This window comes from Stenotrophomonas sp. LARHCG68 (assembly GCF_052871705.1).
Window position 1 is genome coordinate 1,114,946 of the sequence record NZ_JBIXJV010000001.1, and the last position, 55,866, is coordinate 1,170,811.

At 68.0% G+C, this 55,866-nt stretch carries 50 protein-coding genes and 1 pseudogene (1 of these 51 running past the window's edge); 24 read left to right on the plus strand and 27 right to left on the minus strand.

Annotated features, from left to right (window positions below; translation table 11 throughout):
* Window positions 1–189: 189 nt before the first annotated feature.
* Together ACIPR8_RS04780 and ACIPR8_RS04785 are read right to left on the minus strand one after the other, a co-directional pair.
* Window positions 190–1,884, minus strand: a complete 1,695-nt coding sequence (locus ACIPR8_RS04780; RefSeq protein ID WP_446540297.1) for a PA domain-containing protein — start codon at window positions 1,882–1,884, stop codon at window positions 190–192.
* Window positions 1,881–2,330, minus strand: a complete 450-nt coding sequence (locus tag ACIPR8_RS04785) for a post-PEP-CTERM-1 domain-containing protein (protein ID WP_192288009.1) — start codon at window positions 2,328–2,330, stop codon at window positions 1,881–1,883. The genes ACIPR8_RS04780 and ACIPR8_RS04785 overlap by 4 nt, the downstream gene beginning before the upstream one ends.
* Before the next feature lie 334 nt (window positions 2,331–2,664).
* Here ACIPR8_RS04785 and ACIPR8_RS04790 point away from each other — a divergent pair, with 334 nt between their 5' ends.
* The 3 genes from ACIPR8_RS04790 to ACIPR8_RS04800 are packed head-to-tail and all read left to right on the plus strand — an operon-like array spanning window position 2,665 to window position 5,359.
* On the plus strand, window positions 2,665–3,468 hold the full coding sequence (locus tag ACIPR8_RS04790) for a CoA pyrophosphatase (protein WP_192288010.1): 804 nt from the start codon (window positions 2,665–2,667) through the stop codon (window positions 3,466–3,468).
* Window positions 3,465–4,367: a sulfurtransferase gene (locus tag ACIPR8_RS04795; protein WP_446540298.1), complete on the plus strand. Its 903-nt coding sequence runs from the start codon at window positions 3,465–3,467 to the stop codon at window positions 4,365–4,367. Before ACIPR8_RS04790 ends, ACIPR8_RS04795 begins: the two co-directional genes overlap by 4 nt.
* A gap of 41 nt (window positions 4,368–4,408) precedes the next feature.
* Window positions 4,409–5,359: a DUF1684 domain-containing protein gene (locus tag ACIPR8_RS04800; RefSeq protein ID WP_446540299.1), complete on the plus strand. Its 951-nt coding sequence runs from the start codon at window positions 4,409–4,411 to the stop codon at window positions 5,357–5,359.
* A 7-nt stretch (window positions 5,360–5,366) separates the two neighbouring features.
* Here ACIPR8_RS04800 and ACIPR8_RS04805 read toward each other — a convergent pair whose 3' ends face one another.
* Entirely contained in the window at window positions 5,367–5,930 is a 564-nt protein-coding gene (locus tag ACIPR8_RS04805; RefSeq protein WP_446540300.1) for an N-acetylmuramoyl-L-alanine amidase, read from the minus strand.
* 51 nt (window positions 5,931–5,981) lie between these two features.
* Here ACIPR8_RS04805 and ACIPR8_RS04810 point away from each other — a divergent pair, with 51 nt between their 5' ends.
* The 3 genes from ACIPR8_RS04810 (at window position 5,982) to ACIPR8_RS04820 (ending at window position 9,336) form a co-directional block, all read left to right on the plus strand.
* Window positions 5,982–6,509 carry a hypothetical protein gene (locus tag ACIPR8_RS04810; RefSeq protein WP_323439388.1) on the plus strand — a complete coding sequence of 176 codons (528 nt, stop codon included), beginning with the start codon at window positions 5,982–5,984 and terminating at the stop codon, window positions 6,507–6,509.
* A gap of 126 nt (window positions 6,510–6,635) precedes the next feature.
* Window positions 6,636–8,777, plus strand: coding sequence for a bifunctional 23S rRNA (guanine(2069)-N(7))-methyltransferase RlmK/23S rRNA (guanine(2445)-N(2))-methyltransferase RlmL (gene rlmKL, locus ACIPR8_RS04815; RefSeq protein WP_446540301.1), 2,142 nt, complete (start codon window positions 6,636–6,638; stop codon window positions 8,775–8,777).
* A 22-nt stretch (window positions 8,778–8,799) separates the two neighbouring features.
* A complete protein-coding gene (locus ACIPR8_RS04820; protein ID WP_446540302.1) occupies window positions 8,800–9,336 on the plus strand; it encodes a GNAT family N-acetyltransferase in 537 nt (178 codons plus the stop codon).
* A gap of 122 nt (window positions 9,337–9,458) precedes the next feature.
* Here the strand turns inward: ACIPR8_RS04820 and ACIPR8_RS04825 are convergent, their stop codons facing one another.
* From ACIPR8_RS04825 to ACIPR8_RS04860, 8 genes are all read right to left on the minus strand, one after another.
* Window positions 9,459–9,779, minus strand: coding sequence for a DUF3325 domain-containing protein (locus ACIPR8_RS04825; protein WP_446540303.1), 321 nt, complete (start codon window positions 9,777–9,779; stop codon window positions 9,459–9,461).
* On the minus strand, window positions 9,776–11,395 hold the full coding sequence (locus tag ACIPR8_RS04830; RefSeq protein WP_446540304.1) for a PepSY-associated TM helix domain-containing protein: 1,620 nt from the start codon (window positions 11,393–11,395) through the stop codon (window positions 9,776–9,778). The genes ACIPR8_RS04825 and ACIPR8_RS04830 overlap by 4 nt, the downstream gene beginning before the upstream one ends.
* On the minus strand, window positions 11,392–11,718 hold the full coding sequence (locus ACIPR8_RS04835; protein WP_243693940.1) for a DUF3649 domain-containing protein: 327 nt from the start codon (window positions 11,716–11,718) through the stop codon (window positions 11,392–11,394). The genes ACIPR8_RS04830 and ACIPR8_RS04835 overlap by 4 nt, the downstream gene beginning before the upstream one ends.
* A gap of 104 nt (window positions 11,719–11,822) precedes the next feature.
* Window positions 11,823–14,054, minus strand: a complete 2,232-nt coding sequence (locus ACIPR8_RS04840) for a TonB-dependent siderophore receptor (protein ID WP_313251413.1) — start codon at window positions 14,052–14,054, stop codon at window positions 11,823–11,825.
* 322 nt (window positions 14,055–14,376) lie between these two features.
* Window positions 14,377–15,663, minus strand: a complete 1,287-nt coding sequence (locus ACIPR8_RS04845; RefSeq protein ID WP_446540305.1) for a DUF445 domain-containing protein — start codon at window positions 15,661–15,663, stop codon at window positions 14,377–14,379.
* A gap of 3 nt (window positions 15,664–15,666) precedes the next feature.
* Window positions 15,667–16,095: a hypothetical protein gene (locus ACIPR8_RS04850; RefSeq protein ID WP_446540306.1), complete on the minus strand. Its 429-nt coding sequence runs from the start codon at window positions 16,093–16,095 to the stop codon at window positions 15,667–15,669.
* Window positions 16,092–16,736, minus strand: coding sequence for a DUF5671 domain-containing protein (locus ACIPR8_RS04855; RefSeq protein ID WP_192288020.1), 645 nt, complete (start codon window positions 16,734–16,736; stop codon window positions 16,092–16,094). The genes ACIPR8_RS04850 and ACIPR8_RS04855 overlap by 4 nt, the downstream gene beginning before the upstream one ends.
* Window positions 16,737–16,789: 53 nt before the next feature.
* Complete coding sequence (locus ACIPR8_RS04860; RefSeq protein ID WP_446540307.1) at window positions 16,790–17,683, minus strand: plasmid replication/partition related protein; 894 nt, start codon at window positions 17,681–17,683, stop codon at window positions 16,790–16,792.
* 168 nt (window positions 17,684–17,851) lie between these two features.
* On the opposite strand from ACIPR8_RS04860, the gene ACIPR8_RS04865 reads away from it, so the two are divergent.
* On the plus strand, window positions 17,852–19,354 hold the full coding sequence (locus tag ACIPR8_RS04865) for an aldehyde dehydrogenase (RefSeq protein ID WP_446540308.1): 1,503 nt from the start codon (window positions 17,852–17,854) through the stop codon (window positions 19,352–19,354).
* A gap of 49 nt (window positions 19,355–19,403) precedes the next feature.
* Here the strand turns inward: ACIPR8_RS04865 and ACIPR8_RS04870 are convergent, their stop codons facing one another.
* The gene (locus ACIPR8_RS04870) at window positions 19,404–21,371 is read right to left on the minus strand and encodes an oleate hydratase (RefSeq protein WP_446540309.1); all 1,968 of its coding nucleotides are present in this window, start codon (window positions 21,369–21,371) and stop codon (window positions 19,404–19,406) included.
* A 219-nt stretch (window positions 21,372–21,590) separates the two neighbouring features.
* Here ACIPR8_RS04870 and ACIPR8_RS04875 point away from each other — a divergent pair, with 219 nt between their 5' ends.
* On the plus strand, window positions 21,591–22,889 hold the full coding sequence (locus ACIPR8_RS04875; RefSeq protein ID WP_446540310.1) for an MFS transporter: 1,299 nt from the start codon (window positions 21,591–21,593) through the stop codon (window positions 22,887–22,889).
* A 129-nt stretch (window positions 22,890–23,018) separates the two neighbouring features.
* On the opposite strand, the gene ACIPR8_RS04880 is transcribed toward ACIPR8_RS04875, so the two are convergent.
* The 3 genes from ACIPR8_RS04880 to ACIPR8_RS04890 all read right to left on the minus strand — a co-directional run bounded on the left by ACIPR8_RS04880 (window position 23,019) and on the right by ACIPR8_RS04890 (window position 26,356).
* Complete coding sequence (locus ACIPR8_RS04880; protein ID WP_132862667.1) at window positions 23,019–23,480, minus strand: bacteriohemerythrin; 462 nt, start codon at window positions 23,478–23,480, stop codon at window positions 23,019–23,021.
* Between the two features lie 99 nt (window positions 23,481–23,579).
* Window positions 23,580–24,926: a diguanylate cyclase gene (locus ACIPR8_RS04885; protein ID WP_446540311.1), complete on the minus strand. Its 1,347-nt coding sequence runs from the start codon at window positions 24,924–24,926 to the stop codon at window positions 23,580–23,582.
* A 140-nt stretch (window positions 24,927–25,066) separates the two neighbouring features.
* On the minus strand, window positions 25,067–26,356 hold the full coding sequence (locus tag ACIPR8_RS04890) for an NAD(P)/FAD-dependent oxidoreductase (protein WP_446540312.1): 1,290 nt from the start codon (window positions 26,354–26,356) through the stop codon (window positions 25,067–25,069).
* A 173-nt stretch (window positions 26,357–26,529) separates the two neighbouring features.
* Between ACIPR8_RS04890 and ACIPR8_RS04895 the strand changes: the two are divergent.
* Window positions 26,530–27,287: pseudogene (locus ACIPR8_RS04895) on the plus strand (gamma-glutamyl-gamma-aminobutyrate hydrolase family protein).
* Window positions 27,288–27,293: 6 nt separating this feature from the next.
* Window positions 27,294–28,682, plus strand: coding sequence for a glutamine synthetase family protein (locus ACIPR8_RS04900; protein ID WP_192288028.1), 1,389 nt, complete (start codon window positions 27,294–27,296; stop codon window positions 28,680–28,682).
* Between the two features lie 36 nt (window positions 28,683–28,718).
* Here the strand turns inward: ACIPR8_RS04900 and mprF are convergent, their stop codons facing one another.
* A complete protein-coding gene (gene mprF, locus ACIPR8_RS04905; RefSeq protein ID WP_446540313.1) occupies window positions 28,719–31,268 on the minus strand; it encodes a bifunctional lysylphosphatidylglycerol flippase/synthetase MprF in 2,550 nt (849 codons plus the stop codon).
* A gap of 153 nt (window positions 31,269–31,421) precedes the next feature.
* On the opposite strand from mprF, the gene ACIPR8_RS04910 reads away from it, so the two are divergent.
* Genes ACIPR8_RS04910 through ACIPR8_RS04920 form a run of 3 tightly spaced genes read left to right on the plus strand, consistent with a single transcriptional unit; the run spans window position 31,422 to window position 33,048 of the window.
* Complete coding sequence (locus tag ACIPR8_RS04910) at window positions 31,422–32,117, plus strand: DUF998 domain-containing protein (protein ID WP_446540314.1); 696 nt, start codon at window positions 31,422–31,424, stop codon at window positions 32,115–32,117.
* A complete protein-coding gene (locus ACIPR8_RS04915) occupies window positions 32,114–32,461 on the plus strand; it encodes a RidA family protein (RefSeq protein WP_192288031.1) in 348 nt (115 codons plus the stop codon). The genes ACIPR8_RS04910 and ACIPR8_RS04915 overlap by 4 nt, the downstream gene beginning before the upstream one ends.
* Before the next feature lie 50 nt (window positions 32,462–32,511).
* Window positions 32,512–33,048, plus strand: coding sequence for a hypothetical protein (locus ACIPR8_RS04920; RefSeq protein ID WP_446540315.1), 537 nt, complete (start codon window positions 32,512–32,514; stop codon window positions 33,046–33,048).
* Window positions 33,049–33,129: 81 nt separating this feature from the next.
* On the opposite strand, the gene rnfB is transcribed toward ACIPR8_RS04920, so the two are convergent.
* The 10 genes from rnfB to ACIPR8_RS04970 all read right to left on the minus strand — a co-directional run bounded on the left by rnfB (window position 33,130) and on the right by ACIPR8_RS04970 (window position 44,354).
* The gene (rnfB, locus tag ACIPR8_RS04925) at window positions 33,130–33,552 is read right to left on the minus strand and encodes an Rnf electron transport complex subunit RnfB (protein ID WP_446540316.1); all 423 of its coding nucleotides are present in this window, start codon (window positions 33,550–33,552) and stop codon (window positions 33,130–33,132) included.
* 37 nt (window positions 33,553–33,589) lie between these two features.
* A complete protein-coding gene (locus ACIPR8_RS04930) occupies window positions 33,590–34,180 on the minus strand; it encodes an HAD family hydrolase (protein ID WP_446540317.1) in 591 nt (196 codons plus the stop codon).
* A 43-nt stretch (window positions 34,181–34,223) separates the two neighbouring features.
* Complete coding sequence (gene metG / locus ACIPR8_RS04935; RefSeq protein ID WP_446540318.1) at window positions 34,224–36,302, minus strand: methionine--tRNA ligase; 2,079 nt, start codon at window positions 36,300–36,302, stop codon at window positions 34,224–34,226.
* Window positions 36,303–36,496: 194 nt separating this feature from the next.
* Complete coding sequence (locus ACIPR8_RS04940) at window positions 36,497–36,943, minus strand: DUF2147 domain-containing protein (RefSeq protein ID WP_446540319.1); 447 nt, start codon at window positions 36,941–36,943, stop codon at window positions 36,497–36,499.
* A 122-nt stretch (window positions 36,944–37,065) separates the two neighbouring features.
* The gene (locus ACIPR8_RS04945; protein WP_446540320.1) at window positions 37,066–40,653 is read right to left on the minus strand and encodes a M1 family aminopeptidase; all 3,588 of its coding nucleotides are present in this window, start codon (window positions 40,651–40,653) and stop codon (window positions 37,066–37,068) included.
* A 12-nt stretch (window positions 40,654–40,665) separates the two neighbouring features.
* On the minus strand, window positions 40,666–41,559 hold the full coding sequence (locus ACIPR8_RS04950) for an ABC transporter ATP-binding protein (protein ID WP_132862680.1): 894 nt from the start codon (window positions 41,557–41,559) through the stop codon (window positions 40,666–40,668).
* Window positions 41,560–41,784: 225 nt separating this feature from the next.
* Entirely contained in the window at window positions 41,785–42,135 is a 351-nt protein-coding gene (locus ACIPR8_RS04955) for a DUF3301 domain-containing protein (RefSeq protein WP_132862681.1), read from the minus strand.
* A 46-nt stretch (window positions 42,136–42,181) separates the two neighbouring features.
* Window positions 42,182–43,165 carry a DUF2272 domain-containing protein gene (locus ACIPR8_RS04960; RefSeq protein WP_446540321.1) on the minus strand — a complete coding sequence of 328 codons (984 nt, stop codon included), beginning with the start codon at window positions 43,163–43,165 and terminating at the stop codon, window positions 42,182–42,184.
* Between the two features lie 62 nt (window positions 43,166–43,227).
* Entirely contained in the window at window positions 43,228–44,085 is an 858-nt protein-coding gene (nadC, locus tag ACIPR8_RS04965) for a carboxylating nicotinate-nucleotide diphosphorylase (RefSeq protein ID WP_446540322.1), read from the minus strand.
* Window positions 44,085–44,354, minus strand: a complete 270-nt coding sequence (locus ACIPR8_RS04970; protein WP_132862684.1) for a Trm112 family protein — start codon at window positions 44,352–44,354, stop codon at window positions 44,085–44,087. Before ACIPR8_RS04970 ends, nadC begins: the two co-directional genes overlap by 1 nt.
* 59 nt (window positions 44,355–44,413) lie before the next feature.
* Here ACIPR8_RS04970 and purE point away from each other — a divergent pair, with 59 nt between their 5' ends.
* The 3 genes from purE to ACIPR8_RS04985 are packed head-to-tail and all read left to right on the plus strand — an operon-like array spanning window position 44,414 to window position 46,459.
* Window positions 44,414–44,917, plus strand: coding sequence for a 5-(carboxyamino)imidazole ribonucleotide mutase (purE, locus tag ACIPR8_RS04975; protein ID WP_313251380.1), 504 nt, complete (start codon window positions 44,414–44,416; stop codon window positions 44,915–44,917).
* Complete coding sequence (locus ACIPR8_RS04980) at window positions 44,914–46,074, plus strand: 5-(carboxyamino)imidazole ribonucleotide synthase (protein WP_446540323.1); 1,161 nt, start codon at window positions 44,914–44,916, stop codon at window positions 46,072–46,074. Before purE ends, ACIPR8_RS04980 begins: the two co-directional genes overlap by 4 nt.
* A gap of 46 nt (window positions 46,075–46,120) precedes the next feature.
* The gene (locus ACIPR8_RS04985; RefSeq protein ID WP_132862687.1) at window positions 46,121–46,459 is read left to right on the plus strand and encodes a carboxymuconolactone decarboxylase family protein; all 339 of its coding nucleotides are present in this window, start codon (window positions 46,121–46,123) and stop codon (window positions 46,457–46,459) included.
* Between the two features lie 157 nt (window positions 46,460–46,616).
* Here ACIPR8_RS04985 and ACIPR8_RS04990 read toward each other — a convergent pair whose 3' ends face one another.
* A complete protein-coding gene (locus ACIPR8_RS04990) occupies window positions 46,617–47,195 on the minus strand; it encodes a superoxide dismutase (RefSeq protein ID WP_132862688.1) in 579 nt (192 codons plus the stop codon).
* 118 nt (window positions 47,196–47,313) lie between these two features.
* On the opposite strand from ACIPR8_RS04990, the gene grxD reads away from it, so the two are divergent.
* From grxD to ACIPR8_RS05030, 8 genes are all read left to right on the plus strand, one after another.
* On the plus strand, window positions 47,314–47,634 hold the full coding sequence (grxD, locus tag ACIPR8_RS04995; protein WP_132862689.1) for a Grx4 family monothiol glutaredoxin: 321 nt from the start codon (window positions 47,314–47,316) through the stop codon (window positions 47,632–47,634).
* A complete protein-coding gene (locus ACIPR8_RS05000; protein ID WP_446540324.1) occupies window positions 47,631–48,374 on the plus strand; it encodes an SDR family NAD(P)-dependent oxidoreductase in 744 nt (247 codons plus the stop codon). The genes grxD and ACIPR8_RS05000 overlap by 4 nt, the downstream gene beginning before the upstream one ends.
* Window positions 48,371–48,964, plus strand: coding sequence for a YhgN family NAAT transporter (locus ACIPR8_RS05005; RefSeq protein WP_132862691.1), 594 nt, complete (start codon window positions 48,371–48,373; stop codon window positions 48,962–48,964). Before ACIPR8_RS05000 ends, ACIPR8_RS05005 begins: the two co-directional genes overlap by 4 nt.
* A 218-nt stretch (window positions 48,965–49,182) precedes the next feature.
* Window positions 49,183–52,362, plus strand: coding sequence for a TonB-dependent receptor (locus tag ACIPR8_RS05010; protein WP_446540325.1), 3,180 nt, complete (start codon window positions 49,183–49,185; stop codon window positions 52,360–52,362).
* Between the two features lie 111 nt (window positions 52,363–52,473).
* On the plus strand, window positions 52,474–53,862 hold the full coding sequence (ppnN, locus tag ACIPR8_RS05015) for a nucleotide 5'-monophosphate nucleosidase PpnN (RefSeq protein WP_192288043.1): 1,389 nt from the start codon (window positions 52,474–52,476) through the stop codon (window positions 53,860–53,862).
* A gap of 126 nt (window positions 53,863–53,988) precedes the next feature.
* Complete coding sequence (locus tag ACIPR8_RS05020; protein WP_446540326.1) at window positions 53,989–54,504, plus strand: GspH/FimT family pseudopilin; 516 nt, start codon at window positions 53,989–53,991, stop codon at window positions 54,502–54,504.
* Window positions 54,501–54,983 (plus strand): type IV pilus modification protein PilV, encoded by a 483-nt coding sequence (gene pilV, locus ACIPR8_RS05025; protein WP_446540327.1) that lies wholly within the window; start codon window positions 54,501–54,503, stop codon window positions 54,981–54,983. The genes ACIPR8_RS05020 and pilV overlap by 4 nt, the downstream gene beginning before the upstream one ends.
* Window positions 54,980–55,866 carry the 5' portion of a PilW family protein gene (locus ACIPR8_RS05030; protein WP_446540328.1) on the plus strand. It continues 301 nt past the right edge of the window, so 887 of the gene's 1,188 nt are visible here — the first part of the coding sequence; the start codon lies at window positions 54,980–54,982; the stop codon falls past the right edge of the window. The genes pilV and ACIPR8_RS05030 overlap by 4 nt, the downstream gene beginning before the upstream one ends.

The following is a 55,866-nucleotide window of genomic DNA, read 5'->3' on the forward strand; positions in this document are numbered from 1 at the left end:
CTACCACGGGGGCCCGCGTTATCACACCCCCGCCCGTTCCCGCCACACCCCCCGCGCGGGTGCCACCCCCCCGCCGCTTTTTTGTGGGTGTACATCCGGATCGATTCCGGGCCTGCGCGGGAAGGGGCCTGACACACGACCGGCGCCACGCGGGCGCCGGTCGTGGTACTGCAGGGTTGAAGCGCGGGCTTACAGCGACGTCACCTTGGCCGCGCAGGAGCGGATGCTGGCCTGCTCGACGTTGCTGACCATGCCCAGTGCCTTCAGGTCCGAGGCGGTGTCGTTCATGCATCGCAGGTAGGCACCGCGGTTGCCGTTGGCGCTGGTACGGCACAGGCGGTCCTGTGCCTGCACGTTGGCACCGGCGATCAGGCCCGGGTTCTTGAACAGCTTCACGCCGGTATCGCAGGTGCCGATACGCGCCGTGCCGGTGTTCAACACCCAGCCCTCGTCGGCGAACACGCCCAGGGTCAGGTCGACGATGCGGGCACCGTCGGTTTCATCGCTGTTGGCCGGCTCCATCAGGGCGTCGGGGATCAGCACGCTCTCGAAGTGCGAGAACGACGAGCCGCTGGCGACCGTGGCAGGGGCGTACAGCAGCGGACGCCCGCTGGGATCGGCACCGGCCATCTGCCCGGCCACCTCGCCCAACGCCGCGGTCATCGCCGCACCGCCCTGGGCTCCGGCCTTGATGCGGTTGGCATCGGTCAGGTTGACGCTGACGGTGGGGATGTTGGCGGTGACCGTTGCATCCTCGGTCATGCCCGGTGCGGTGCCCGGATCACCGGAGCTGGCCACGTTGCCGATGATCGCCGCGACCGCCCCGGCGGCTTCGGCGTTGGCGGCCTTGATCTCGAAGGCGCAGCCGCCGCGGTTGATGTAGGCCACCTTGCCGGTCAGGCTGCCGGCCGGCAGGGCCTCGCAGGCATCGGCGGTGTCGCTGCCGGTGCCGTCATTGGCAACCACCACGCTGCCGGCGAAGTTGTCGGAGGTGGCCTTGGGCCCGAACGAAGCCGTGCCGTAGAACTGGGTGACCAAGGTGGGGCTGATGCCGCTGATGGACAGCACCACCGCCGGATCCAGCCACAACGGCGCCTGCGCACGGGTGCTGGCACCATTCCAGGCCGGGCCGCCGCGGGTCTTGATCGAGGTGGCACGCAGCGCGTTGGTCATGCTTGCGTCGGTGAAGCGCTTGCCGGTGAGGTTGTCGAACGCGTTGTCGGTGTACACGTCCGAATAGCCGTAGTAGCTGGGGATGCCGGTGCGCTCGCCCAGGCGCCCGCTGGTGTAGCCGACGAAGCCGGAGAAGCCCAGGCCGTGGCCGATCTCATGCAGCACCACGTCCAGGAAGTTGATCTGCCCGGCCGGCGTCTTGCCATCGAGCCCGTAGTACCAGCCCGAGCCGGTCATGCACGGCGTGCCGTCCGGATTGGTGCCGCCCAGGTTGTTGTTGAAGCGGCTGGTGATGTCGGTGCCGGACGAGCTGATGCTGATGCGCGAGCCGTTGATCGCGTTGGCCAGCGGGCCGTGGTAGATCATGCCGAGCTGGCTGCCCGAGGGCGCGGAGGTGGCGATCCATGCGGCGCCGGCCGAGCCCAGGGTGCCGCCGGTGGCGGTGCAGGTCAGGTCCTGGAAGCTGGCGCCGACGAAGGTTTCCACGTCGCTGTTCAGCACCGCCCCCCACAGGTCGGCGGCGTAGCGGTAGACGATGCGGCGCTGTTCACCGACGGTCTTGCCCGGGTTGCCGCCTTCCGGCGCGCGTGCGGTGGGGTCATTGAGGCCCTTGCCAACCGGGTCCTGGTTGACCGGGGTGATCACGGCCGCTTCGGCCGACGCGGCGAACAGGCTGGCGCCGATCAGGGCGCAGAGCAGATGCGTCTTCATTTGCTGACCTCCTGGCGTCCATGCGACGGCGGTGCGCCGTTCTCCAGCACCTGCACGCTGCCATCGGCAGCGCGTTCGACGGTGAGCGAATTCATTGCCGAGACCGGCAGTTCCGCGCTGCTCATGCCGTTGGCATGGGTGCGGATGGTGGCGGTGGCCTGGGCGCTGTTCTGCGGCATGCGTGCCCAGGCGGCGTTGGTGGCGGTGCTGCTGCCGGCGGCGCTACGCGCCGTGGCGGGCATGGCGTTGGCCTTCTCGGAGAGGGCGCGGATTTCTGCGTCGGTGAGTTTGCGCAGCTTGCCGGTGGTGGGGTCGATGCCGGCGACCATGCCACTCTCGGCCGTGGTGGCCGGGGCTTCGGTGGTGGGTGGTTCGGCGGCGTGGGCGGCAAGGCAGGTGCCCAGCGCAAGCGCGGTCAACAACAGGGAAGGTTTTGCCACTTTCATTTCTGGCTCCGTTACAGAGTGAAAAACGAGAGGCCCCAGCGCAACGAAGGCAGCAGTGGTGTGGTGGGCGTGCCACCGGACCCTGCGGACTGCGTGACGTGGTTTCGTGTTTCCCCCTGACGGCAACCCGAGTGTGCATGGGGATGAACGTCAGTTCAATAGACTTGATGTCCGTCACAAATTTTACTGTGCAGGCGGCAGGGCGCCGCCGTTGGGGCACGGTCGTTCCGCCCGCATCGCGATCACCGACCCGCGTGGAACAGCGCGACATCACGCCCTGCCCAGCCTGTGCGCTGTCCTCGCGCCGCGCTAAGCTGGGGAGATGTCTGAATTGATGGGTTCTCCGGTTCGTGCCGTCTCCAGCCCCTGCATCGGTGTGTGCGCACTGGACGCGGAAGGCCTTTGCCGAGGGTGCTGGCGCACGGGAAACGAGATCGGGAGCTGGATGCGCATGAGCGAGAGCGAGCGTCGCGGATTGATGGAGCAGGTGTTGCCGGGGCGTGCGCGCCAGGCGGCCAGCTTCGCCGAGCGCCTGGCCGGGCGTGATCGCCTGCAGCAGGCCCTGCTTCCGCTGACCCGCGTGCCGGCCGGACCGGGCTGGAACCGCAGTGAACTGGAAGACCTGTTGCCGCCGGGGCCGCCGGTGGAGGCCGCGGTGCTGGCCGGGCTGGTGCCGCGCGCGCAGGGTACGCAGGTGCTGCTGACGCGCCGCACCGAGGCATTGCGCAACCACGGGGGGCAGGTCGGCTTCCCGGGCGGCCGGATGGAAAAGCGCGACCGTAATCCCCTGGCCGCCGCGCTGCGCGAGAGCGACGAGGAAATCGCCTTGCCATCGCAGCAGGTGCTGGCGCTGGGGTACCTGGACCCGTTCATCACCATCAGTGGCTTCCGGGTGACGCCGGTGGTGGCGGTGGTGGACCCGGATTTCGTGCCGCGCCCGGAGCCGGGCGAGGTGGCCGAAGTATTCGAAGTGCCGCTGGACTACCTGATGGATCCGGCCAACCTGCGCCACGTGGACGTGGAGCACCGCGGCCGGGTGCGGCATGTGCTGGAGTACACCTGGCCGGGCCAGCGCATCTGGGGAGCCACGGCCGCCATCCTTTACAACCTGCGTCGTCGCCTGGAGCACGTGAGATGAGCCTGACCGGATTGCCGTGGACCACGCTGGTCGATGTTCCCCGCCTGGCCGCCGCGCTGGCCGGGCCGTCGGTGCAGGTGCTCGATGCACGTGCCACCGCCAGCACCGCGGTGCGGGTGGTGGACGCGCGTTTCTCGCTGGCCGACCCGCAGTCGGGGGCGGCGCAGTACGCGGCGGGGCACATCGCCGGCGCGCTGCATGCCGACCTCAACCGCGACCTGTCCGACCTGGGCAGGCAGGGACATGGCCGCCACCCGCTGCCGGACAGCGACACCTTCGCCGCGACGCTGGGCCGCTGGGGCATCGGCCCCGACACCCAGGTGGTGGTCTATGACGCCGCCGACGGCAGCATGGCGGCCGCGCGCCTGTGGTGGCTGCTGCGCCTGATCGGCCACCGCAACGTTGCCGTGCTCGATGGCGGGCTGGCGGCCTGGCAGGCGGCCGGCCATCCGCTCGACAGCCAGGTGCCGGAAGTGACCGCGCTGGGGCCGTATCCGGGCCGGTTCGACATGGACCAGGTGGTGAGCGCCGACGAGGTGCAGGCGCGCCTGGCACAGCGGCCGGGGTGGCTGGTGGACGCGCGCGCGGCCGAACGCTATCGCGGTGACGTCGAGCCGCTGGACCGGGTCGCCGGCCACGTGCCGGGGGCATTGAACCGGCCGTTCGGCATGAACGTGCATGAAGGGCGCCTGCGCCCGGCGGCGGAACTGCAGGCCGAACTGGGCGCGCTGCTGGGTGACCAGCCCGCCCGGGAGACGGTGCTGATGTGTGGGTCCGGGGTGACCGCCTGCCACCTGCTGCTGGCGTTCGAACATGCCGGCCTGGCGGGGGCGCGCGTGTTCGCCGACTCCTGGAGTGGCTGGTCCAGTGATCCGTCACGACCCGTGGCGGTAGGCTGACACGCGAAAGAACCAAGGGCCTCGGGGGAGACATGGTTTCGATGAAAGGGGCATTCCTGCTGTCGCTGGCGTTGTCGCTGGCGTTGTTGCTGGCGGCCTGTACGCCGGCCAACGACCCGTTTGCCAACGACGCGCTGCAGCACCCCTACGACGTGCGGCAGTACCAGCGTGACGTGGAGCAATGGCGCACGCAGCGCCTGGCACGCTTGCGCGGGCCGCAGGGCTGGCTCAGCTACGTGGGCTCGGGGCGGCTGGAGGCCGGGACGACCTATTCGGTCGGCAGCGCGCCCGATAGCGACGTGCGGCTGCCGTTGGGGCCGGAGCGGGTGGGCCGGCTGAGCATCGACGCGGCCGGCAAGGCCACCATCGAGGGCTACCCGGGCACCGGCGTCACCCTCAACGGCCAGCCGCTGCGGGGCGCCACGCTGCAGCCGGCGGGTGATGGCAAGGAGGCCAGCCGGCTGCATTTCGGCAGCGCCGAGTTCTACCTGGTGCGGATCGGCAACGTGCTGGGCTGGCGTTGCCGGGATACCAACGCGGCGCTGCGACGCGGCTTCCGTGGCATCGAGCACTTCCCGGTGGACCCGCGCTGGCGGGTGGTGGCGCGCTGGAAACCATTCCCGCGCCCGGCTCCGGCGATGCTGCTCAGTTCGATCGGCACGCCATTGCCGGCCGTCGCGCCCGGGGAGGCCGAGTTCGAGGTCGGGGGCCGCCACTATCGCCTGCAGGCGATGCAGGATGCCTCTGAACCGTTGTCGCCCAACCTGTTCTTCATCTTCACCGACCTTACCGGCGGCCGCGAGACCTTTGGCGGCGCGCGTTACCTCAATGCATCGGCGCCGCGTGATGGCGAGGTCGTGCTCGACTTCAACCGCGCGCAGAACCCGCCCTGCGCATTGAGCCGGCACGTGGTGTGCCCGATCGCGCCGGCGGTCAACCGGCTCGAGCTGCGGGTGACCGCAGGCGAGAAGTACCAGTTCGTGGCCGAATAGGCCGGGCTCAGAGCGGCAGTGGCTGCAGGGTGACCGCGCCGAGCACCTGCGCCCACGGGAACTGCGGGCCCGGGTCGAGCTTGCGCGCGACCTCGCGGGTCGCATCGTCGCTGGCCGGTACGCGCGCGGTGTCCAGCTGCTCGTGGCCGGCGATCCAGCGCAGCGCCGGGAGCTGGTCCGGCAGCCATTGCAGCAGGCGCACCAGTGATGCGATCTGCGCCTCGGGGTAGGGTTCGCCCATCTGCTGGGTGCGTGAGTCGAACCAGTCCGGGTAACGCCCGGTGTTGACCAGCTCGATGCCGACCGAGCGCGGGTTGATGCCGCGCACGTGGTGTGCCACGCGCTCCAGCGCCACGTACTGCAGGATGCTGCCGTCGCGGTCGATGTAGTAATGGCCGCTGTTGCCGGTGCCGCTGTCGTAGACGGTGCGCTCGCCGTATTGGCGGGCCGTGGCCAGGTCCGGCAGTTCGGTGCAGTGGATGACCACCAGGTCGACGTCGGTGAGCGCGCGGCTGCCCAGCAATGGTTCGTAGGGCAGGGGCGCGGCGATGATCGGGGGCGGCAGAGGCATGTGCGGATGCTAGCATTCGTCGATGAATCCCGATCTTCCCGCCTGCCAGCCATGAGCCGCGGCCACTGCATCCTTTCCCACGGTTTCGAGAGTGGCCCTGACGCCACCAAGGTCACCGCGCTGGCCGAAGTCGCCGAGCGGCTGGGCTGGACCCACGAGCGCCCCGACTACACCGACCTGGATGCCCGCCGCGAGATCAGCCCGGTCGGTGACGTGCCGGCGCGGCTGCAGCGCTTGGTCCAGCGTGCCGGCGAAATGGCCGCGCGTGGCCCGCTGGTGCTGGGCGGCTCCAGCCTGGGCGCCTACATCTCGGCGATCACCTCGCTGCAGGTGCCGGTCAAGGGTCTGTTCCTGATGGTGCCGCCGACCACGATGGGGCCGATGCCGGCGCTGGACGCGGCCGCGGTGCCGATCAGCGTGGTGCACGCCTGGCATGACGAGATCATCCCGGCCGAGGAGGTGATCCGCTGGGCCGGGCAGCGCTCGGCGCGCCTGTTGATGGTCAATGACAGCCACCGCCTGATGCGCAACGTCGAGGCCTCCGCGCAGGCCTTCGAGACCCTGCTGCGCTCGCTCTGAGCCCCGTCAAGCCGGCGTTCCGGCGCGTTGGCCGGCAACTGCCTACAATGACGCCCCTGGATGCCGTCCGGGGCCGGCCGTCGTGCCCGCCCGCATCCCCTCCTTTCCGACAGTTGATCCGATCCCGTGAAATTCTTTGTTTCCTGCGCCAAGGGCCTTGAGTACCTGCTCGCCGACGAACTGCTGGCGATGGGCCTGCCCAAGGCCACCGCCACCATTGCCGGCGTCAATGCCGAAGGCGAGCTGCGCGATGCGCAGCGCGTGGTGCTGTGGTCGCGGTTGGCCAGCCGCGTGCTGTGGCCGCTGGAAGAGTTCGACTGCCCCGACGAAGCCGCGCTGTACCAGGGCGTGGTGTCGATGCCGTGGGAAGAGCATCTGGACGCCGACCTGACCCTAGCCGTGGACGCGCATGTGTCCGGCACCGCCATCACCCACGCGCGCTTCGCCGCACAGCGGGTCAAGGACGCGGTGGTCGACCGCCTGCGCGGTGAAGGCCTGGAGCGCCCGTCGGTGAACGTCGATCTGCCGGACGTGCGCATCAACCTGTCGCTGCGCAAGGGCCGCGCCACCATCTCGATCGACCTGAGCGGTGGCCCGATGCACCGCCGCGGCTGGCGCCAGTCGCAGAACGACGCCCCGCTGAAGGAAAACCTGGCCGCCGCGGTGCTGATGCGCGCCGGCTGGCCGAAGATCCATGCCGAAGGTGGTGGCCTGCTCGACCCGATGTGCGGCAGTGGCACGCTGCTGATCGAGGGCGCGCTGATGGCCGCCGATGTCGCGCCGGGCCTGCAGCGCCACGGCAGCATTCCGCCGAGCCGCTGGCGCGGCTTCGACCAGGTCCAGTGGAAGGCGCTGATGGCCGAGGCGCGCGAGCGCGAGCAGGCCGGGCGTGCCGCGCTGAAGCAGGTCATCCATGGCAGCGACATCGACCCGCAGGCGATCCGTGCCGCCAAGGAGAACGCCGAGGTGGCCGGTGTCAGCGAAGCGATCTGGTTCGGCGTGCGTGATGTCGCCGACATGCAGGTGCCGCCGCAGGAGATCGGCTGCGTGGTCTGCAATCCGCCGTATGACGAACGCCTGGCCGCCGACGCGGTGCTGTACCGTCGCATCGGTGATGCGCTCAAGCGCGCGGTGCCGCAATGGAAGGCCAGCCTGCTTTGCGGTAGCGCCGATTTGGCCTTCGCCACGGGCCTGCGTGCGCGCAAGACCTACCAGCTGTTCAACGGTGCCATCGAGTGCGCGCTGATCGTCTGCGACCCGATCGCGGTGCCGGCGCGCGAAAACGATGGCCAGCCGCGCGAGCTGAGCGAAGGTGCGCAGATGGTGGCCAACCGCCTGCGCAAGAACCTCAAGAAGTTCAAGAGCTGGTTGGCGCGCGAGGACGTTACCTGCTTCCGCGCCTATGACGCCGACCTGCCCGAGTACGCCGCCGCCATCGACGTCTACCGCGAGGATGGCGGCAAGGGCCGCACCTTCCTGCATGTGCAGGAGTACGCTGCGCCGGCCACGATTCCCGATGCCGACGTGCGCCGCCGCCGCAACGAGTTGCTGGCCGCCGCGCGCGAGGTGTTCCAGGTGCCGGCCGAGCAGGTGGCGTTGAAGTCGCGCGAGCGCGGCAAGGGCGGCAGCAAGTACGGCCGTTTCGAGCAGCGTGGCGAGTTCATCCTGGTGCGCGAGAACAATGCGCTGCTGCGCGTGAACCTGTTCGACTACCTGGACACCGGCCTGTTCCTGGACCACCGCCCGTTGCGCCGGCACATGGCCGAGCAGGCACGCGGCAAGTGCTTCCTCAACCTGTTCTGTTACACCGGCGTGGCCAGCGTGGAAGCGGCGGTGGCCGGCGCGGTTTCGACCACCAGCGTCGACCTGTCCGGCACCTACTTGCAGTGGTGCGCCGACAACCTGGCCCTGAACGGCATGGGCGGCAGCCGCCACCAGCTGGTGCAGGCCGATGCGATCAAGTGGCTGGAAGCCGAGCAGGGCCAGTTCGACGTGATCTTCTGCGACCCGCCGACTTTCTCCAACTCCGCGCGCGCCGAGGACTTCGACGTGCAGCGCGAGCAGCTGCGCCTGCTGCGCGCGGCGGTGGCGCGCCTGGCGCCGGGCGGCGTGCTGTATTTCTCCAACAACTTCCGCCGCTTCAAGCTGGAAGAGAACGCCATCGCCGAGTTCGCCCGCTGCCGCGAGATCAGTGCCAGGACCATCGGCCCGGATTTCGAGCGCAACGCCCGCATCCACCGCGCCTGGGAACTGCAGCGGTTGGGATGAGACGATGAGCGCGGGAGGCAGCATGGCAGCATCGTCCATCGTGTTTGAAGGCTTGCTGCTGCGGCCCTTCGAGGACAGCGACGCGGAGCCGTTCGCCGAAGCGGTACGCGAATCGGCCCAGAGCGTGGGCCGGTGGATGCCATGGGCAACACCGGACTACGACACCGTGCAGGCGCTGGCGTGGTTCGCCGACTGCCGTGCACGACGCGAGCGGGGGGATGCACTGGAGTTCGGGGTCTTCTGCGAGCAGACCGGGGCCTTCCTTGGCGGCGCGGGCTTGAACGAGATCCGGCGTGGCCACCGGTTCTGCAACCTGGGGTACTGGGTGCGCACGTCGCGCCAGGGGCACGGCATCGCGCCACGCTGCGTGCGTGCGCTGGCAGCGCACGGGTTCGACCACGAAGGCCTGCAGCGCATCGAGATCGTGGTGGCGGTGGGCAACACCGCCAGCGAAAGGGTGGCGGTGAAGTCCGGGGCATTGCACGAGGGCATCGCGCGCAACCGGCTCATCGTCCATGACCGGTCCGTCCCGGCGCACCTGTTCTCGCTGGTGCCCTGACCGAAGTGGGCAGGAGCGGCCTTGGCCGCGAAGCCGATACCGCCTGGCTCGCCCGGTCGTTGGACGATGAAGGCGTATCCGGATGCATCATCGGCTTGGCGACCAGGGTCGCTCGTACGGGCTCAGGGCACGACGGTCGCGGCCAGGCCGATGACCGGCAGGGCCCAGGCCAATGGCACGATCCAGCGGGGCCGGTAGGGGTACAGGCCGAACGCCAGCAGCAGGCCGGCCACGGTCAGCGCCCCCAGCCACAGCACCGGGCCCTTGGCCCAGCCGTGGTCGATGACACTGATGGCGAACGCCACTGCGAGCAGGCCCCAACCCAACCCGCGCCACAGCGACGTGCGTGCGGCGCTGCGCTGCAGCTCGCGCTGGTGCTTTTCCATGGCCAGCGACAGCGCGGTGAACGCCGCGAACGACAGCCCCAGGGCGAGCAGCATCATGCGCCCGCTCCCGCAGCGGCCGCCTGCTGGCGACGCTTCTTCTCCGCCGCACTCAAGGGGGGCTGCCAGTGCTGCATGCGCCAGCCGCAGTAGGCCAGCACGACGCCGAACACCAGCATGAAAAGATCCACGCCGGCCAGCGGCCAGTCGCCCTGCAGCAAGGTCACGCCCAGATGGGCGTGCGTGGTCAGTGCATTGACCAGCGGAATCAGCGCGAACATCGCCGCGCCCACGTACAGTTGCCAGGCCCACATCATCCGCTTGGGCCAGATGAATGCCGCGAGCAGGGCGGCCCCCCACGCGTAGAAGAACACGTTGGCTTCGGCCGCGCTGCGTTCGGCCAGTTCCACCGGCAACAGCCGGTTGCCCCAGAAATAGGCGGCGAAGGCGATCGGCAAACCCGCCACCGCGCCGATGTTCAGGGCATCGACCAGACGCAGGCCGAAGCCGGTCCTGCCCGACTTGGCGTGCTTGGGGCGCTCCTTGACCGCCCACAGCACCACGCCGCTGGCCACCATCAGGCAGCCGATCAGGCCGGAGACGAAGAACAGGGCGCGCAGCCCCCAGTCGGCGAAGCGGGCCAGGTGCAGGCCGTACATCACGCCGCGGGTCTGGGTGGCACCGCCCGGTGCCGGGCTGCCCTCCAGGCGCACGCCGGTGAGGGCGTCGTAGCGCAGCGAGGGCGTGTCGATCGACAGGCGATGGCCGTCCCGCTGCAGCACGTCGGCCACCGAATTGTCCGCGCCCGGGCGATGGACAGTGAAACCCGCCACCTCGGCGCCGTTCCATTCCTTGCGGGCACTGTCCAGCAACTGCTGGATCGGTAGTGGCGGCGCGCGCCCTTCGGCCGGGCCCTCGACGTCGGCCATGCGTGCGAAGGCTTCGGAGAAGAACGCATCCGGGTCGTCCGGGTAGGCCGCCTTCACGCCCCATGGCAGGTACAGGAACATCAGGGTGACGATGCCGGTGTAGGTGATCATGGCGTGGTACGGCAGCGCCATCACCGCACTGACGTTGTGGAAGTCCAGCCAGGAACGCAGCCCCTTCTGCGGGCGGAAGGTGAAGAAGTCGGTGAAGATCTTCTTGTGGGTGATGACCCCGGTGATGATCGCCACCAGCATGAACATCGCGCAGAAGCCGACGATGTAACGTGCCCAGATCACCGGGATGTAGTGCAGGTCGAAGTGCATGCGGTAGAAGAAGTCACCGCCGCGGGTTTCGCGTGCACGCACCTCCTGGCCGCTGTTCGGGTCGACGGTGGCGTCGCCGAAGCGGCCGCCACCGCGACGGCGGCGTTTCTCTCCTTCAGCCGGCGGCGTGGCCATTGATTCGGGGTTGCGCCAGAACATGCGCATGGCCGGGTTGCGTGCATCGGGCAGGGTGACGGTCCAGCTCTCGGCCTGCGGGGCCTTGCGCTGCAGGAAGCGCACCGCGTTGGCGGCGGCAACCTCGCTGCTGACCGTGCTGCGTGGCAGCTCCGGGCGCATCCAGCGGCTGATTTCCTCGCGGTAGTAGCTGGCGGTGCCGGCCATGAAGATGAGCAGCAACAACCAGCCGACCAGCAGGCCGGTCCAGGTGTGCAGCCATGCCATCGATTGGCGGAATCCGTTCTTCATGCCATCACCCCCAGCCATTCGGCGGCCATCCAGAACAGCGCGGCGGGCAGCACGATGCCGAGCCAGGCGCGCAGCGCGCTGCGCGTGGCGAACGCCCACAGCGCGGCGCAGGCGCACAGCACGATGGCGACCAGCATGCCGGTCAGCACGGCCTGGCTGCGTGGCAGCGGCAGGGCAAGGGCGAAGAACATCGCGGAAGTGGCGGCGAGCGCGTACCCGCCGACGATGGCGGCGATGCTGCGCGAGAGCACGCCCAGCCAGGGGCGTGCGAGGAAGTGCTCGATTCGGGCGAGCCAGGAGCTGGCGATGGGCGTGCTGTCCACGGAAACCTGCGGTGAAGGCTGGAGCGGGCAGTGCCGGTGGCGACCGGCGCTGCATGAAGTGGCCATCCCTGGCCGGCGCCGCGTGCGGCGCGTCCCCAAAGGCGTTACAGCTTCCAGCGCAGGGTCAGCTGCACGTTGCGCGGCTCGCCCCAGTACACGCCGTTGTAGAAGCCGACGTTGCTGTAGTACTTCTTGTCCAGCAGGTTGTTGACGTTGAGCTGGGCGCTGAAGTTGGCGTTGAAGCGGTAGCCACCGGACAGGTTGAGCAGGTAGAACGCGTCCTGGGTCATGCGCACGCTCTCGGTACGCCCGGTAACCAGGTAGTCCGGTGCCGGCCTGGCACCGTTGCGCCAGATCTCGCTCTGCCAGGTAGCGCCACCGCCCAGCCAGAAGCGGCCGTCGATGCCGCCCGGACGCCAGCTGGCGTTGAGGCGGAAGGTGTTGACCGGCGTGGTGGTGTTCTGGCGCACGCCTTTCTGGTTCTCGATCACGGTATGCGCGTAGCCGGTGGACAGGTTCCAGTGCTCGCCGAGGCTGCCCTGTGCTTCCACTTCCCAGCCCTGGACCTTGTTGCCCTTGCCGGTGGAGCGGTAGGCATCGCTGCCATCGGGCAGGAACTTGGCCGGCACGCTGTCATCGAGCTCGGCCACGTTGTCCTTCTCGCCCTTGAACACGGCCACGGAGGTGTTGAGCAGCCCGTCGAAGAACTCGGCCTTGAGGCCGGCTTCCCACATGTCGCCGACCACCGGCTCCAGGTAGCTGTTGTTCTTGTCGCGGTAGTTCTGAGGCTGGAAGATGTCGGTGTAGCTGGCGTAGGCGCTGAAGGTGCGGTTGATGTCGTAGATCAGGCCGAAGTACGGGGTCAGCGTGTTGTCGGGTTTGTAGCCGCCACGGGTGGTGCCGGTGCGGTTGCCGGCGTTGTCGTAGCTGTAGCGCCAGCTGCGGGTTTCCCAGGTGCTGTAGCGCGCACCGGCCACGGCCAGCAGCGGGTCGGCCAACTGCAGGCGCGCGGCCAGGTAGGCGCCGCGCTGGCGCAGTTCGTCCTGCGAGCCGAGGTAGCCATTGCGGACGATGGGCAGCTGCGGCACGTCGCCGGTCCAGTTGCGCCAGTCCGGCACCTGCGCGTAGCTGTCCGGGTAGTCGGGGATGCTGATCGACGGCGCCTTGCTCTTGCGCAGCGACTGGCCGTAGCCGAATACCACTTCCTGGGCGTGGCCGAACAGCTCGAAGGCGCCGGTGACGTTGACGTCGGCCACGTCCATCGTGCTCTTCTCGGCGAAGTGCGAGATGTAGGCGGTCACCCCGGTGCCGTCGGGCCGCGGGTTGCCGGCCGCGCCGTACCAGACGCTGCCATCGGTATCGCGGTCGGCATGGGTGAAGCTGCCCTTGATCGTCCAGTTGCCGCCCAACTGCTGCTCAAGGCGCGCGAAGCTGGTCTTCTCCACGATCGGCCACTGGCTCCAGCTGGCCGACAGGTTGGTCGAGCGCGGCAGGTTGGCCGGCTTGCCATCCACGCCCCAGTACGGCACCACGCCCCAGGTCACGCCGGTGGTCTTGGGCGACTGGTACTCGTACCCCAGTTCCAGCAGCGTGCTGTCGCTGAGGTCGGCCTGCACGATGCCGTAGAACACGTCCTTGTCCAGCTTGTAGACGTCGCGGAAGGAGTCGCTCTGCTGCTTGGCGCCGACCACGCGCGCGCGGATGCGGCCATCCCAGGCCACCGGTCCACCGAGGTCGAACTCCATGCGCTGGTTGCTCCAGCGGCCGACGGTGAGGTTGGCGCCCATCTGCAGGGTGTCGGTGGGGCGCTTGCGCACGAAGCTGATGGTGCCGGACGGATCGCCGGCGCCGGTGGTCAGGCCGGTGGCGCCGCGCACCACTTCAATGCGCTCGTAGATCACGTTGTCGGTGTTGGTCTTGATCGACCCACCGAACGTGTTGAGCATGCCATCGACCTGGAAGTTGGTGATGTTGTAGCCGCGCGAGACGTAGTTGATGCGTTCGCTGTCGGTCACCGAGACGTGCACGCCGGTGACCTGGCCCATCACGTCCTGCAGCGAGAACAGGCCCATGTCATCCAGCCGTTGGCGGGTGATGACGGTGACCGACTGCGGCGTCTGGCGCAGCGACAGGTCCAGCTTGGTCGCGGTGCCGGTGTGCTTGACGGTGTAGGAGTTGGCCAGTTCGCCTTCGGCCACGACCTTGACCGTATCCAGCGTGGCCGGGTCGCGGGCGGCGTCATCGGCCAGGACGGGCGCGGCGTGGGTGGCCAGGGCGGCGGCCAGGGCGCTGGCCAGCAGCGAGAAGTGCAGGGACGTGGGGGCAGGGCGTTGCATCGTGGTTTCCTGGTGGGCAAAAGGGTGGCCGACCTGGAATTCGCCCATGGCGACGCCTCACGCCATGCGTGAGCAACGTTGCGGGGTAGTGCTCCCTAAAGTCAGCCGCGTGCACAACGCGAGGCCGTTGGCATCGCGTGGCAGGAGTTGTAGTGGGGGTACACGGGGCTTGGCGGGGAACGCGCGGGGCGTCCATGCCGCGGGAGGCTAAGCGTACTGCCTATGAACGAAACGATAACGATTCTTATTGGCAATGGCAAGCGTCATTGTCACAAACGACCGCATCTCCCCAGGAGCGAGCAGGGTCACGAAGCGGCGATGCTCAGAACTTCAGCCAGCCGGTGATCGCATGCAGCAGCAGGCCGATCAGGCCGCCGACGAGGGTGCCGTTGAAACGGATGTACTGCAGGTCGCGGCCGACGCTCAGTTCCAGCTGCTCGACCAGTTTCTTCTCGTCCCAGGCCTTCACCGTCTGCGCGATGTGCGTGGTCACGCCGTTGCGCAGGCGGTTGGTCAGCTTCTCGGCACCGGCCAGCATGTGCTGGTTGAGGGCATCGCGCAGGGCGGGGTCCTCGCCGAGGGCGGTGCCCAGCTTGGACAGGCTGCGCTCCAGGTAGCCGGCCAGCACCGAGTCCTCGCGCGAAAGGTCATCGCGCAGGTAGTCGTGCACGCGCTTCCACAGCCCCTGCACGTAATCCTGCACGGCCGGGTGGTCGATCACCTGCTGCTTGAGCGTGTTGACCTTCTCGGCCAGCGCCGGGTCTTCGCGCAGGCGCTGCATGTAGTCGCCCAGCCAGCGGGCATAGTCCTGCCGCAGCGGGTGCTCCGGTTGCGAGAGGACGTCCTGCAGTTCCTCCAGCCCGGCGCGGGCGAGGCGGTCGGCCAGTGAATCGCCGATCTCGTCGATCGGCTTGACCCAATCCACGGTGCTGGCCAGCGTCGGCCATTCCTTGCGGATGTAGCGCACGATCAGTGCCGAGGCATGCTGGCGCACGCTGTCCTTGTCCAGCCAGGTGGCCACGCGCTTCAGGCCTTCGTCGAGTACGCGCTGGTGGCGGTTGTCGGCGGTCAGCAGGCCGAGCAGTTCGCCAGCGGTGGCCGCCGCATTCCATTGCCGCAGCTGTTCGACCACGAAGGACTGGATGGCGCGGCGCACGGCGGCTTCGTCGAGCAGGTCCAGTGCCTGCACCGCCCAGCCGCGGGCCATGCCGGCGAGCATGCGCGCCTGCTGCGGCTGCGCCAGCCATTCGCCCAGCCGGGTGGCGGGGTCGAACACCTTGAGCTTGGCCAGCAGTGTTTCCGGCTCCAGGAAGTGGTCGCGCACGAACACCGCCAGGCTGTCGGCGATGCGTTCCTTGTTGTGCGGGATGATGGCCGTGTGCGGGATCGGCAGGTTGAGCGGGCGCCGGAACAGCGCCACCACCGCGAACCAGTCGGCCAGGGCGCCCACCGTGGCCGCCTCGCAGAACGCGCTGACCCAGGCCCAGATGCCGCGCTCGCCGTTGAGGTGGCTGACGATGAAGCCGGCCAGCATCGCCAGCAGCATCGCTACCGCATACAGCTTGAGCCGGCGCAGCTGCGCGCGGCGCGGATCGTCGACGGCGTTCACGCCTCAGTCTTCATCGTTCTTGATCGAGCGCCGGAAACAATGCTCGCCGGCCGGGTGAGCCCAATCGGCCTCCAGCCCACCGAAGCGCCGTTGCCGGGCACTGTCGGTGGCAAACAGGGCGCAGAGTTCGAAGTGGCTGTCGTCGAGCAGGCGGTAGCGGTAGTCCGGCCCACCGGCGGGATCGTGCAGCGGCAGGTCCAGCCCGGGTGTGGCGCGCAGGCGGGCCATGTCCGGTGGCAGCGCCTCATGTGCGGTGCGGTAGCTGCGCGCCGCCTGCTCCAGCGAGCGCAGGTCCTGCAGGCGGCTTTCGTCGAGGCGGAGCAGGCGCTGTTGCGCCGGCGAGTCGATCACCCAGACGCCGGCGGCGATCGCCAGTGCGGTGAACACACCGGTGGCCCACAGCAGGCGGCTGCCCCAAGCGGTCTGGCTCATGGGCTCACCTCCTCGCGGCGCAGGTCGGCCAGGTACCAGCCGAACACGGTGCCGGCCAGCAGCGCCACGGCCAGCACCTTGAGCACGAAGCGCAGGCTCAGTTCACCGCCGAGCAGGTTGTAGACCAGCGTGGTCAGGTCGCCGATCAGCACCCCGGCGGCGACGAACAGGGTCAGGTAGGTCAGCCAGCGCCGTACCGGCGACAGCCGCTTGATCGGATGCCGGGCCACGTCGCGGCTGACCCGGTGGCTGAGGAAGGCGAACACCGGGAAGGCGATCACCAGCGCCGAGATCGACCAACGGATCGACGGCCCCAGCTGCAGCATCTGCCAGCGTGCATCGGCCGGGTCGGGCAGGGCGTGTTCGATCAGCTTGAACAGCAGGCTGCCCAGGTTCCAGCAATAGAAATACAGCGTGCTGAACAGCAGCAGGTAGACGAACGCCTCGCGGGCGGACAGCGAGGCGCGCGGGCGCGGTACCGGCAAGGCGAAATCCACCTCGGCCCAGCCATCGAGCACCCCGCGTACCTGCGCTTGGCTCCAGCCGGCGGCCAGCAGTGCCTGGTTGACCTGGGCGCGGCTGTGGCCGCGCATCAGGGCCTCGCGGACGAATGATTCGAGTTCGGGTGAAGCCGATGCCATCGCGTGCTCCCCGCCATGCGTGCCCGCAGCGTAAGGGGCCGGCCGCGTGGCGATCAATAGTCGGAGGCGGCCGCTTCCGGTTCCTCCGCGCGACTGGCGGCCAGCCGCGCCCGCAGCGCGTCCAGTTCCATGCGCAGGGCCTGGTTCTCCGCAGTGAGCGAGGCCACGCGCTGGCGCAACGCCTCCACTTCGGGGCTGGCCGCCGCGGTGAACGGTGCGGACTGCACTTCGTCGTGGGCGTCCTGGTCGTGCTCCGGGTGGGCTTCGGGCTTGGGCTTGCGGCGTGATTCACGCACCCGCTTGGCCGCTTCCTTCAACTCGCTCTTGCCCCCCTGGGCGGCGGCGCGCTGTTCGGCTTCCGGCAGGCTGGCGACCACCGCGGCGGCGCTGAGCGAGATCTCGCCAGCCTTGACTGCCTCGATCACTTCCTGCGCGGCATGTGCGCTGATCTTCTCGATCAGGGTCACCTGGCTGGCGCTGAGCTTGGCTTCACGCGCGAGGTCGGCCTTGGACAGCTTCGGTGCCGGGTCCCACGGCGGGGAGTCGGCATCGCTGGCGTGGTCGTCGGCCAGCGCGGCTTCACCTTCGCTCTCCCGGCGCAACTGCTCCTGCTCGGCGCGGCGGCGCGCCTCGACGATGGCGCGCTTGCGCAGGGCCAGCACGCCGCGCTGGAAATCGGACACGCTGCGGCGCCCCAGGTGCTGCTCGATCATCCACAGGTGCACGTCGTCCATCGACTGGAAGCGGGTGTTCTGCACGGTGTTGAACGGAATGCCGTGCCGGGTGCAGATGCCGTAGCGGTTGTGGCCGTCGATCAGGATGTTGCCCCACAACACCAGCGCGTCGCGGCAGCCCTCGGCCAGCAGACTGCGCTCCAGCGCGTCATGTTCGTCCTGCGTGAGCGGGTCGATGTAGGCCTTGAGTTCTTCGTTGACGATGATGTCCATGCGGCTGCCGGTTGAAACGTGGGCGGGCATTGTAGTGACCCGGGGCGGTGCCGGGGCAAGTCCCGTAGGCCGTGCGACGGCAGGGATTCATGACGGCCGTGCAGCGTGGCCGGCGTACCATGCACGGTGGCGGCCCGCGCCGCGTTGTCCCGCAACAGGAAGCAGACCATGAATACGCCGCACCTCCGCGAACAATGGCAGGCGCTGGCCGACGGCCTGTCGCTGCGCACCCGCGCCTTCATCGACGGCCGCTACGTGGATGCCGCGTCCGGCGCGAGCTTCCAGTGCATCAGCCCGATTGATGGGCGGGTGCTGGCGCAGGTGGCCGAATGCGGCCAACGGGATGTGGACCACGCCGTGGCCGCGGCGCGGCGTGCCTTCCAGAAGGGGCAGTGGGCGGGGTTGAAGCCGGCGCGGCGCAAGCAGGTGCTGCTGCGCCTGGCCGGGCTGGTGGAGCGCCATGCCGATGAGTTGGCGCTGCTGGAAACGCTGGACATGGGCAAGCCGGTCGGCGAAGCACGCGGGGTGGACATCGGCGGGGTGGTCCGCTGCATCCAGTGGACCGCCGAGGCGGTGGACAAGCTGTATGGCGAGGTGGCGCCCACCGGCAGCAACGAGCTGGGCCTGATCACGCGCGAGCCACTGGGCGTGGTCGCGGCGATCGTGCCGTGGAACTTCCCGCTGCTGATGGCGGCATGGAAGATCGCCCCGGCGCTGGCCGCCGGCAATTCGGTGGTGCTCAAGCCCTCGGAGAAGTCGCCGCTGAGCGCGCTGCGTTTCGCCGAGCTGGTGGCCGAGGCCGGGGTGCCCGAGGGCGTGTTCAACGTGGTGCCGGGCAATGGCAAGGGCGCGGGCGAGCCGCTGGCCCTGCACATGGACGTGGACGGGCTGGTGTTCACCGGCTCCACCGCGGTGGGCAAGCGGCTGCTGCAATGCGCGGGCCTGTCCAACATGAAGCGCGCGTACATGGAATGCGGCGGCAAGAGTCCCAACATCGTGTTCGCCGACGCCCCGGACCTGGACAAGGCTGCCGAAGCGGCGGCCAGTGGCATCTTCTACAACCAGGGCGAGGTGTGCACGGCAGCCTCACGGCTGCTGGTGGAACGCTCGATCAAGGATGAATTCGTCGCGCGCGTGGTCGAGCATGGCCGGCGCATGCAGCCGAAGCATCCGTTCGAACCGGGGGCGCCGATGGGCGCGATGGTGGACGAAGCCCAGTTGCAGCGGGTGCTCGGTTACATCGACGAAGGCACCGCCGAAGGCGCGCGGCTGCTGCTGGGCGGCAAGCGTGCGCAGGTGGTGGAGGGCGGCTGCTACCTCGAACCCACGGTATTCGACGAGGTCTCGCCGCAGCAGCGCATCGCCCGCGAGGAAATCTTCGGCCCGGTACTGTCGGTGATCACCTTCGACGGCGAGCAGCAGGCGCTGCAGTTGGCCAATGACAGCGAGTACGGGCTGGCGGCGGGCGTATGGACGCGCGACATCTCCCGGGCCCACCGCGTAGCCCGCAACCTGCGCGCGGGCAGCGTCTGGGTCAACTACTGGGACGGTGGCGACATGACCGCTCCGTTCGGCGGCTACAAGCAGTCCGGCAACGGCCGTGACAAGTCGCTGCATGCCTTCGACAAGTACACCGAGATGAAGGCGACCTGGATCCACCTCGGCGACTGATTCCGTGAGTGGGCGGGGTGCCCTGCCGTCAGGGCACCCCGGGCCAGGCTCAGTCCTTGCCGCCCTTGCGCAACTGGCCGGCAAAGCGCTCCAGCCATTGCGCGAAGCCCTGCAGGGCCACGCCGCCCTTGTCGCGCAGGTTGGCCAACTCCGCCTCCAGGCGCTCGCGCCGGGTGGCTTCGCCCTCGTGCTTCGGCAGCGGCGGCAGGATGTGGGCGAAGTAGGTGTTGTCCAGCAGCTTGTGCAGCAAGCGTTCGCCGATGAACGGTTCGCCGTTGTTGAGCGCGCGTGCGCCCTTGAACAGGTTGCGGATGTCGTACTGGGTGGGACTCAGGTCGGGCACCTGCTTGGGCAGGTCGAGCAGGGTGTAGACCGCGATGCGGGCGGTGCGCACCGAGCTTTCCATGGTGAACACCACGTCGTTGGCGGTTTCCACGAACTGGCCGACCAGCGCCAGGTTGGTGCAGCCGTGCGGCACCACCTGCGGGCGGTCGCCGGCCGCGCGCGGCATGAACTGCGCGGTGATGTACGGCATCAGTGCCAACCGCACCTTGGTGTGCGGGATGATCGCGTCGAGCTGGTCGGCGATGCCCAGGTGGTAGCACAGCTCGGCCACGATCTCGCGGCCGGTGCACTCGGGCATGGTCTTCTTGACGAAGTTGCCGGGCTGGTCCATCAGCAGCGCGTACACCCACATCACCACCGTGTCCCTGGGCTGGCCGGGGAAGTGCGGCTGGCGGTTGATGGTGACGCTGAGCACCCAGTTCGAATCGGTGAAGGTGATGATGCCGCCGGTGGCGGTGCGGCCGGAGGTGGGATCGTTGACCGACAGTTCGGTCAGCTTGTCCAGCAGCGGCGAGGCAGTGCAGGTCAGCGTGGCCGACTCCCACATCGAGCGGTCGATGTCGCCGCAGAACTTGTCCGGCTTGCCGAACACCGGCGACTGCCGGGCCAGGTTCTGCCACAGCCCCCAGCTGCTGCCCTCGGCCGGGCCGCCGTGGCGCTTCTTCAGCACCGGCACGGTGTCCAGGTCGCCGTAGGCGGTGTCCTCGGTCATCGAGCCGGTCAGCGCGATCACCAGGTCACGCGCGGCCACCGCGATGTGGCCCTCGCCCTCGGCGGTGCAGGTGCGCAGCGCGGTGACGGTGCGTTGCTCGCCCTGCACGTCGAAGTCCATGTCCAGCACCTGGGTGCCCAGCCGCACCTGCACGCCCTGTTCGCGCAGCAGCCGGACCAGCGGGGTGACGAAGGTGTCGTACTGGTTGAACTTGGGGAATACCAGCGCCGACATGTCGCCGAAGCCGTCGATGGCATCGAGGAAGCGGTGCATGTACAGCTTCATCTCCAGCAGGCTGTGCCAGTTCTCGAAGGCGAACATCGAGCGGAACAGGAACCAGAAATTGCTGGCCAGGAAGCCTTCGCTGAAATGGTCCTGGATGGTCAGGTCGTCCAGTTCGTCCTTGCGCTTGAGCAGCAGGCTCACCACTTCCCATTGCTGCTTGCGGCTCAGCCCGAAGCGGGTGAAGTCCGGCAGCACCTGGCCCTGCTTGTGCATCAACCGCGACCTGGACCAGTTGGGGTCGGCATCGTTGGCCAGGCGGTACTCGTCGAGCACGCTGAAGCCTTCGGGCAGTTCCAGCGCGGGCACGTCCTGGAACATGTCCCACAGGTTGTCGTAGTTCCAGTTCATCTCGCGGCCACCGCGCACCAGGTAGCCGTCCTGCGGGTTGCCCGAGCCATCCAGCGAGCCGCCCTCGATCTCGAGGCCTTCGATGATGGTGATGTTGCGTGCCGGCATGTGGCCATCGCGGATCAGGTAGAACGCTGCGGCCAGGCCGGCGATGCCGCCGCCGACGATCCAGGCCTTGCGCTCGGCGATGCCCTCGGTGGGCAGGGGCTTGAAGCGCTGGTAGTTGCCGACCATGTCCGGCGGCGGCAGGGTGTTGAGCGGGGCGTTGTGCCAGTAGCGGGCGCTGGCGTCCGGGGCGTGTTCGATGCGGGGGGAGGGAGTGCTCATGGTGTTCTCCGGTGTGAGGGGAGGGACAGGTGCAACCGCCGATCCAGTCTGCACGGGAATCCCGTCGGGGCGGTTACACGGGGTTGAAACCCGGCGTGAGCGGGCGTCATGCGGGGGCGGGGAGGGCGTAACGGGTGGGAAGGTCACGGCTGCAACCATTTCTGGGGCCGGGCGGCGACGCGTGGCAGACTGCGGCACCTGTTTCCCTTGTCCCGGCTCATGTCGACCGCTGCAGCCTCCGTGCCCCTGAATTCCCCGCGCCGCGTGCTGGCGGCCAGCCTGGTCGGTACGACCATCGAGTTCTTCGACTTCTACATCTACGCCACCGCCGCGGTGCTGGTGTTCCCCAGGTTGTTCTTTCCCGACAGCAGCCCGGATGCGGCGTTGTTGCAGTCGCTGGCGACCTTCGCGGTGGCCTTCATCGCCCGCCCGGTCGGCTCGGCGGTGTTCGGCCATTACGGCGATCGCATCGGCCGCAAGGCCACGCTGGTGGCGGCGTTGTTGACCATGGGCCTTTCCACCGTCGCGATCGGACTGCTGCCGACCTACCACGACATCGGCCTGGCCGCGCCGCTGCTGCTGGCGTTGTGCCGGTTCGGCCAGGGCCTGGGCTTGGGCGGTGAATGGGGCGGGGCGGTGCTGCTGGCCACCGAGAACGCACCGCCGGGCAAGCGCGCCTGGTACGGCATGTTCCCGCAACTCGGGGCACCGCTGGGCTTCCTGCTGTCGGCCGGCGTGTTCCTGGTGCTGGGGCGCGTGCTCGACGATGCGGCCTTCCTCGGCTGGGGGTGGCGGGTGCCGTTCATCGCCAGCGCGTTGCTGGTGATCGTCGGCCTGTGGGTGCGCTTGAACATCCGCGAGACCCCGGACTTCCAGAAGGCGCTGGACCAGGGGCAGCGCGTGCGCCTGCCGATGCGCGACGTGCTGGTCGGGCATGGCTTTGCGGTGGTGGTGGGGACGCTGGCCGCGTTCGCCACCTTCGTGCTGTTCTACCTGATGACGGTGTTCACGCTGGGCCATGGCACCAAGACGCTGGGCTACGCGCGCGAGGATTTCCTGCTGCTGCAGATGGTCGGCATCCTGTTCTTCGCCGCCGGCATCCCGCTGGCCGCGCGCTACGGCGACCGCCAGGGCACGGTGAAGGCGATGCTGCTGGCGACGGTGGCGATCTTCGTGTTCGGGTTGCTGTTCCAGCCGTTGTTCCAGGCCGGGCACCCGCTGCTGGTGCTGTTGTTCCTGTCGCTGGGACTGTTCCTGATGGGCCTGACCTACGGCCCGTGCGGCACCATGCTGGCCAGCCTGTATCCGGTGCAGGTGCGTTACACCGGCGCGTCGTTGTCGTTCAACCTGGCCGGCATCCTGGGTGCGGCGCCGGCCCCTTACGCGGCGACCTGGCTGGCAGGCCGGTTCGGCATCGCCGCGGTGGGCGGCTACCTGTGCGTCACCGCGCTGGTTACCGGGCTGGCGTTGTGGGCCATTGGCCGGCGCCAGCAGCGGGCACGTGCCGAAGCGGCCTGAGCCGCTGGCGGCGGCGCACTGGGAAGTCATCAGCCTGTGGGGCAGCAGGACGGAAAGGGCAGGAACGGCGCGGCAGCACCACGTAGGGAGGGGATCGGCCGCCGCCGCGTCGTTCCTGCACGGGGCCGGTCAGTTGAACAGGCGCTTGAGCGTGCGGCCCAGCCAGCTGCCTTCCTGGTGATCGCGGGCAAACTGGTTGAGGTGGCGCTTGACCTGCTCGGCATAGGCCTTGTCATCGCCGCGGATGTGGTTGAACAGCCAGCGCGAGAGCATGTTGCGCAGCTCGTCGGTGACGTCCTCGCCGGCCTGGAAGCGCATGCGATATTCGGAGACGCGCTTGCCGAACACCTCGTGCACACGCTTGTGGGCGGCGCAGAACGGATAGCCGGCTTCCTCCATCAGTTCTTCCTCGAAGGCGAAGTGCGACATGGTGTAGTCCACCAGTTCGTCGATCACCTCGGCCACCGCGACGCGTTCCAGGCTCTTCTGGGCGATATGCAGGTGGTTGAGCATCTCCACGATGCGCATGTGCTGATGGTCGATGACCTCGACCCCCGTGTTGAGGTCGTCCTGCCAAACCAGTAGTGCCATCGCGAGTTCCTCCCTGTGATTTCCTTGGGGGCACTCTAGGGGCGCACCTTCGCCGGCGCGTTGATCTGGATCAATGGCCCTGCGCCGGCAGGGAAGCGTTCACGAATGTAGTCGCGCAGGCGTCGCGGCACCGGTGGTCGCCGCTGGCGCAAGTTGCATGCTGCGCACCCGGTTGCGGCCGTCGGCCTTGGCCAGGTAGAGCTGGCGGTCGGCCTCGGTGATGAGCTGGTGCAGGCTGCTGCGCCCGCCCGGGTCGCGGCTGACGCCGATGCTGACGGTCATGCGCAGGACGTTCTCGCCGATCTGCAGGCGGATCGCCTCGATGGCCTGGCGCAACTGCTCGAAGTGCGCCGCGCTGGCGTCATCACCCAGCCCGTGGACCAGCAGGCAGAATTCCTCGCCGCCGAAGCGGGCGCTGATGTCGCGTGGCCGGGTATGTCCCTGCAGCACGCTGGCGACCGCGCGGATGGCCTGGTCGCCGGCTTCGTGGCCGAGGCTGTCGTTGATGTGCTTGAAGTGGTCGATGTCGACCATGGCCACCGCCACGCTGCCTTCGCCACGGCCCAGCTGGCGCTGGCTGTGTTCCAGGAAACTGCGCCGGTTGGGCAGGCCGGTGAGGAAGTCGCGCGTGGCCAGGTCCTGCAGCGTGCCGATCAACTCCAACTGGTCCACGTTCTGCGAGACGCGGCAGAAGAACTCCTCGCGCGAGAACGGTTTGCGCAGGAAGTCGTTGGCGCCGTTCTTCAGAAAGCGCGGGATCAGCGACGGGTCGGAATTGCCGGAGATGCCGATCACCGCCACCTTGTCGCGCGCGCGCAGGGCGCGCAGGCGACGGGTCAGCTCCACGCCGTCCATGCCCGGCATCTCCTGGTCCACGATCACCAGCCGGATGGCCGGGTCCGCTTCCAGCGCATGCAGCGCCGAGGGACCATCACCGGCCTGGGTGACGTGGTAGCCATACATGCCCAGCAGCGCCGCGGCATACGACCGGGCCGAGGGGGAGTCGTCGACCACCAGCGCCGAGATGCGGCGGTTGCGTTCCATGCGCTGCACCAGCCAGACCAGGTAGTCGACGCTGCCGGGGGTGTTCTTCAGCACGTAGTCGATGATTTCCTGCAGCAGCACGCGCTTGCGCAGGTCTTCGTCGTAGACGCCGCTGACCACGATGGTCGGCAACCCGCGGCTGACGAAATAGTCGACCACGTGGTCACGGTCACCGTCGGCCAGCACCAGCCCGGTGAGCACCAGGAACCAGCCCTGCTCGCGTTCCAGCAGCTCGCCGGCCTCGGCCAGGGTCGAGGCGACGCTGACCGGCAGCTCCAGGCGCTGCTCGATGGCCGCACGCAGCATCGTGGTGAAGGTGCGCGAGTTCTCCACGAGCAGGATGCGCTGCGGCAGGGGCGTGATCGGCGGGCTGGTGAAGCCGGCCTGGGATGAGGCGGCCATGCGAAAGGTTCTGGGGGTCTCAGGACGGGATAGCGGCAGCAATCGGCCGGACTTTAGGCGTGGAGCGGGGAGGGCGCCGGGACGAGAGCCATCCTCGGGTTGAACCGGCAGGGCACGCCAGCGCCACGCTTCCCGCGCGCTCAGCCGAGCAGATCGCGCAGTTTGTACCACGACATGGCAGCGACCAGCAGCGGCATGCGCAGTGCCTTGCCGCCGGGGAAGATGCCGTGCGGGATCCGCTCGAACACATCCAGCCGTCCGGCCTGGCCGGCGATGGCGGCGGCGATCACTTCACCGGCCAGGCCGGTGCTGGCCACGCCGTGGCCGGAGAAGCCCTGCGCGAAATAGACATTCGGGGTGAGCCGGCCCCAGTGCGGGGCGCGGTTGCGGGTGATGTCGATGTAGCCGCCCCAGACGTATTCCAGCGACACGTCGGCCAGCTGCGGGAACACCCGGCGCATGCGTCGGGTCATGCTGGCGCGCAGCCCGGGCGGCGGCAGTGCCGAGTAGTTGGCCTGGCCGCCGAACAGCAGGCGGTGGTCGCGGCTGAGCCGGAAATAGTCCAGTGCCCAGTTCACGTCGGCCACCGCCATGTCGTTGCGGATCAGCGACCGGGCACGTGCTTCGCCCAACGGCTCGGTGGCGCCGATATAGGTGCCGACCGGCATCATCCGGGTCTCCAGCTCCGGCGCGATGCCCTGCAGCCAGGCATTGCCGGCCAGCACCACGAATTCGGCCTCGACCCGTCCCTGCGCGGTGACCAATACGGGGCGCGGGCCGCGTTCGAGGCGCAGCACCGGCGAATGCTCGTGCACGGTGACGCCAGCGGCCTCGGCGGCGCGTGCCAGGCCCAGCACGTAGGCGAGCGGGTGCAGGTGGCCGCTGGCGGCGTCGTACATCGCGCCGAGGTAGCGTTCGCTGGCCAGCTCCTGGCGCAACCGGGCCCGGTCCCACCATTCCAGCGGATAGTCATAGCGCTGCGCCATGCGTTCGATGTCGGCGCGCAGGGCGCGCTCCTGGCGCGGATGGATCGGCACGCTGGCGTGGCCATCGCGCCAGTCGCAGTCGATGCCATGGCGGGCGATGCGCTGCTTGAGCATTTGCATGCCGTCGCGCGAGAAGTCGAACAGCAGCCGCGCATCGGCGTCGCCGACCAGCCGTTCCAGCATGTCCTGCTCGCAGCCGTAGCCGACGATGGCTTGGCCGCCATTGCGGCCGGAGGCACCCCAGCCGACCCGTTCGGCTTCCAGCACGGTGACCCGGTAGCCCTGCTCGGCCAGCGCCAACGCCGCGGTCAGGCCGGTGTAGCCGGCGCCGAGCACGGCCACGTCGGTACGCGCCGTGCCCTGCAGCGCGGCGCGGGGCGGCGGCAAGGGCTGGCTGGCGGCGTACCAGCTGGGCGGGTAGTCGGACGGGGCGTCCACGGACATCGGGATGGATGGCGGTTGTGTCGGGGCGGGCAGTGTAACGGCCACGGTGTGTCGGTTTGGCGCAGGCGGCGGACGATGCCCTGCATTGTGCCGCGCGCTGCTTGAACGGCATGCGTGGTTGCCTAATCGGCGGGGCAGGGGTAGCGTGCCTGCACGTCACCAGAGCCTGACGCATGGCCAGCCTGCCGCTGGTCGGCTTGCCTACCGACCGCAAACCGATCGGCTCCCATCCTTTCCTCGTCGTCGGTGAGAAATACGTGCGTGCCGTGGTCGATGGGGCACAGGCCATGCCGCTGGTACTGCCACTGCTGCAGCCGCCGCTTCCCGCGCAGGCATGGCTGCAACAATTGGATGGTCTGCTGTTGACCGGTGCCACCAGCAACATCGAGCCGCATCATTACGACGGTGGCCCGAGCTGGGAAGGCAACCCGCATGATCCGGCCCGTGATGCCAACGTGTTCGGGCTGCTCCCGCAGGCGCTGGCGATGGGCTTGCCGGTGCTGGCGATCTGCCGGGGCTTCCAGGAGGTCAACGTGGCCTTCGGGGGCAGCCTGCATCCCCGGGTGCATGAAGTGCCCGGCCTGGCTGATCATCGTGAAGACCCGGATTCACCGCTGGACGTGCAGTATGGGCCGGCACATGCGCTGTGGCACTGAGCCCCGGTGGGCTGCTGGCCGGCATCGCTGGCGCAGGCCCGGTGCAGGTCAACTCGGTGCACGGCCAGGGCGTGTCCCGGCTGGGCACTGGCCTGCAGGTCGAGGCACGCGCGCCGGATGGCCTGGTCGAGGCCTTCCGCGGGCCCGGGCCGGGTTTCCTGCTCGGCGTGCAGTTCCATCCGGAGTGGCGGGTGCTGGAAAACCCGTTCCACCTGGGCATCTTCAAAGCCTTCGGCGAGGCCTGTCGCCGTTACCAGAAACAGAAGCAAAGTTGATCCGCCATGACATCGCGTCCCCGTACCCGCAAGACCGCCGCCAGCGTGCAGGAAGAAAGCTCCCTGCTGCGTTGGCTCAAGGAGCGGCAGATCACCGAGGTCGAATGCCTGGTGCCTGACATCACCGGCAACGCCCGCGGCAAGATCATCCCCGCCGACAAGTTTCGCCACGACTACGGCACGCGCCTGCCCGAGGGCGTGTTCGCCACCACCGTCACCGGCGACTTCCCGGACGACTACTACGAGCTGACCTCGCCGGCCGACGCGGATATGATCCTGCGCCCGGACCCGGACACCGTGCGCATGGTGCCGTGGGCCACCGACCCGACCGCGCAGATCATCCACGACTGCTACACCAAGAACGGCCAGCCGCACGAGCTGGCGCCGCGCAACGTGCTGCGGCGGGTGCTGGCCGCCTACGATGCGCTCGGCCTGAAGCCGGTGGTGGCGCCGGAAGTGGAATTCTTCCTGGTGCAGAAGAACACCGACCCGGACTTCCCGCTGCTGCCGCCGGCCGGCCGCTCCGGCCGCCCGGAGACGGCGCGGCAGTCGTATTCGATCGACGCGGTCAACGAGTTCGACCCCATCCTCGACCTGATGTACGACTACTGCGACGCGATGAAGCTGGACGTGGACACCCTGATCCACGAATCCGGCGCGGCCCAGCTGGAAGTGAACTTCACCCATTCCGATGCGATGGCGCTGGCCGACCAGGTGTTCCTGTTCAAGCGCACCATGCGCGAGGCGGCGATGCGCCACGGCGTGTACGCCACCTTCCTGGCCAAGCCGATGGAGACCGAGCCGGGCAGTGCCATGCACATCCACCAGAGCCTGGTGCGGCCGTCGGACGGGGTCAACGTGTTCGCCGGCGACAACGAGGGCGAGTACAGCCCGTTGTTCGGCAACTACCTGGGCGGCCTGCAGAAGTACGTGCCGATGGCGATGGGCTTCTTCGCACCGAACGTGAACTCCTACCGCCGGCTGGTGTTCGGCGAGGTGTCGCCGAGCAACGTGGAGTGGGGCTTCGACAACCGCACCTGCGGCCTGCGCGTGCCGATGGACAGCCTGGAGAACAGCCGCGTGGAAAGCCGCTTCGCCGGCTCCGATGCCAATCCCTACCTGGCGGTGGCGGCGACGCTGGCGTGCGGCCTGCTCGGCATCCGCGAAGGGCTCAGCCCGACCCCGCCGATCACCGGCAACGCCAAGGAGCTGGGCTACGAACTGCCGCGCTCGCTGGGCGAAGCACTCGATGGCCTGGAGGCGTGCGAAGCGCTGCAGGAACTGCTGGGCCGGCGCTTCTGCCGTGCCTACATCTCGGTCAAGCGCAAGGAATACGAGACCTTCTTCCGCGTGATCAGCTCCTGGGAGCGCGAGTTCCTGCTGCTCAACGTCTGAGCCGGACCGTTACCCGCCAGAGCTGGCGGGTATGGGTCAGCGCTGCGGGTCCAGCGAGATCAGCCGGGTGACGTCCAGCAGCGCCGCCGGCAGGTGCACGCCGCCGGGCGCGGCCAGGTAGCGCGGGCGCCATTCCGGCGAGAACTTGGACTTGAAGCGGCGCAGGCCGCTGAAGCCATAGAAGCGCTCGCCGTGGCGGGCGATCAGGTTGGCGAAGCGGTTCCAGCGGCCGGCCAGGCGGTGTTCGGCCAGCCCGGTCAACGGCGCCATGCCCAGCGAGAAGCGGGTGAAGCCGTTGGCCGCGCCCCACAGGAACAGTTCGATGAACAGGAAATCCATCGTGCCCTTCGGTGTGTCGGGGCGGTGGCGCATCAGGTCCACCGACAACTCGTGCCCGGCCGGCGCCTGCCAGAGGTTGGCGAAGGCGACCACGCCGTCGTCGGCTTCCACCAGCGCCATCGGGAAACTGCACAGGTAAGCCGGGTCGAAGCTGCCCAGTGAAAACCCCTTTTCCTCGCCGGCCTTCTCATCGAGCCAGGCGTCGGAGATGGCCTTCAGTGCCGGCAGCAGCGCGGCAACCTGGTCCGCATCGACGATGCGGAACGACAGCCCGCCGCGCTTGCCGCGGTTCCAGGCCTGGCGCAGGTCGGCACGCGCGCTGCCTTCCAGGCTGAAGCCCTGCAGCGGCACCAGCGCTTCCTCGCCGAGCTTGACCAGGGTCAGCCCGAGGTCGAGGTAGGTCTGCCAGTAGTTCCCGCTGGTCTGGTAGAAGACCGGGCGCAGGCCGAGCCGGTCGGCTTCCTCGCGGAACTTCCAGATCAGGGTGCGGGCCACGTCGGGCGGTCCCACCGGGTCACCCATGGAGATCAGCGAGCCGCCGTAGCGCTGCATCATCACGAAGCCATCGCCGGCCTCGCTGCGCAGGATCGCCTTGTCGCCGGTCATCGCCAGGCTGGCCTGGGTGTCCTGCGCCTGCGCGAGCACCGGGCGCAGCAGTGCCAGGGTGGCCGCGTCCGGTGCCGGCAACGGCGTGCGGGTGCTGTGCAGCAGGCGCGCCACCCCGAACACCACCACCACCAGGCTGACCAGCAGCAACGCGCGCAGCGCACGCGGGGCATTGCCGGAGATGGCGAACTGCCACCACAGCTCGCTCTGGTACTCGACGTGGCTGTACACGAAGAACAACAGCCAGAGCGTTCCCAGCAGCACCAGCGCCACGTTGCGCAGCCAGGGCCAGGACCATGCCTCGTCGAGCAGGGCGCCCTCGCGGTAGAACTCGCGCCGTGCCGCCCACAAGGCAATGGCGATCACCGGCAGGGCCAGCGCGACCAGTGCGTGGCCACCGCGCAGCCACACCGGCAACGGCAGCAGCACGCACAGCGCCAGCGCGATCCACCACGCCACGCGGCTGCGGCGTTGCAACCCCTGGCCGATCAACAGCAACACCACGCCGCCGAGGCTGCCCAGCAGGTGCGAGGTCTCGATGATCGGCAGCGGCGCGGTGAGAAGGCGATGGCGCGGTGACGGCAGCGTGCCGTCGATCAGCAGCAGGGTGCCGGCGGCGAAGACCGCCAGGGCGATGATCTGCGGCAACCAGGGGCGCAGCGTGCCCCAGACCACGCCGGCGCCGCTGCGCAACGGCTGGCGCACGCTGGTCAGCGCCGCCAGCACCGCGGAGGCGAGCAGGGGCAGCAGGTAGTAGGTCACCCGATAGGCCACCGCCGCGGCCAGCACCGCCGCCGGCGCCACCTGCGGCAGCAGCTTGAGCAGGCTCCATTCGAACACGCCCAGCCCGGCCGGTACGGTGGATACCAGGCCGGCGACCACCGCGACCAGGTACAGGCCGACAAAGCCGATGAATCCAACGTCGGCCTGGCCGGGCAACAGCACGTAGAACGCCGCCGAGGCCAGGCACAGCTCGACCACGCTCAGCGCGGTGACTTCCAGCGTGGTGCGGCGGTCCGGCAGCCACACCCGGTGGGTGCGCCAGCCAATGCTGCGCCCTTCGCGTCCGACGGCGACCAGCATCACGGCGAAGGCAGCCAGCAGTGCGACGCCGATGAGGCGGACCGCATCGCTCGAAAGCGGCAGGGCACGCGCGGCGGCGGCCGGCTCCAGCCACAACGCCAGCGCCAGCAGCAGCCAGGCGCCGAACACGAAGCCCAGCGTGCTCATCAATACCACCTGGCCGATCTCGGCCAGGCTCAGGCCGGCGCGGCCGTAGCTGCGCATGCGGATGGCGCCGCCGGTCAGGGCGGCAAACCCCAGGGTCTGGCCTGCTGCGTGGGCAAGGAACGCAGTGATGCCCACGCGACTGGCGGGCAGGTTGCGTCGTGCACGACGCAGGCCGATCGCATCGAAGCCGATCAGGCAGGCATAGCTGGCCATGCCGAGCACGGTCGCCAACACCAGCTGTGGCCAGGACACGGCGTGCAGGGCGATGCGGATCTGGTGGTAGCCGTGGTCGTCGAACTCACCGGCCAGGGCGCGCAACGCCATGACCATGATGAGCACGGTCGCCGCGATGGCGGCCAGCCTGCGCCAGCGGGCGGCCTTGGGGTCCGGTATCGCGGCGGGTGAGCGCATGGAAGGCGGGGCAGGGGAGGAGGCTGCAAAGAGTAGCGCCACCGCGGGAGGACGGCAGCAGGGCGGTGGCGGGGATTGCAGTGGCCTTCAGCCGCGCGTGTCGGCGGCCGGCGCCTTAGACTCGGCGCTTGCCATGGCGGGAGGGAGAGCAGCATGCAGGACACGGCGCTGACATCGGTCCGCCGACAACGCGGCGCGGTGCTGCTGGTATTGGCGGCCCTGCTGGGGTTCAGTGGCTGCGCGATGTGGCTGCAGTTCGAGCGCACCGACCTGGACTGGGTGCGGGCGACCCTGAGCCTGTACCTGCATGGGCCTTACGGGGTGCTCCTGCGGGCCGCGTACTGCCTGCTGGCGGTGGCGATCACGCTGCTGGCGATTGGCCTGCATGCGCAGATGCGGCCGGGACCAGGGCGCCGCGGCTTGCCGGTGGGCCTGTTCGGCATGGCCGGTCTGGGGCTGGCGGTGGTGGCGATCGGTGACAGTTGGCTGCCCGGCCACGCGCCGTTGCTGGCACCGCTGGTGCACGGCCTGGCTGCGCAGACCGCATTCCTGTGCGCGAGCGTGGCGATGCTGGTCCAGGCGTGGTGTTTTGGCCGTGATCCGCGCTGGCGTGCGCAGTACGCCCTGGCCTGGGGCTGGGCATGGCTGGCTTTCATCGCGCTGTGGCTGCACGTGCTCTGGCGTGGCAGCCCGCGGGGGCTGGGCCAGAAGCTGGTGATTGCGCTGGTGGTGGGCTGGCTGTTCTGGGTGGGCTGGGCGTTGTGGCGGCGCCTGCACAAAGGCACAGCTGAAACCGACGGATCGGGTCACAATGGGGCACACCTCCACAACAGGGATACCTCCCCATGATCGAACGCTTCGATACCGGCCCGCGCATGTCGGAAATGACCGTCCACCACGGCGTGGCCTATCTCGCCGGCCAGGTGCCGGAAGACACCAGCGCCGACATCGTCGGCCAGACCGAGCAGGTGCTGCAGGCCATCGACGACCTGCTGCGGCTGGCGCCCACCGACAAGACCCACATCCTGCGTGCGGAGATTTTCCTGGCCGACATGGCCGACTTCGCCGGCATGAACCAGGCCTGGGACAAGTGGGTGCCGGCCGGTGCCACCCCGGCGCGTGCGACCGTGCAGGCCAAGCTGGCCAATCCGGAATGGAAGATCGAGATCGTCATCACTGCCGTGGTGCCGTAAGGCGCAGGCTGGCCGCCCCGGCTGCGTGAAGCATCCGGGGCAACGGCGACATGGTCGCCGCCTTGGTAACGGGAAAGGGAATGAAGCGTTGCCTGTTGTCTGTCGTGACTGCCAGCCTGTTGCTGGGAACGGGGATGCCCGCGCGGGCGGCGTCCACCGCACGCGCATCGATACCGTCGATGATCTACGCGCATCCGCCGCAGGAGCGGATCGATCCGCTGGCGTACCCGCAGTTCATGCAGATCGAGGCGGAGCTGCGCAACACCGTGCGCCGCCACGGTGATCGCAGCGTTCCCAACCGGTTCTGCGCGGTGGGCTACCGCTTGAAGATCGGGACACTGGAAACGGTGCTGCTGTGGGACAACGCGCAATCGCTGATCCGGTGGCAGGGCGGGGACCCGGCCGGCGTGGCGGAGGAGGATGCCGAATCGGCCTCGTTCTCGCCGGTGACCGACCTGCGCAGCGACGTCGTCGAGGACGGTAGCTTTCCATTGGGTACGCGCGCTGTCATGCGTAGCGACGTGGAGGCATTGATCGCCGATTGCCGGCGGTTTGGCCGGCAATACACGGTGCCGCCGTCACCCTAGCAGCGGGCTTTGCCCGCCAATGAAGCCGAAGGCGATGCCCGCAATCCGGGCGTTCAATGGCTTCGCGACCGAGGCCCGCTCCTACGGGAGCGGGCGGAGCGCGATGCAATCCACCGGGCACGGTGGAATGCACAACTCGCAGCCGGTGCACAGGTCAGCCAGCACGGTATGCATGTACTTGGCGCCGCCGACGATGGCATCCACCGGGCAGGCCTGGATGCACTTGGTGCAGCCGATGCAGTCGGCCTCGACGATGACGGCGACCTGCGCGGGCTTGTGTTCGCCACGGCTGCGGTCGAATGGCACGGCGGCCACGCCCAGTACATGCGCCAGGGCGCGTGCGCCGGCGTCGCCGCCGGGGGGGCAGTGATCCACGCCGGCTTCGCCGCGGGCCATCGCCTCGGCGTAGGGGTGGCAGCCGTCAAAGCCGCACTGGCCGCACTGGGTCTGCGGCAGCAGGCGGTCGAGGCGCTCGACCAGGGAAATGTCGGAGATGTCTGGCATGCGTGGCGTCGGGCTGCGCGGAAAGGAGGGGCAGCGATCAGGAAACCGGTTTGCCGCGATACCAGCGCTCGTGCGCCAGCGCCAGCATCGGCTTGTCTTCACGGCTGTCGCCGTAGGCGTGGATGCGCTGGTAGGTGTCCAGGTCGAAACGCTTGCGGATCAGGGCCACCTTGCGCGGACCACAGTCGCCGCCGGCATAGCGGCCGGTGAGGCGGTTGTCCTGCACTTCGAGCGTGTTGCAGATCATCTGCAGGCCCATCTGCTCGCACCAGTGGCGCAGGTACAGGTCGAGCGAGCCGGACACGACCACGACGGTATGCCCCTGCGCCTTGTGCCACTGGATCTGTTCCAGCATCTCCGGACGCATCATGCCCGCCAGGTGCTCGCGTGCGTAGTCGCGCGCAAGCTGGCTGACCTCGCCGGCATGGCGGCCGGTGAACACCTGCGCGGTGACGCGGCGGCGGATGCGCTCGGCCGAGATCAGCTTCAACCGGTAGGCCAGCACCCAGGGGCCGATCCGCCACCACGCCTGCGCACGTTGTTCCGGCGTGGCCACCCGCCGCAGGAACCGGCTGTAGGTGTCCTGGGTGGTGATGGTGTGGTCGAAATCGAACAGGGCCAGTTGCATGGTCCGCTCCGGGAGAAGGGCGCGCCAAGGCGCGCCCACTGCATCAACGCACCGGCATGCCCGGCAATGCACCCGCGTCGGCATCGAGCAGCGCCAGGGCGCCGCCGTCGAAGCCGGCCGACAGGATCATGCCTTCGCTCAGGCCGAAGCGCATCTTGCGCGGGGCCAGGTTGGCGATGAACACCACGTTGCGGCCGACCAGCGTTTCCGGCTCGGCGTAGCTGCCGCGGATGCCGGAGAAGATCTGGCGCTGGCCCAGGTCACCGGCGTCCAGCAGGAAGCGCAGCAGCTTGTCCGAACCTTCGACGAAGCCGCATTCGATGACCTTGCCGATGCGCAGGTCGAGCTTGGCGAAATCGTCGATGCCGATGTAGGCGGCCGCCTCGCCATCAGCCTTGGGCTCGGCCTTGGCTTCCACCTTGGCGGGCTTCTCGGCCTTGGCCGGCTTGGCCTCGGCGGCGGGCTGGGAGGTCAGGGTGTCCTTGGAGGCGTCGGTCATTGCGTCGATCATCTTGGGGTCGATACGGGTGAACAGCGCCACGTAGGGCGCGATGGTGTGGGCGGTGAGCGGGGCGGCGATATCGCCCCAGCCGGTCATCGGTGCATTGAGGAAGCCCTCGGCCTGCAGCGCGGTGGCCGGCAGCACCGGCTTGAGCGCGGCAACCAGCACGCGGAACAGGTTCAGGCCCTGGGTGCAGACCGCCTGCAGGTCGGCGTCGGCACCTTCCTGCTTGGCGATCACCCATGGCTTGGTGTCGTCGATGTACTTGTTGGCTTCATCGGCCAGCGCCATGGTCAGGCGGATCGCCGCAGCCGGGTCGTTGCGCTCGTACGCTTCGCGTACCGCGGCCAGCGCGGCCACGAAACGGTCGTACTGGGCCGGGTCGGGCAGCGCGTCGGCCAGCCGGCCGTCGAAGCGCTTGGAGATGAAACCGGCGCAGCGGCTGGCCAGGTTGACGAACTTGCCGACCAGGTCGGCATTCACGCGGGCGGTGAAGTCGGCCAGGTTCAGGTCCAGGTCGTCCACGCCGCCGGAGGACTTGGCGGCGAAGTAGTAGCGCAGCGCTTCCGGCGCCAGTCCCGCGTCCAGGTAGGTGCGGGCCATCACGAAGGTGCCGCGCGACTTGCTCATCTTGGCGCCGTCCACGGTCAGGTAGCCATTGACGTGCAGGCGGGTCGGCGCGCGCAGGCCGGTGCCGTGCAGCACCGACGGCCAGAACAGGCCGTGGAAGTTGACGATGTCCTTGCCGATGAAGTGGTGCAGTTCGGTGCTGCTGTCGGCGGCCAGCACGGCATCGAAGTCGTCGCCGGTCTTGGCGCACAGGTTCCTGAAGCTGGACAGGTAGCCGATCGGTGCGTCCAGCCACACGTAGAAGTACTTGCCCGGCGCGCCGGGGATCTCGAACCCGAAGTAGGGCGCGTCGCGGGAGATATCCCAGGCACGCAGGCCGCCCTCGGCGTCCAGCCACTCGGCCAGCTTGGCCTTCACGCCCGGCAGGGCGACGTCACCGGCCAGCCACTGGCGCAGGAAGTCCTGGAAGCGGCCCACTTCGAAGAAGTAATGCTCCGAATCGCGGATTTCCGGGGTAGCGCCGGACACCACCGACTTGGGGTCGATCAGGTCGGTCGGGCCGTAGGTGGCGCCGCAGACCTCGCAGTTGTCGCCGTACTGGTCCGGGGACTTGCACTTCGGGCAGGTGCCCTTGATGTAGCGGTCCGGCAGGAACATGCCCTTGGCCGGGTCATAGAACTGGGCCACCGAGCGACGGCTGATGTGGCCGGCGGCGTCGAGCCGGGTGTACAGCGCCTCGGTCAGCTCGCGGTTGGCGGCCGAGTTGGTCGAGTCGTAGTGATCGAAATCCACGCCGAAGGCTGCGAAGTCGCGCTCATGCCCGGCCTGGATGTTGGCGATGAAGGTTTCCGGGCTCACCCCGGCCTTCTCGGCGGCCAGCATGATCGGCGTGCCATGGGTGTCGTCGGCGCAGACGTACCAGACCTTCTCGCCCATCAAGCGGCGGGCGCGCACCCAGATATCGGCCTGGATGTAGCCGACCAGGTGGCCCAGGTGGAGCGGGCCGTTGGCATAGGGCAGGGCATTGGTGACGAGCGCGGTACGGGTCATGGCCATCATTTGGTGCAGGGGAACGCGGGATTATCGCATGTCGGAAAACAGCCAGCCCCGGGAAGGCCCGGGGCTGGCGTGCTTCCTTCTCCCGCCGGGAGAAGGTGCCCCGAAGGGGCGTATGAGGTGAGGGATGGGCGGACGCACCCGCTCCCCAAGCCCCTCTCCCGATGGGAGAGGGGCTTCAAAGCGGATTACTGGTCGCGCAGCCAGGTCTGCGAGCGGCAGATGAAGGCAATGCAGCCGGACACTTCCAGCTTGCTGCCGTTCTCGATCAGGGCGACCTTGGAGCTGTAGGTCTTGCCCTTGGCCGGGTCCAGGATGGTGCCGTTGGCCCACTTGTTGGTGCCGTCCGGACGCAGGTTCCAGAGGATGGTCATGCCCTGGATCGGCTTGTCCTTGTTGGTGCCTTCGCACTTGCTGCAGACCGGGTTCGGGCCCTGGGCGGACTGCAGCACCTGCAGCACGCGGCCGCTCAGGGTGCCGTTGGCGGTCTGGGTGATCTCGACGATGGACTTCACCCGGCCGGTTTCGTCGTCGATGGTCCGCCAGCGGCCGGCGGCACTGTCCGAGGCGCTGGCGGAGAAGCCGGCGGCCAGCAGCGGCAGGGCCAGCAACAGGGTTTTGAAGGTGGTGCGCATGTATCCCCTCCCAGGGTGTGTTTCGGCTTCCGGCGGCGCCGGTACGGTGCCGAATGTACCCGCATTCGCCGCCGTACGGAATCCGCAGCGCAGCAGATCACGCGGCGCTGCGGGCTCTTGTCTCATTGCAGGCTGATCCGCTTCCGGTTGTCGGCCGAAACCCGGTCGATCAGCTTGTTGTAGGGGTCAAACCCGGCTTCGTCCGGTTTCTGGTCCACGGTCACGGTGAGGGTCGGATTACCGGCAGTGATGTGGTGGCGCTGCAGGTACAGCACCTTCTCGTCGCGCTCCTTGCCCGAGGCGCCGCTGGCGAACACGCCGACCTCGATCCAGTCGTCCAGCGTGCCGGCCGTTTCCTTGCCCAGCCCATCGGCGTAGCGCTTGTCGGCGTGCAGCTGCAGGGTCACGTCGTAGCGCCCGTCGGTGCGCTTGCTCGCGGTGGCCTCGACCACCCGGTTGTCGTAGAAGCTGATCTTCTCGAACAGGTCGGTGATCAATGCCTGCTGCTCCGGCCTGGCCTCGGCGCGGATGAATTCCAGCAGTTCGGCCGAGGTCGTGTACGGCGGTTGCTGGAAGGCCTTGGCCTGCAGGAAGCGGTGCAGCGCGCGGTTCAATGCCTCCTCGCCGATCTCCTCGCGCAGGCGGTAGAACACCACCGAACCCTTGCGATAGTGGATGTACTGCTGGTTTTCATTGCGGTACAGCGGTTGTTCTTCAACATCTTCGCCACCACGCCCGGACAGGTAGCGGTCCAGTTCGGTCTTCAGGAACTGGCGCATGTGCGCGCGGCCATACTCCTTCTCCATCACCATCAGAGCTGAGTACTGTGCAAGTGACTCGGTAAGCATGGTCGCGCCCTGCACGTTGGCGCTGATTACCTGGTGCGCCCACCACTGATGTGCTGCCTCATGCGCAGTGATGTAGAAGACATAGTCGATGTTGTCGGGGTCACGCAGGTCGGCGATGAATCCCACGGCTTCGGAGTAGGGGACCGTATTGGCGAAGGCTTGCGCGAAGCTTCCCACGTAGTTTGGGAACTCGATGACGCGGAACTGCTTGTGCTGGTACGGGCTGAAGTTGGCCTCATAGTAGGCCAGCGACTTCTGCACGCCTTCGATCATCCGGTCCACGTTGTAGGGATGCTTGGGGTCGTAGTAGATCTCGATCGGGATGTCCTTGTAGGCCGCCTTCCTCACCGCCCAGCGTGCCGACAGGTAGGCGTAGAAGTTCAGCATCGGCCGGTCCATGGCGTAGTCGAAGCAGCGCCTGCCGTCGCGGGTGTACTCCTTCTGCAGGTAGCCCGGGGCCAGCGCGATCTGGTCCGGCGCGGTGCAGACGGTGCTGCGGAAGTCCAGCCAGTCGGCGTCGTTGGAAATGTAGGTGTTGGCGCGCGCGGCTTCGTCCTCCAGCTTGGGCATGCGCGTGGGCTCGCCCAGACCACGCTTGCGACGCTCGTTGCGGTCATCGATCTCGGCGCCGGCGTTGTAGCCGAAGCCCGGCAGGATGCCGCTGTTGAAGAAGCTGCCGTTGTCGACGATCCGGGTCTGGGCCTGGCCGGCGGGGATGCCGTCCGGGTGGATGTCGACGGTGAAGCGGATGTCGCGTTCCTCGCCGGGTTGCATCGGCGTATCCAGCGTGTAGATGCGATAGCCGACGTCGGCGTCATTCTTGTCCAGCCTGGCGGCGCCCAGGTCCAGTGCGGTCAGCGTCTTGTCGTCGGCGATGGAGATGTGCAGCTGCGGGATCGCCACGGCGTGCGTGTTGCGCACGCGGTAGCGGCCGTCGATGCGCACCGACTGGGTTTCCGGGTGCAGGTCGACGGTGTTGTCCACGGCGATGATGCGCGGCTGCGGCAGGTCCTTGAACTGGCGGTAGGTCTTCTCGTAGTACGCCAATCGGTCCAGTTCGGCATCGGGCGAGAGGTACTCGTTGCGGATGTTGGTGTTCCAGTACAGCCAGCCGCCGCAGCCGACGAAGGCCACCACGGCCAGGGCCAGTGCAACCCCCAGGCCGCCATGCAGGCGTTGGCGCGCCAGTCGCAGGCGGGTGCGCAGGCCGCCGTCCACGCCACGCACCCACAGGGCCGCGCACAGCAGCAACAGCACCCCCAGGAACAGGGCCCAATAGCCCTGGAAGGCGAACTGCGCGGTCAGGAAGTGGCCGTAACCGTTCATGTCCGAATAGGGCGCATTCGGCGCGCTGGCGTAGTTGTAGATGTCCTGCGCGTAGTCCAGCAGCCCCAGCACCGATTGCCCGATCAGCACCAGGATCAGCAGTGCATAACCGAGGAACTTGTTGTTGCTCAGTACCTGCAGCACCAGCGCCAGCCCGCCCATCAGCACGAACACGGTGGAGTTCAGCAGCAGGGTCTTCACGTACAGCAGCGGTTCGATGTGGGTGTAACCCTTGGACAGCTGCACCAGGACCGAGGCCGCACCGCCAATGGCCTGGAAGCTCAGCACCACGGCCACCAGCGCCAGGAACTTGCCCGCCAGCGGCACCCAGTTCGGGACCGGCGTGGCATCGGTGATGCCGGCGATGCGCGCGGTGCGTTCCTTCCACACCAGCTCGCCGGCGTAGAACAGCACGATCAGCACCAGCAGCCAGCTGTAGCTGCCCTGCAGCGCCTCCAGCATCTGCGAGGTGACCGGCCAGGTCGGCGTGCCGTACATGTTCTGGCGGAACAGCGACGACGGGATGAAGTTGGCCAGGCCCAGCAACAGCAGCACGATGAAGGGAATGCTGCGGAAGATGCCGAAGGTGTCGAAGCGGACCTGGCGCAGCAGCTGGCGCAGGTGGGTGGCGGTGGCGAACGTCGGCGTCACCCGCGGCGCGGTGGCGGCCGGGCGTGCAACTGCTGCCGGCGCGGTGTCCTGCCTGCCGCGCTGGCGGCGGCTGGCGCGGCCGGTGCCGGCACGCTGGGTGCGGAACAGGGCGAAGGTGGCGGCAAACAAGGCGGCACTGATCGCCAGCCACAACAGGCGGTTCTGCAGCAGGAACCCGGCCAGCGCCGGCACGGCGGTGTTGCGTTCCTCGGCCGACCAGTAGCGCGTGGCGAGGTTGATCGCGCGGATGCCCAGCGGGTCGAGCAGGGCGGAGATCTGCTGGTTGTCGATGTCGGCCAGGATCACGCGGCTGACGCCATACAGCACGAAGAACACGATCACGCCGATGTACACCCACAGGATGCTGCGGGTGGTGGCCGCCAGCAGCGACAGCAGCGCGGTGGTGAACAGCACGTTGGGCAGCACCATCACCACGAATGCCCACAGGTAGGGCTGCAGTGACACCGGACCGAGCCGCGCGGCGTCGATCCAGGGCATGAACTGCGCGATGAACAGGCCGGCGGCGACGATGACGTACATCACCAGGCAGGCCAGCAACGCCGCGCCGAGGCGGCCGAGCAGGTAGTCGCGGCGCTTGATCGGGCTGGAGAACACCAGCTCGGCCGTGCCCAGCTCGAAGTCACGCAGCAGCGCGTTGCTGACGAACAAGGTGGTGACCAGCAGGCCGAGCAGGGTGAAGGCGGTCATCAGCGAGCTGATCACCGACGGCGCATTGCGATGCACGTTGCCGATGCCGCCGCCGATCTGGACCGCATCGCTGGAGGCCGCGGCGAAGGCCATCAGCGCCAGGAACAATGCCAGCAACCACAACAGCGGGGAACGGAGCTGCTCGCGCAGCTCGAAGCGCAGGAAGTTCAGGGTCATGGGCCGTCTCCGTCAGGCGGCCTGCGCCTGCAGGCGCAGGCGCTGGAAGTAGACGTCCTCAAGCCCGGGCTCGACGGGCACGAAGCCCTGGTCCGGCTGGGTGGCGCTGAACACATGGATCACCGGGTGGCCACCCACCAGGCGCGTGGACAGCACGGTGAAACGGGATTCGTAGTCGGCCAGCTCGGCCTTGCCGACCTGCTTGCGCCAGACCTGGGCCTGCAGCGCGCCGATCGCATCGACCGGTCGGCCGGTCAGCAGTACCTGGCCCTTGTTCATGATGGCCATGTTCGGGCACAGGTCGGTCACGTCCTCGACGATGTGCGTGGACAGGATCACCACCACGTTCTCGCCGATCTCGGCCAGCAGGTTGAGGAAACGGTTGCGCTCCTCCGGGTCCAGGCCGGCGGTGGGTTCATCGACGATCACCAGCTGCGGGTCGCCGAGCAACGCCTGGGCGATGCCGAAGCGCTGGCGCATGCCGCCGGAGTAGGTGCCGAGCTTGCGCTTGCGCGCGTCCCACAGGTTGACCTGCTGGAGCAGGCCCTCGACCACTTCCTTGCGTTGCCTGCGCGCGGTCAGGCCCTTGAGCACGGCGAAATGATCCAGCAGGTCGAGTGCACTTACCTTGGGGTAGACACCGAAGTCCTGCGGCAGGTAACCCAGCCGGCGGCGCAGCGCGTCCTTGTCCTTGAGCACGTCGATCCGGGTGCCATCGGCGGTGGTCAGCGTGGCGCTGCCGCTGTCGACCTCCTGCAGGGTGGACAACGTACGCATCAACGACGACTTGCCGGCGCCGTTGGGGCCGAGCAGGCCGAACATGCCGCGCGGGATGTCCAGGTCGATGTTCTTCAGTGCATGGACGCCATTGGCGTAGGTTTTCGACAAACCGCGGATCTGCAGCATGGACCAGGCCCCTGTATGGACGGATGAGGACACTTTCCGTTTGCCGTCGGGCTGACGGCAATGCGCCGGAAGTCACTAGGTCAACAGGACGCGCCGTCGCGGCGGATGTGACCACGGCCCAAGACGCAGGGATACGCGCGCTCAGGGGCGGCGCCGAGGGCAGGAGCGGCCACGACCGCGAAGCAGGGGGCATCCGTCCGTAGCGACGCCCGCCAACCCGGACGCTCAAACGTCCTCGGCGTCTTCCGTGCTCTGCCGCAGGCGCCCGATCTGGGCGGCGGCCGGGCCGGTGAAGGACACCAGCTGGCCGCCGCGCAGCACCATGCGCCCGGTGTGGCGATCAATGCCGTCGTAGGAATAGTCGAAGCGGAAGCTGCGCTCGAAGCCGATCCAGCCATTGGGCAGGCGGCAGGGGCGCATGCCGGTGGCATGCACGCTCTGGTCCAGCCATTGCACGTCGGCGGCACGGCAGGCATTGCGGCCCAGTTCGGTGGCGCGGTCGGCGGCGGCGCGGGAGCGGTCCCAGAACGCGAAACCGATCGCGCCGACGATCATCAGGATGAGCAGGGTAGGCATGCCGACACTTTAGGCGATTCGCCGTGTCCGGCGCAGCCCGGCCCGGTCAACGCGTTGGTGGCGCCGGGACCGGTTCATCCGGTGGCGGTGGCAGCGGCGCATTGCCGTCGAACACCGGCGTCGGGCCCTGCATCGGCACGTTGGCGGTGAGCTTCAACAAGGCCGCCCAGTCCTGGCGGTTGAGGTTGCATTCTTCTTCATGGCCCGGCGAGCAGCCCGCTTCGACGACCGCGTCCGCGGCGGCCTGTGACGGCTTGGGCAGCTCGATCATGCCGGTGCGATCCAGGGTGAGCTTGCGCATCGCCACGGTGTTGGCGACGTTGCCACCGACCAGGTACAGCGTGCGGTCACCGCCGACATTGGCGCCGATCACCACCTCGCAATGGGACTTCCAGTTGCCGGCACGGCCGCTGCCCAGCGCCTGTATCAGCCCCGCATGGTTCAGTGACGTGCTGCGATCGCGCAGGAAGCACAGCATGTCGCCGGGGGCGGGCTTCTCGTTGGCCGGGTCGGCCAACCGGTACGGCGAGGCGTTGGCGCCTCCCTGGTAGGCCGCGCGGATGTAGTCGATGTGGCGCGGTGAACGGTTGAAGCCGGGCACGCCCGCACGCGTCATCACCCAGGAGATGAAGGCCGCCGACCACGGGTTGTCGATCAGGAAGGCGCGGCAGTCGCTGTCGGTATAGCGGTTGCCGGCCGGCTGCATGCAGCTGGTGGCACCGGGGATGGCCCCCATCGGCGACAGCGTCCCGCTCTCGCGCCAGTAGCCGGCCACGCGCTGCCAGGCGATCAGGCCGTTGTCGGCCAGGTGCTCGGCTTCGGCCTCGGTGACCCCGAGGCTGGCGATGCGGCCATCGCGGTCGATGAAGGGGCGGTACCAGAGCCGGTGCTCGTCGCAGGCCACGCGCACCACCGCCTTGGCGGTTTCGCTCACGCCGAAGCGGGGCGGGATGTCACAGGCCTCCACCGCGTGCGCGGCGAAGGCGGGGGCAAGCAGGGCAACGCCGCACAGCAGGTACCGGTAGACCACATCGAACTCCGTGGGGGTGGAGGAAGCCAGTGTTGCAGGCGAGGCCGTGTGGGCGGCGTGAGTCAGGCCGGCGGCGGGCCGAGCTTCAACGACAGGTCGATCGCCTGCACGTGCTTGGTCAACCCGCCGATGGAGATGCAGTCCACGCCATCTTCGGCAATGGAGCGCAGCACGGACAGGTCGACGCTGCCGGACACCTCCAGCGGGATGCGGCCGGCGGCGATGCGCACCGCGTCGCGGCGCATCGCCGGGCTGAAGTCATCGATGAGGATGCGTTCGCAGCCGGCGGTCAGGGCCTGCTCCAGCTGCTGCAGGTCCTCCACCTCCACCACCAGCGGCAGCGTGGGTTGCTGCGCCCGGGCGGCGCGCACCGCCGCGCCCAGCGAGCCGGCGGCGCGGATGTGGTTTTCCTTGAGCATCACCGTGTCGAACAGGCCGATGCGGTGGTTGTCGCCACCGCCGCAGCGCACCGCGTACTTCTGCGCCAGGCGCAGCCCGGGCAGGGTCTTGCGGGTGTCGAGGATGCGCGCGCCGGTGCCGGCTACCGCTTCGACGTGACGGGCGGTGATCGTGGCGGTCCCGGACAGCGTCTGCAGGAAGTTGAGCGAGGTGCGCTCGGCGCTGACCAGGCTGCGGCTGCGGCCTTCCAGCGTGGCCAGCACGGTGCCGGCGCTGACCCGGTCGCCTTCCAGTACCCGCCAGTGGATCTTCACCTCCGGGTCGAGCGCGCGATGGGTGGCGTCGAACCAGGGGCGGCCGGCGATCACCGCGTCCTGCTTGCACAGCAGGTAGGCAATGTCGGCGCTGTCGGGGAGCAGGGCGGCGGTGACGTCGCCACTGCCGATGTCCTCGGCCAAGGCGCGGGCGACATCGGCGTCGATCTGTTCCTGCGGCGGGGCAAGCGGCGGGTGCGGCAGCATTATTTGGCCGGGAAGTCGGTGATCTGGGCGGTGGCGATGGCCTCGTCGGCCAGCAGCACCGGGATGCCGTCCTCCACCCGGAACACCTGCTTGCGGTCGCGGGTGACCAGTGCCTCGCGCAGCGGCTGGGCCTGGGCGCTGCCATCGGCCCGGGTGACGCCGCCGGCGCCGATCGCGCGGTTCAGGGCATCCAGGCCGGCGCTTTCCAGCTGGGCCAGCGGCTGGCGGGTGTCGGGGGAAACGAGCAGGTCGAGCAGTTTGCGGTCCATCAGGTCGTGGTCTTGCGGGGAAGACGGCTAGAATACGTCTTTGCAGCAGGTGACGGCCAATGACCCCCAACCCCTCCGAGCCGCTTGTCGGCATCGTCATGGGTTCCCGTTCCGACTGGGAAACCATGCAGCACGCAGCCCAGAAGCTTGATGCCCTGGGTGTTCCGTATGAAGTGAAGGTTGTTTCGGCGCATCGCACGCCGGATGTCCTGTTCAGCTATGCCGAACAGGCCGGAGCGCGCGGCCTGCGCGCGATCATCGCCGGTGCCGGTGGCGCGGCCCACCTGCCGGGCATGCTGGCCGCCAAGACGGCCGTGCCGGTGCTTGGCGTGCCGGTGCAGTCCAAGGCGCTGAACGGCATGGACTCGTTGCTGTCGATCGTGCAGATGCCGGCCGGCATCCCGGTGGCGACCTTCGCCATCGGCAATGCGGGGGCGTCCAATGCGGCGCTGTTCGCCGCGGCCATGCTGGCCCCGGCACAGCCGCAGATCGGCGCGGCGCTGGACGCGTTCCGCGAGCGCCAGACCCACGACGTGATGGCCGCGGACGATCCGCGTCAATGATCACGGTCGGCATTCTGGGGGGCGGGCAGCTGGCCCGCATGATGGTGCTGGAAGCTGCGCCGCTGGGCATCCGCTTCGTGGTGTTCGACCCGGCCGCCGATGCCTGCGCCGGCCAGGTGGCGCCGCTGCAGGTCGGTGCGTTCGATGACCTGGCCGCGCTGGAGGAATTTGCCGGCCGCGTGGACGTGGTCACCTTCGATTTCGAGAACGTGCCTGCCGCAAGCGCGCGCTGGTTGGCCGAGCGCAAGCCGGTGTTCCCCAACCCCGCCGCGCTGGCGGTGGCGCAGGACCGGCTGAGCGAGAAGACCCTGTTCCAGGAACTGGGTATCCCGCTGCCGCCGTTTGCCGACATCGGCAGCCGTGAGCAACTGGCGGCCAAGGTCGCCGAGTTCGGCCTGCCATGCATCCTCAAGACCCGCCGCCTGGGCTACGACGGCAAGGGCCAGTTCCGCCTGCGCAGCGAGGCGGACATCGATGCCGCCTGGCAGGCGCTGGGCGCGCAGGCGGACAAGACCGGCCTGATCCTGGAAGGCTTCGTCGCCTTCGATCGCGAGGTCAGCGTGGTGGGGGTGCGCGGCCGCGACGGCGAATTCCGTGCCTGGCCGTTGACCGGCAACTGGCATGTGGATGGCGTGCTGTCGGCCAGCCTGGCGCCGGCCACCGTGTCCGCGGCCCAGCAACAGACGGCGATCAGCTATGCGCGCCGTGTCGCCGAGCGGCTGGACTATGTCGGCGTGTTCGCGCTGGAACTGTTCTGCCGTGGCGAGGAACTGCTGGCCAACGAGATGGCCCCGCGCGTGCACAACTCCGGCCACTGGACCAGCGATGGCGCCGAGACCTCGCAGTTCCAGAACCATGTCCGGGCCGTGCTCGGCCTGCCGCTGGGCGATACCCGGGTGCTGGGCCATGCCTGCATGCTCAACTGGATCGGCCGGATGCCCGACCCGGCGCCGGTGCTGGCCGAGCCCGCCGGGCACTGGCATGACTATGGCAAGCAGCCGCGCGACGGGCGCAAGGTCGGCCACGCCAACCTGCGCGAGGATTCGACCGCGGCGCTGGCCGGTGCGCTGGAGCGCGTCGGGGCCGCATTGGGCCGGCAGGCACAGGTGGCACCGGTGGTCCAGTCCCTTCGGGACGGCGGCGTAACGCCGGCGTAAGCCGGGCGGGCGTAAGGTTCTCCGGGTCCATCCCCGGAGAACCACCATGCTCGATTGGAATGCGTACCGCCGTGAACTGAAGGGCCGCATCGGCGAATTGGGCAAGCTTTCGCCCGACACCCTCAAGGGCTACCTGACCCTCAGCGGTGCCGGCGCCCAGACCAACCACCTCGACGGCAAGACCCGCGAACTGATCGCGCTGGCCGTGGCCGTCACCACCCGCTGCGACGGCTGCATCACCACGCACGTGGATGCCGCCCTGAAGCAGGGCGCCAGCCGCGAGGAGATCGCCGAGGCGCTGGGTGTGGCGGTGGCCCTCAACGCCGGCGCGGCGATGGTCTATTCGGCCCGCGTCCTGGATGCGGTCGCCGCCCACGACACCTGACCTCGGCAGGAGCAGCCTCGGCCGCGAAGCCGGCGCGCCCCAAGGCTGCCACAGGCACGGATCGACCTCTCCGGGCCGTGGACGGCCTCCGCGGCGAGCCTGATCGTGGGGGCTCGGCCACTACAGGCCTCATGGCCGAGGCCGCTCCAGCCGGTGATCAGCGCAGCTGGCTGGCCGCGAAGTCCCAGTTCACCAGCTTCCAGAACGCCTGCAGGTAGCGCAGGCGGTCGTTCTGGTAATCGGTGTAATACGCGTGTTCCCACAGGTCGCAGACCAGCAGCGGGGTGCTGTCGCCGGTCAACGGGGTATTGGCGTTGCGGGTGGTGACGACCGCCAACCGGCCATCGGCATGCTGCACCAGCCAGGCCCAGCCCGAGCCGAACACCGCCATTGCCGCACGGTTGAACTCTTCCCGCAGCTTCTGCACGTCGCCGAACTGGCGGTTGATGCGGTCGGCGAGCACCCCGTGCGGTTCCTCGCCGGCCCGAGGGTGCAGGCACTGCCAGTGGAAGCCGTGGTTCCAGGCCTGTGCCGCCGCCTCGAACAGCGCCCCCTGGCTGTTGCGGACGATCTCCTCCAGCGGCATCTCGTCCATCTCGGTGCCGGCGATGCGGGCATTGACCGCATCCACGTAGGCCTGGTGGTGGCGGCCATGGTGCAGTTCCAGCGTCTGCGCCGAAATGTGCGGTTGCAGCGCGGTGCGGGAGTAGGGCAGGTCAGGCAGTTGGACGGGCATGGAATATTTCTTTTCAGGGCAAAGGCGCCGGGAATGCGTCGGCTCGGCTTACAATCCGTGGCTACGGGAAAGTCTATCCGACCAGGACGGGCCGTTCTTTCGCAGCAGGAGAATTCGAATGCCGGTGATGGAGCAAATCCAGGCAGAGGTGGAGCAGCATCCCCTCGTCCTGTTCATGAAAGGTACGCCGCAGTACCCGATGTGCGGCTTTTCCAGCCGCGCCGTGCAGGCGTTGATGGCCGCTGGTGCCGCGCACCTGCGCACGGTCAATGTGCTGGAGTTCCCCGAAGTGCGGGCCAACCTGCCGCGCTTCTCGAACCTTCCGACCTTTCCGCAGTTCTTCATCCACGGTGAGCTGATCGGCGGCTGCGACATCATCCTGGAGCTGCTCGAATCCGGCGAGCTCAAGCGCATCGTCGCCGAGGCGGGCCAGGCGTGAGTGCCCAGCCGGAAGGTTGGGCGCAAACGGACCTGGCGGGGCGGGTCGTGCTGGTTTCCGGCGCGGCCGGTGGCCTGGGCGCGGCGGCCGCCAAGGCGTGCGCCACGGCCGGCGCCACGGTGGTGCTGCTCGGCCGCAAGTTGCCCAAGCTCAATCGTGTATACGACGCGGTGGCCCAATTGGGGCCGGAGCCGCTGCTCTACCCGCTGGACCTGGAAGGGGCGACCCCGGACGACTTCGCGGTACTGGCCGAGCGGCTGGCCACGGAGCTGGGCGGCCTGGACGGGCTGCTGCACTGCGCGGCGGACTTCCCGGGGCTGACCCCGTTCGACCTGGCCAGCCCGGCGGCGTTCTCGCGCGCCATCCACGTCAACCTGACCGCACGTGCCTGGCTCACCCAGGCCTGCCTGCCGCTGCTGCGCCAGCGTGACGACGCGGCGGTGGTGTTCAGCCTGGATGATCCGGCGCGGGTAGGGCAGGCATTCTGGGGCGGCTACGGCGTGGCCCAGTACGGCCTGCGTGGCCTGATCGACACGCTGCACCACGAGCTGCGCAATGGCCCGGTGCGTATCAGTGGCGTGCAGCCCGGGCCGATGCGGACCGAGCTGCGCGCGCGGGCCTTTATCCATGGCGAGGACACCGCCGCGCAGGATCCTTCGGCCTATGCCGCGGCCTGCGTCACGTTGCTGTCGGCCGCCGGTTCGACCTGGCGCGGGCAGGTGCTGGACGCGGCCGGGTGACCATCCTCTCGGCGGCCCTGCTGCTGTTCCTGATCCTGGACCCGCTGGGCAACATCCCGGTATTCCTGAGCCTGCTCAAGCCCCTGGCCCCGCGTCGCCAGCGCATCGTGCTGGTGCGCGAGCTGCTGATCGCCCTGGCCGTGCTGATGGCCTTCCTGTGGGGCGGCAAGTACGCGTTGGAACTGATGCACCTGCGCCAGGAATCGGTGGCCATCGCCGGGGGCATCGTGCTGTTCCTGATCGGCATCCGCATGATCTTCCCCAAGCCGGAAGGGCTGATGGGGGCGGTGCCGGACGGCGAGCCGTTCATCGTGCCGATGGCGATCCCGCTGGTGGCCGGCCCCTCGGGCATGGCGGCGGTGATGCTGATGGGCAGCAACGAGCCCGACCGGCTGGGTGACTGGAGCCTGGCCCTGCTGCTGGCCTGGGGCGCGACCGCCGCCATCCTGATGTCGGCCACCCTGCTGTACAAGCTGCTGGGTGCCCGCGCGCTGACCGCCCTGGAGCGGCTGATGGGCATGCTGTTGGTCGCTATTTCCGTGCAAATGCTGCTCGATGGCCTGGCCACCTACCTCGGGTCACTCCAATAACCGATTGATTTGTCGGTTCTTGTCCGATCGTGTTGCCGCAGAACTGTCTTATTGCAGTCATAAACTGTCATTACCGTGTTAACCTTATCTTAACCGTTGCGGCTGAAACCGCTCCGGAAGGGACCCCCAGATTCAAGCCGATCAGGCGCCCGGTTGACCCCGGGGCTGATGGATCGCGTTTTTTTTCAATCGCCAACTCGTTTCGAGGCTACCTACCCATGAATCATCCTCGCATCCGGATGTCCAAGCTCACCCTTGGCCTCATTGCCGCCCTCGCGGCTGCTCCGGCTTTCGCACAGAGCACCTCCGCCGGCGTCGGCGGCCAGGTCACCAACACCGCCGGCCAGCCGGTCGCTGGTGCGGAAGTCACCATCACCCACGTCGAGTCGGGCACGGTCAGCCGTGCGACCACCGACGCGGCTGGTCGCTACAACGCCCGCGGCCTGCGCGTGGGTGGTCCGTACAGCGTCACCATCACCAAGTCCGGTGAAGGCACCAAGACCGAAGACGGCATCTACCTGGGCGTGAACCAGAACGGCACCGTCAACGCCGCCCTGACCGGCGACATGGCTGCCACCACCCTGGAAGCCGTGCAGGTCATGGCCGTTGCCGGTGGTTCGGAAGTGTTCAGCGCGACCAAGATGGGCACCGGCACCTCGGTGAGCCGCCAGACCATCGAAGCGCTGCCGTCGATGAACGGCAACATCCAGGACTACATGCGCCTGGATCCGCGCGTGGCCTTCGTTGACCGCGCCTCGGGCTCGATCTCGGCCGGTGGCCAGAACCCGCGTTACAACGCGGTGCGCATCGACGGCGTCAACGCCTCGGACACCTTCGGCCTGGAAGGCAACAACATGCCGACCAAGCGCCAGCCGGTCTCGATGGAAGCGCTGGAAGCAATCAACGTCGACATGTCCAGCTACGACATCACCATCACCGGCGCCACCGGCGCGGTGGTTGATGCCGTGACCAAGTCCGGTACCAACGAGTTCCATGGTTCGGTCTATGGCTACATGCGCGATGGCTCCTGGTTCGGCGACAACCCGGGCGGCGGCAAGTTCGACGGCTTCGAGGACGAGAAGACCTACGGCGTCACCTTCGGCGGCCCGATCGTCAAGGACAAGCTGTTCTTCTTCGCCAACTACGAAAAGTACGAGCAGGCTGCTCCGGGCGCCGACGTTGAAGGCAGCCCGCTGGGCAAGGGCACCATCAGCCTCGGCGACGTCGCCGAAGCGCAGAAGATCTTCCAGGAGCGCTATGGCGTCTCCGCGGGCGACTACTCCTCGGCTTCGGACACGGACCTGGAAGAGTACGCGCTGAAGCTCGACTGGAACATCAACGACGACCACCGCGCCAGCTTCCGCTACAGCAAGCTGGAGCAGAGCAAGCTGCGCGTGAACGGCTTCTCGACCACCGCTGCCTCGGTGAGCTCGTACTGGTACCAGCACGACAAGGAAATCGAGTCCTACGTCGGCCAGCTGTTCAGCGACTGGTCGGACAACTTCTCGACCGAGTTCAAGGTCAGCTACCGTGATTTCCAGGCCGTGCGTAATCCGTCGGCCAAGGGCACCCCGGCGATCAAGATCGACTTCGGCGGCATCCACAGCAGCCAGGAATACGGCAACAGCCCGTACCTGTGGCTGGGCACCGAGAGCAACACCCAGTACAACGAGCTGTACACCAAGACCTGGAACTACTTCGGCGCGGGCACCCTGACCCTGGGCGACCACGACGTGAAGTTTGGTGCCGATTTCAGCAGCAACGACATCAACAACGTCTATGCGCCGTACGTTGATGGCTACCTGGAATATTTGGGTATCGATGCGTTCCGCAACGACACCCCGGTCCAGACCATCTGGCGTGACCCGGCCACCGGCGGCGCCGAAAGCCTGGCCGCGAAGTACAAGTACGAAACCCTGGGCCTGTTCGTGCAGGACACCTGGTACGTCAACAACAACCTGACCCTGACCCTGGGCCTGCGTGCCGACAAGTACGACACCAACCATCGCCCGCAGTACAACCAGCAGGCGTCGGAGTACTTCGGCTACAACAACACCTCGATCGGCGACAACAGCTTCCTGTTCCAGCCGCGCGTTGGCTTCAACTACACCTTCGACTCGGATCGTCCGACCCAGCTGCGCGGTGGCGTTGGCCTGTTCCGTGGTGAATCGCCGCAGGTGTGGCTGGGCAACATCTTCGCCAACACCGGCATCAACTACAGCCAGACCACCGAGTACCCGATCAAGGGCACCTCGAAGGACGCACAGCAGGTCGTGAACTTCGTCTCCGACGACTTCAAGACCCCGTCGGTGTGGAAGGCCAACCTGGCGTTCGACCACGAGCTGCCGTGGTACGGCATCGTGGGTTCGGCCGAGTTCCTGTACTCCAAGGTCAAGGATGGCTTGTTCTTCAAGCGCCTGGAACTGGAGAACCCGAGCTTCGTCGGTGCCCCGGATGGTCGTGAGTTCTTCTGGAAGAGCGTCTACGGCACCACCTCCGGCTCCAAGTCGACCGGCCCGAGCTGGGCGAGCGACGCCGTGCTGCTGGACAACACCGACAAGGGCCGTACCGCCCAGTTCACCGCTTCGCTGTCCAAGCCGTTCAGCGAGCAGAGCGACTGGGCCTGGAGCCTGGGCTACACCTACACCGATGCCAAGGAAGTGGCGAGCAACACCTCGTCGGTGGCGACCTCGAACTGGAACAACAACTACATCTTCCAGGCCAACGAAGACGCCCTGGCCCGTTCGCGTTACGAAGTCCGTGACCGTATCTCCGGTGCCCTGAACTGGAAGCACAAGTTCTTCTCGGACTACGAGACCCAGGTTGGCCTGTTCTATGAAGGCCGTACCGGTCGCGCCTACAGCTGGGTGTACGCCAACGACATGAACGGCGACGGCCGTACCTTCAACGATCTGTTCTACGTGCCGAAGGGCCGTGGCGACGTGATGTTCAAGGGCGGCGCGGCCATGGAAGACGCGTTCTTCAAGTGGCTGGAGTCGAACCCGGAACTGGCACGCTATGCAGGTTCGGTCACCCCGCAGAACGCTGGCCGTGCCGGCTTCGTCAACACCTTTGACGTGCGCATCACCCAGCAGCTGCCGGGCTTCATGAAGGGCCACAAGTCGGAGATCTGGCTGGACATCCAGAACATCGGCAACATGCTGAACAAGAAGTGGGGTCGCATCTACGACTACGGCTTCTATGCTGACCAGGGCGTTGCCAACTTCATCGGCATCGACCAGGCCACCGGCAAGTACATCTACGACTTCCGCACTGCCCGCGTGGGCAACCAGTCGGCAACGGTCACCGAAGGTGCCTACGCCAACGCGGACGCCGACGGCTTCAACACCGGTGTCTCGCAGTGGTCGCTGCAGCTGGGCTTCCGCTACAAGTTCTGATCGATTGATTGATCGGATGTAAACCGAAAACGGCCGGGGCAACCCGGCCGTTTTCCTTTTCATGGGGGCAGCGCTAAAGTCGATCGCCAATGAGAAGGAGCAGCAGTGGAAATGACCAAGAGTGAAGGGGCAGCGAGGGCGCTGCCGGTACAGGACGCGCGCATCTACCCGCGTGGCGGGCTGGACGTGCTGTCGCGGACCGAGGTGGCGCGCCTGCGCGATGCCTCCAGCGGCGGCATGCACGAGCTGCTGCGCCGCTGCGCGCTGGCGGTGCTGACCAGCGGCAGCGCTTCGGACGACCCGCGCGCCGCGCGCGACCTGTACCCGGACTTCGACATCCAGGTGACCCAGCAGGACCGCGGCGTTCGCATCGACCTGAGCAACGCGCCGGCGGCGGCCTTCGTCGACGGCGAGATCATCCGCGGCATCGCCGAGCTGCTGTTCTCGGTGGTGCGCGACCTGGCCTACATGGCCATCGAGCTGGGGCCGGAGTACGCCTCGGACCTGGAGACCACCGACGGCATCACCAACGCGGTGTTCGGCGTGCTGCGCAATGCGCGCATCCTGCAGCCGAGCGAGCCCAACCTGGTGGTCTGCTGGGGTGGCCATTCGATCTCCCGCGACGAGTACATCTACACCAAGCAGGTCGGCTACGAGCTGGGCCTGCGCGGGCTGGATATCTGCACCGGCTGCGGCCCGGGCGCGATGAAGGGGCCGATGAAGGGCGCCACCATCGCCCATGCCAAGCAGCGTCGTACCAACACCCGCTACATCGGCATCACCGAGCCGGGCATCATCGCCGCCGAGTCGCCGAACCCGATCGTCAACCACCTGGTGATCATGCCGGACATCGAGAAGCGCCTGGAGGCGTTCGTCCGGCTGGGGCACGGCATCATCGTGTTCCCGGGCGGCGTGGGCACCGCCGAGGAGATCCTGTACCTGCTGGGCATCCTGCTGCGCGAGGAGAACGCCGAGCTGCCGTTCCCGTTGATCCTCAGTGGCCCGGCCATCGCGGCGCCGTACTTCGAGCAGATCGACCGCTTCATCCGCCTGACCCTGGGCGATCGCGCCGCCGAGCGCTACGAGATCATCGTCGGCGACCCGGTCGCGGTGGCGCGCAAGATGTCGCAGGGGATCAAGCGGGTGCGCGAGTTCCGCCTGGCGCACCGCGATTCGTTCTTCTACAACTGGCAGGTCGACATCCCGCTGGCCTACCAGCAGCCGTTCGTGCCCACCCACGAGGCCATGGCCGCGCTGGACCTGCACAAGGGCCGGCCGGCGCCGGATCTGGCCGCCGACCTGCGGCGCGCGTTCTCCGGCATCGTGGCCGGCAACGTGAAGGAGGAAAGCATGCGCCGCATCGAGGACTTCGGCCCATTCAGGATCCACGGCGACCCGGAGATGATGCAGGCGCTGGATGCGCTGCTGCGGGCCTTCGTGGAGCAGCGCCGCATGAAGATCTCCGGTGACTACCGGCCGTGCTACCAGGTGGTGGCCTGAGTCGTCCCTGCGTGAAGCGGCGCTTTGATCGCCGCTTCACATAATTGAACGCGGCGGTTTGCCTTCCCCTTGCCTCGAAACAGGGGGGATGGCATGCTGCCCGAAGAACGCTGGGGAGCGTAGTGTATGAGCGGTAAATGGGGGAGGGGCTTCAGCCTGGTCGAGTTGATGATCACCGTGGTCATCCTGGCCGTGCTCGCAGCCATCGCGTTTCCGAATTTCCAGGGGACCATCCGTTCCAATCGCGTATCCGCGGCCACCAATGAAGTGCTGGCCTCGCTTGCCCTTGCGCGTGCCGAAGCCATCAAGAACGCCCACGGCGGCGGGATCTGCGCCAGCTCAACGGGAGCGGCCTGTGATGGCGACAACTGGGGCCAGGGGTGGCTGGTATGGGCCGACAGCAATGCCGACGGCGCGTTCGACGCCGCCGAACAGGTCATCCGCGTTTCGCAGGGCAGCAAGGCGATCATCGGTGATTCGGCTGACCTGGTCATCACGTTCGATGGACGTGGCCGGCGGCGTGGGTCGGCGGATCAGGCCATCGCCCTGCAACCCGACGAATGCGGGACGGCGGAGTTGTTGCGTACCGTGCAGGTGAACCAGACCGGGCAGACCCGGGTAGTAAGGGGAGCATGTCCATGAGCGTTCCATCGGGCCGGCGCGGCCGGTCGTTGGGCCTGGCTTCGGCACAGCGGGGCTTCACGTTGGTCGAGGTGATGATCGCAGTGCTGATCCTCGGCTTCGGCCTGCTCGGGCTGGCGCTGCTGCAGACCATGAACGTGCGCTTCGTACAGAGTTCCAATTTCCGGACGCAGGCCACCAATCTCAGCTACGAACTGCTGGATCAGGTGCGCGCCAACCGGATTTCACGCAGTTCCTATGCGGGAACGTTCACGGCGCTGACCAGCGATGCGGATTGCACGTCCCCGACCGGCACCAACCTGACGCCTGATGCCTTCACCAAGGACTGGCGTTGCCGCATGGGCAAGGCGTTGGGAGCCGACGCCGAGGCCGAGGTGACACTGAATGGCGATGTCGTTGAAGTGGTCGTTTCCTGGGCGGACGAGCGCTGGGATGTGGACGGTGAGAGCGGCAAGGTAACAGTGAGAACACAGCTATGAAGGCCCTTGTGCCCGGAGGTCGCGTTCGTGGCCTGTCCCTGATCGAGCTGATGATCGCCATGCTCATCGGTACCTTGCTGATGGTGGGCATCATCCAGGTGTTCGGCAGCTCCCGCGAGGCCTATCGGCTTTCCGAGGGGTTGGCGCGCGTGCAGGAGAACAGCCGTTTTGCGGTGGACTACCTGCAGCGTGACATTCGTATGGCAGGTCATTTCGGTTGCGTGAATGACCAGGCGATGATGCGCCAGAACCCGGTCGCATTGACCACGACGTTCGGGGCGGCGGCGCATCCGGCCCTGGATTTCGGCATTTCCATCCAGGGCTACGAGGCGGCGGACACCGGGCCGGGGGCCGCCGATGTGTCGCTGACTGCAGGGGATGTGGATTTTTCGCCGGCCTTGCCGGACGAGTACGCCGATCAGATGGATGATGCGGTGGCAGGCAGTGATGTGATCGTCCTGCGCTTCCTCGACCCGAACGGTGTTCCGATGACGGCCGCGCCTGCGGATCCGGCCAACCCTGTTTTCCAGTTCGACAGCGCCCGCTGGAGCGTGCTGCAGAGTGGTGTCGACAACCCGGGGCTGTTTGGTGCGGCTGACTGCACGGGTGCGGTGGTGTTCCAGGCGTCGGCGGTGAACTCGGGAGCGGGGACCATTTCGGTGACCGGTGCCCCGAACAATGCCGAAGCCATCGCCAAGGTGTTCACGGCCGGGCAGACCACCCTCTACCGCGCGGAATCCGCTGTCTACTACGTCGGCACCAATGCCGCAGGCGGGCGCTCGCTGTATCGCCTGAGGTTCGCCTATGCCCCGAACGCGGCGGCGCCAACCGTCAGGAAGGAAGAGATGGTCGACGGCGTGGAGAACATGCAGTTGCTCTATGG

Excerpts from the sequence above, each read along its gene's own strand:
- ACIPR8_RS04780 (WP_446540297.1), bottom strand. The coding sequence starts at position 1,884 with ATGAAGACGCATCTGCTCTGCGCCCTGATCGGCGCCAGCCTGTTCGCC.
- ACIPR8_RS04785 (WP_192288009.1), bottom strand. The coding sequence starts at position 2,330 with ATGAAAGTGGCAAAACCTTCCCTGTTGTTGACCGCGCTTGCGCTGGGC.
- ACIPR8_RS04790 (WP_192288010.1), top strand. The coding sequence starts at position 2,665 with ATGGGTTCTCCGGTTCGTGCCGTCTCCAGCCCCTGCATCGGTGTGTGC.
- ACIPR8_RS04795 (WP_446540298.1), top strand. The coding sequence starts at position 3,465 with ATGAGCCTGACCGGATTGCCGTGGACCACGCTGGTCGATGTTCCCCGC.
- ACIPR8_RS04800 (WP_446540299.1), top strand. The coding sequence starts at position 4,409 with ATGAAAGGGGCATTCCTGCTGTCGCTGGCGTTGTCGCTGGCGTTGTTG.
- ACIPR8_RS04805 (WP_446540300.1), bottom strand. The coding sequence starts at position 5,930 with ATGCCTCTGCCGCCCCCGATCATCGCCGCGCCCCTGCCCTACGAACCA.
- ACIPR8_RS04810 (WP_323439388.1), top strand. The coding sequence starts at position 5,982 with ATGAGCCGCGGCCACTGCATCCTTTCCCACGGTTTCGAGAGTGGCCCT.
- ACIPR8_RS04820 (WP_446540302.1), top strand. The coding sequence starts at position 8,800 with ATGGCAGCATCGTCCATCGTGTTTGAAGGCTTGCTGCTGCGGCCCTTC.
- ACIPR8_RS04825 (WP_446540303.1), bottom strand. The coding sequence starts at position 9,779 with ATGATGCTGCTCGCCCTGGGGCTGTCGTTCGCGGCGTTCACCGCGCTG.
- ACIPR8_RS04830 (WP_446540304.1), bottom strand. The coding sequence starts at position 11,395 with ATGAAGAACGGATTCCGCCAATCGATGGCATGGCTGCACACCTGGACC.
- ACIPR8_RS04840 (WP_313251413.1), bottom strand. The coding sequence starts at position 14,054 with ATGCAACGCCCTGCCCCCACGTCCCTGCACTTCTCGCTGCTGGCCAGC.
- ACIPR8_RS04850 (WP_446540306.1), bottom strand. The coding sequence starts at position 16,095 with ATGAGCCAGACCGCTTGGGGCAGCCGCCTGCTGTGGGCCACCGGTGTG.
- ACIPR8_RS04855 (WP_192288020.1), bottom strand. The coding sequence starts at position 16,736 with ATGGCATCGGCTTCACCCGAACTCGAATCATTCGTCCGCGAGGCCCTG.
- ACIPR8_RS04860 (WP_446540307.1), bottom strand. The coding sequence starts at position 17,683 with ATGGACATCATCGTCAACGAAGAACTCAAGGCCTACATCGACCCGCTC.
- ACIPR8_RS04865 (WP_446540308.1), top strand. The coding sequence starts at position 17,852 with ATGAATACGCCGCACCTCCGCGAACAATGGCAGGCGCTGGCCGACGGC.
- ACIPR8_RS04870 (WP_446540309.1), bottom strand. The coding sequence starts at position 21,371 with ATGAGCACTCCCTCCCCCCGCATCGAACACGCCCCGGACGCCAGCGCC.
- ACIPR8_RS04875 (WP_446540310.1), top strand. The coding sequence starts at position 21,591 with ATGTCGACCGCTGCAGCCTCCGTGCCCCTGAATTCCCCGCGCCGCGTG.
- ACIPR8_RS04880 (WP_132862667.1), bottom strand. The coding sequence starts at position 23,480 with ATGGCACTACTGGTTTGGCAGGACGACCTCAACACGGGGGTCGAGGTC.
- ACIPR8_RS04885 (WP_446540311.1), bottom strand. The coding sequence starts at position 24,926 with ATGGCCGCCTCATCCCAGGCCGGCTTCACCAGCCCGCCGATCACGCCC.
- ACIPR8_RS04890 (WP_446540312.1), bottom strand. The coding sequence starts at position 26,356 with ATGTCCGTGGACGCCCCGTCCGACTACCCGCCCAGCTGGTACGCCGCC.
- ACIPR8_RS04900 (WP_192288028.1), top strand. The coding sequence starts at position 27,294 with ATGACATCGCGTCCCCGTACCCGCAAGACCGCCGCCAGCGTGCAGGAA.
- mprF (WP_446540313.1), bottom strand. The coding sequence starts at position 31,268 with ATGCGCTCACCCGCCGCGATACCGGACCCCAAGGCCGCCCGCTGGCGC.
- ACIPR8_RS04910 (WP_446540314.1), top strand. The coding sequence starts at position 31,422 with ATGCAGGACACGGCGCTGACATCGGTCCGCCGACAACGCGGCGCGGTG.
- ACIPR8_RS04915 (WP_192288031.1), top strand. The coding sequence starts at position 32,114 with ATGATCGAACGCTTCGATACCGGCCCGCGCATGTCGGAAATGACCGTC.
- ACIPR8_RS04920 (WP_446540315.1), top strand. The coding sequence starts at position 32,512 with ATGGTCGCCGCCTTGGTAACGGGAAAGGGAATGAAGCGTTGCCTGTTG.
- rnfB (WP_446540316.1), bottom strand. The coding sequence starts at position 33,552 with ATGCCAGACATCTCCGACATTTCCCTGGTCGAGCGCCTCGACCGCCTG.
- ACIPR8_RS04930 (WP_446540317.1), bottom strand. The coding sequence starts at position 34,180 with ATGCAACTGGCCCTGTTCGATTTCGACCACACCATCACCACCCAGGAC.
- metG (WP_446540318.1), bottom strand. The coding sequence starts at position 36,302 with ATGACCCGTACCGCGCTCGTCACCAATGCCCTGCCCTATGCCAACGGC.
- ACIPR8_RS04940 (WP_446540319.1), bottom strand. The coding sequence starts at position 36,943 with ATGCGCACCACCTTCAAAACCCTGTTGCTGGCCCTGCCGCTGCTGGCC.
- ACIPR8_RS04945 (WP_446540320.1), bottom strand. The coding sequence starts at position 40,653 with ATGACCCTGAACTTCCTGCGCTTCGAGCTGCGCGAGCAGCTCCGTTCC.
- ACIPR8_RS04950 (WP_132862680.1), bottom strand. The coding sequence starts at position 41,559 with ATGCTGCAGATCCGCGGTTTGTCGAAAACCTACGCCAATGGCGTCCAT.
- ACIPR8_RS04955 (WP_132862681.1), bottom strand. The coding sequence starts at position 42,135 with ATGCCTACCCTGCTCATCCTGATGATCGTCGGCGCGATCGGTTTCGCG.
- nadC (WP_446540322.1), bottom strand. The coding sequence starts at position 44,085 with ATGCTGCCGCACCCGCCGCTTGCCCCGCCGCAGGAACAGATCGACGCC.
- ACIPR8_RS04970 (WP_132862684.1), bottom strand. The coding sequence starts at position 44,354 with ATGGACCGCAAACTGCTCGACCTGCTCGTTTCCCCCGACACCCGCCAG.
- purE (WP_313251380.1), top strand. The coding sequence starts at position 44,414 with ATGACCCCCAACCCCTCCGAGCCGCTTGTCGGCATCGTCATGGGTTCC.
- ACIPR8_RS04980 (WP_446540323.1), top strand. The coding sequence starts at position 44,914 with ATGATCACGGTCGGCATTCTGGGGGGCGGGCAGCTGGCCCGCATGATG.
- ACIPR8_RS04985 (WP_132862687.1), top strand. The coding sequence starts at position 46,121 with ATGCTCGATTGGAATGCGTACCGCCGTGAACTGAAGGGCCGCATCGGC.
- ACIPR8_RS04990 (WP_132862688.1), bottom strand. The coding sequence starts at position 47,195 with ATGCCCGTCCAACTGCCTGACCTGCCCTACTCCCGCACCGCGCTGCAA.
- grxD (WP_132862689.1), top strand. The coding sequence starts at position 47,314 with ATGCCGGTGATGGAGCAAATCCAGGCAGAGGTGGAGCAGCATCCCCTC.
- ACIPR8_RS05010 (WP_446540325.1), top strand. The coding sequence starts at position 49,183 with ATGAATCATCCTCGCATCCGGATGTCCAAGCTCACCCTTGGCCTCATT.
- ppnN (WP_192288043.1), top strand. The coding sequence starts at position 52,474 with ATGACCAAGAGTGAAGGGGCAGCGAGGGCGCTGCCGGTACAGGACGCG.
- ACIPR8_RS05020 (WP_446540326.1), top strand. The coding sequence starts at position 53,989 with ATGAGCGGTAAATGGGGGAGGGGCTTCAGCCTGGTCGAGTTGATGATC.
- pilV (WP_446540327.1), top strand. The coding sequence starts at position 54,501 with ATGAGCGTTCCATCGGGCCGGCGCGGCCGGTCGTTGGGCCTGGCTTCG.